The organism is Kitasatospora sp. NPDC059973, assembly GCF_042737525.1.
Taxonomy (GTDB): domain Bacteria; phylum Actinomycetota; class Actinomycetes; order Streptomycetales; family Streptomycetaceae; genus Kitasatospora.
This window is the reverse complement of sequence record NZ_JBHWUI010000074.1, coordinates 1-40,930: the sequence shown is the minus strand read 5'-3', so window position 1 is coordinate 40,930 and position 40,930 is coordinate 1. Positions and strand designations below refer to the sequence as shown.

Annotated in this window: 37 protein-coding genes and 1 pseudogene; 12 read left to right on the top strand and 26 right to left on the bottom strand. The window is 74.6% G+C overall.

What is annotated here, in order from left to right; genetic code table 11:
* Positions 1-55 precede the first annotated feature (55 nt).
* The 10 genes from ACFWA9_RS21075 to ACFWA9_RS21030 all read right to left on the bottom strand — a co-directional run bounded on the left by ACFWA9_RS21075 (position 56) and on the right by ACFWA9_RS21030 (position 6,686).
* The gene (locus tag ACFWA9_RS21075) at positions 56-274 is read right to left on the bottom strand and encodes an FCD domain-containing protein (protein WP_380388860.1); all 219 of its coding nucleotides are present in this window, start codon (positions 272-274) and stop codon (positions 56-58) included.
* Positions 275-279: 5 nt separating this feature from the next.
* Positions 280-702: a hypothetical protein gene (locus ACFWA9_RS21070; RefSeq protein WP_380388858.1), complete on the bottom strand. Its 423-nt coding sequence runs from the start codon at positions 700-702 to the stop codon at positions 280-282.
* Positions 699-1,478 (bottom strand): class I SAM-dependent methyltransferase, encoded by a 780-nt coding sequence (locus ACFWA9_RS21065; RefSeq protein ID WP_380388856.1) that lies wholly within the window; start codon positions 1,476-1,478, stop codon positions 699-701. Before ACFWA9_RS21065 ends, ACFWA9_RS21070 begins: the two co-directional genes overlap by 4 nt.
* On the bottom strand, positions 1,475-2,254 hold the full coding sequence (locus ACFWA9_RS21060) for a DUF2071 domain-containing protein (RefSeq protein ID WP_380388854.1): 780 nt from the start codon (positions 2,252-2,254) through the stop codon (positions 1,475-1,477). The genes ACFWA9_RS21065 and ACFWA9_RS21060 overlap by 4 nt, the downstream gene beginning before the upstream one ends.
* Positions 2,255-2,393: 139 nt before the next feature.
* Positions 2,394-3,305: a DUF3419 family protein gene (locus ACFWA9_RS21055; protein WP_380388852.1), complete on the bottom strand. Its 912-nt coding sequence runs from the start codon at positions 3,303-3,305 to the stop codon at positions 2,394-2,396.
* Positions 3,302-3,706, bottom strand: a complete 405-nt coding sequence (locus tag ACFWA9_RS21050; protein WP_352286598.1) for a DoxX-like family protein — start codon at positions 3,704-3,706, stop codon at positions 3,302-3,304. Before ACFWA9_RS21050 ends, ACFWA9_RS21055 begins: the two co-directional genes overlap by 4 nt.
* Before the next feature lie 310 nt (positions 3,707-4,016).
* Positions 4,017-4,928, bottom strand: a complete 912-nt coding sequence (locus tag ACFWA9_RS21045) for an SDR family oxidoreductase (protein WP_380388850.1) — start codon at positions 4,926-4,928, stop codon at positions 4,017-4,019.
* Positions 4,925-5,542: a TetR/AcrR family transcriptional regulator gene (locus tag ACFWA9_RS21040; protein WP_380388848.1), complete on the bottom strand. Its 618-nt coding sequence runs from the start codon at positions 5,540-5,542 to the stop codon at positions 4,925-4,927. The genes ACFWA9_RS21045 and ACFWA9_RS21040 overlap by 4 nt, the downstream gene beginning before the upstream one ends.
* 155 nt (positions 5,543-5,697) lie before the next feature.
* Positions 5,698-5,994 carry a hypothetical protein gene (locus tag ACFWA9_RS21035; RefSeq protein ID WP_380388846.1) on the bottom strand — a complete coding sequence of 99 codons (297 nt, stop codon included), beginning with the start codon at positions 5,992-5,994 and terminating at the stop codon, positions 5,698-5,700.
* 110 nt (positions 5,995-6,104) lie between these two features.
* Entirely contained in the window at positions 6,105-6,686 is a 582-nt protein-coding gene (locus ACFWA9_RS21030) for a helix-turn-helix domain-containing protein (RefSeq protein ID WP_380388844.1), read from the bottom strand.
* Between the two features lie 80 nt (positions 6,687-6,766).
* Between ACFWA9_RS21030 and def the strand changes: the two genes are divergently transcribed.
* The gene (def, locus tag ACFWA9_RS21025; protein WP_380388842.1) at positions 6,767-7,429 is read left to right on the top strand and encodes a peptide deformylase; all 663 of its coding nucleotides are present in this window, start codon (positions 6,767-6,769) and stop codon (positions 7,427-7,429) included.
* A gap of 153 nt (positions 7,430-7,582) precedes the next feature.
* On the opposite strand, the gene ACFWA9_RS21020 is transcribed toward def, so the two are convergent.
* Positions 7,583-9,670, bottom strand: a complete 2,088-nt coding sequence (locus ACFWA9_RS21020) for a HelD family protein (RefSeq protein WP_380388840.1) — start codon at positions 9,668-9,670, stop codon at positions 7,583-7,585.
* Between the two features lie 482 nt (positions 9,671-10,152).
* Between ACFWA9_RS21020 and ACFWA9_RS21015 the strand changes: the two genes are divergently transcribed.
* From ACFWA9_RS21015 to ACFWA9_RS21005, 3 genes are all read left to right on the top strand, one after another.
* Entirely contained in the window at positions 10,153-11,136 is a 984-nt protein-coding gene (locus tag ACFWA9_RS21015; protein WP_380388838.1) for an aldo/keto reductase, read from the top strand.
* Between the two features lie 391 nt (positions 11,137-11,527).
* Entirely contained in the window at positions 11,528-12,388 is an 861-nt protein-coding gene (locus tag ACFWA9_RS21010; RefSeq protein ID WP_380388836.1) for a helix-turn-helix transcriptional regulator, read from the top strand.
* A gap of 240 nt (positions 12,389-12,628) precedes the next feature.
* The gene (locus ACFWA9_RS21005; RefSeq protein ID WP_380388834.1) at positions 12,629-14,032 is read left to right on the top strand and encodes an amidohydrolase family protein; all 1,404 of its coding nucleotides are present in this window, start codon (positions 12,629-12,631) and stop codon (positions 14,030-14,032) included.
* Between the two features lie 166 nt (positions 14,033-14,198).
* On the opposite strand, the gene ACFWA9_RS21000 is transcribed toward ACFWA9_RS21005, so the two are convergent.
* The gene (locus tag ACFWA9_RS21000; RefSeq protein WP_352286620.1) at positions 14,199-15,059 is read right to left on the bottom strand and encodes an NAD(+)/NADH kinase; all 861 of its coding nucleotides are present in this window, start codon (positions 15,057-15,059) and stop codon (positions 14,199-14,201) included.
* A gap of 175 nt (positions 15,060-15,234) precedes the next feature.
* Here ACFWA9_RS21000 and ACFWA9_RS20995 point away from each other — a divergent pair, with 175 nt between their 5' ends.
* Positions 15,235-16,107, top strand: a complete 873-nt coding sequence (locus ACFWA9_RS20995; protein WP_380388832.1) for a serine hydrolase — start codon at positions 15,235-15,237, stop codon at positions 16,105-16,107.
* Between the two features lie 294 nt (positions 16,108-16,401).
* Here the strand turns inward: ACFWA9_RS20995 and ACFWA9_RS20990 are convergent, their stop codons facing one another.
* From ACFWA9_RS20990 to ACFWA9_RS20960, 7 genes are all read right to left on the bottom strand, one after another.
* On the bottom strand, positions 16,402-17,571 hold the full coding sequence (locus tag ACFWA9_RS20990) for an acyl-CoA dehydrogenase family protein (protein ID WP_329485452.1): 1,170 nt from the start codon (positions 17,569-17,571) through the stop codon (positions 16,402-16,404).
* A 170-nt stretch (positions 17,572-17,741) separates the two neighbouring features.
* Positions 17,742-18,056, bottom strand: a complete 315-nt coding sequence (locus tag ACFWA9_RS20985) for a hypothetical protein (protein WP_329485450.1) — start codon at positions 18,054-18,056, stop codon at positions 17,742-17,744.
* A 152-nt stretch (positions 18,057-18,208) separates the two neighbouring features.
* Complete coding sequence (locus tag ACFWA9_RS20980; RefSeq protein ID WP_380388829.1) at positions 18,209-20,584, bottom strand: PQQ-binding-like beta-propeller repeat protein; 2,376 nt, start codon at positions 20,582-20,584, stop codon at positions 18,209-18,211.
* A 2-nt stretch (positions 20,585-20,586) separates the two neighbouring features.
* The gene (locus ACFWA9_RS20975; RefSeq protein WP_352286630.1) at positions 20,587-22,836 is read right to left on the bottom strand and encodes a protein kinase; all 2,250 of its coding nucleotides are present in this window, start codon (positions 22,834-22,836) and stop codon (positions 20,587-20,589) included.
* Between the two features lie 60 nt (positions 22,837-22,896).
* The gene (locus tag ACFWA9_RS20970) at positions 22,897-23,283 is read right to left on the bottom strand and encodes a GDSL-type esterase/lipase family protein (RefSeq protein WP_380388827.1); all 387 of its coding nucleotides are present in this window, start codon (positions 23,281-23,283) and stop codon (positions 22,897-22,899) included.
* Between the two features lie 138 nt (positions 23,284-23,421).
* Complete coding sequence (locus ACFWA9_RS20965; protein ID WP_380388825.1) at positions 23,422-24,921, bottom strand: FAD-dependent oxidoreductase; 1,500 nt, start codon at positions 24,919-24,921, stop codon at positions 23,422-23,424.
* Between the two features lie 173 nt (positions 24,922-25,094).
* Positions 25,095-25,604, bottom strand: a complete 510-nt coding sequence (locus ACFWA9_RS20960; protein ID WP_380388823.1) for a GNAT family N-acetyltransferase — start codon at positions 25,602-25,604, stop codon at positions 25,095-25,097.
* Positions 25,605-25,798: 194 nt separating this feature from the next.
* Here ACFWA9_RS20960 and ACFWA9_RS20955 point away from each other — a divergent pair, with 194 nt between their 5' ends.
* From ACFWA9_RS20955 to gndA, 4 genes are all read left to right on the top strand, one after another.
* On the top strand, positions 25,799-27,016 hold the full coding sequence (locus tag ACFWA9_RS20955; RefSeq protein ID WP_380388821.1) for an aminotransferase class V-fold PLP-dependent enzyme: 1,218 nt from the start codon (positions 25,799-25,801) through the stop codon (positions 27,014-27,016).
* A gap of 122 nt (positions 27,017-27,138) precedes the next feature.
* Positions 27,139-27,525 (top strand): VOC family protein, encoded by a 387-nt coding sequence (locus tag ACFWA9_RS20950; protein ID WP_380388819.1) that lies wholly within the window; start codon positions 27,139-27,141, stop codon positions 27,523-27,525.
* A gap of 257 nt (positions 27,526-27,782) precedes the next feature.
* A complete protein-coding gene (locus tag ACFWA9_RS20945) occupies positions 27,783-28,043 on the top strand; it encodes a co-chaperone GroES (RefSeq protein ID WP_329485443.1) in 261 nt (86 codons plus the stop codon).
* 24 nt (positions 28,044-28,067) lie between these two features.
* Positions 28,068-29,513, top strand: a complete 1,446-nt coding sequence (gene gndA / locus ACFWA9_RS20940) for an NADP-dependent phosphogluconate dehydrogenase (RefSeq protein ID WP_380388817.1) — start codon at positions 28,068-28,070, stop codon at positions 29,511-29,513.
* Positions 29,514-29,596: 83 nt separating this feature from the next.
* Here gndA and ACFWA9_RS20935 read toward each other — a convergent pair.
* Positions 29,597-29,809: pseudogene (locus ACFWA9_RS20935) on the bottom strand (alcohol dehydrogenase); the annotation flags it as partial.
* 332 nt (positions 29,810-30,141) lie between these two features.
* Between ACFWA9_RS20935 and ACFWA9_RS20930 the strand changes: the two are divergent.
* Both ACFWA9_RS20930 and ACFWA9_RS20925 read left to right on the top strand, forming a co-directional pair.
* Complete coding sequence (locus tag ACFWA9_RS20930) at positions 30,142-31,326, top strand: zinc-dependent alcohol dehydrogenase (RefSeq protein WP_380388816.1); 1,185 nt, start codon at positions 30,142-30,144, stop codon at positions 31,324-31,326.
* A 112-nt stretch (positions 31,327-31,438) separates the two neighbouring features.
* Entirely contained in the window at positions 31,439-32,428 is a 990-nt protein-coding gene (locus ACFWA9_RS20925; RefSeq protein WP_380388814.1) for an SDR family NAD(P)-dependent oxidoreductase, read from the top strand.
* A gap of 117 nt (positions 32,429-32,545) precedes the next feature.
* Here ACFWA9_RS20925 and ACFWA9_RS20920 read toward each other — a convergent pair whose 3' ends face one another.
* The 6 genes from ACFWA9_RS20920 to ACFWA9_RS20895 form a co-directional block, all read right to left on the bottom strand.
* On the bottom strand, positions 32,546-33,715 hold the full coding sequence (locus ACFWA9_RS20920; RefSeq protein WP_380388813.1) for a hypothetical protein: 1,170 nt from the start codon (positions 33,713-33,715) through the stop codon (positions 32,546-32,548).
* A 169-nt stretch (positions 33,716-33,884) separates the two neighbouring features.
* Entirely contained in the window at positions 33,885-34,373 is a 489-nt protein-coding gene (locus ACFWA9_RS20915) for a GNAT family N-acetyltransferase (RefSeq protein WP_380388811.1), read from the bottom strand.
* Positions 34,374-34,489: 116 nt separating this feature from the next.
* Complete coding sequence (locus tag ACFWA9_RS20910; protein ID WP_352286647.1) at positions 34,490-34,849, bottom strand: nucleotide pyrophosphohydrolase; 360 nt, start codon at positions 34,847-34,849, stop codon at positions 34,490-34,492.
* Between the two features lie 276 nt (positions 34,850-35,125).
* The gene (locus ACFWA9_RS20905; protein WP_380388809.1) at positions 35,126-35,986 is read right to left on the bottom strand and encodes a hypothetical protein; all 861 of its coding nucleotides are present in this window, start codon (positions 35,984-35,986) and stop codon (positions 35,126-35,128) included.
* Between the two features lie 25 nt (positions 35,987-36,011).
* Positions 36,012-36,575: a papain-like cysteine protease family protein gene (locus tag ACFWA9_RS20900; RefSeq protein ID WP_352286651.1), complete on the bottom strand. Its 564-nt coding sequence runs from the start codon at positions 36,573-36,575 to the stop codon at positions 36,012-36,014.
* Between the two features lie 311 nt (positions 36,576-36,886).
* Entirely contained in the window at positions 36,887-37,372 is a 486-nt protein-coding gene (locus tag ACFWA9_RS20895) for an NUDIX domain-containing protein (protein ID WP_380388807.1), read from the bottom strand.
* A gap of 781 nt (positions 37,373-38,153) precedes the next feature.
* On the opposite strand from ACFWA9_RS20895, the gene ACFWA9_RS20890 reads away from it, so the two are divergent.
* On the top strand, positions 38,154-40,853 hold the full coding sequence (locus ACFWA9_RS20890; RefSeq protein ID WP_380388805.1) for an SdrD B-like domain-containing protein: 2,700 nt from the start codon (positions 38,154-38,156) through the stop codon (positions 40,851-40,853).
* Positions 40,854-40,930 lie beyond the last annotated feature (77 nt).

The following is a 40,930-nucleotide window of genomic DNA, read 5'->3' as shown; positions in this document are numbered from 1 at the left end:
GCCCCGCCGAGCGCGGCGGGGCGGAAGGGCGGGACCGCCGTCCGTCCGGGGCCGTTCAGTCCTCCTCGGCCACCTCGTGGTCGGCCTGCGAGCCGATGTGGGCCCGCGCGGCCCGCTCGGCCGCCTCCGGGTCCCCGCTGCGCAGCGCGGCGATGATCGTGTCGTGCTCCTCGAGGACGGCCTTCCAGTTGTGGAGGACCGGACGACGGTCCCGCCACAGGCGGTTCCGCCGGGCGGTCGTCGGCGCGGGAACCGCCCGCCGGGGCTTCGGCACGGACCCTAGAGGACCCGCCAGAGGGCGAGCGCGAAGACCGCGGCGACCCAGGTCCAGAGGACCGAGAGGCCGATGTGCGCGGCGGTCCGCAGGGGGTCGCCGCGCCAGAGCCTGGGGGAGAAGACGGCGAACTCGAACAGCCAGCGCAGGCCCCAGAAGAGCGTCTGCCCGGCCAGCAGGGCGGTGCCCAGGCGGGTGCCGCCGAGGAGGTCGGGGGCCAGGCAGAGCGGCATCAGGCCGAGCAGCGCGCAGGTCAGCGCGATGAAGAAGAGGTGGACGTAGGAGACCTGGCGGGTCAGCAGGCTGGCGCCGGACAGGTCGGCCGGCCACTGGACGATGCGTGGCAGGACGGCGTGGAACAGGCCCATGCCGACCAGGGCCGCGCCGACCAGCCTCAACTGGGCTTCCAGGGTGAACAGTTCGGTCATGCGGCGGGGCTCCGGAAGGCGAAGGCGGTGATCAGTGTGGCGATCCGGCGTTCGGCGGCCGGGTGCAGTCCGGCCTCGGCGGCGTGCCGCAGCCAGGTGGCGCGCGGCTGGAAGTGCCAGGCGCCCGGGCCGTAGGCGGCGGTGTTGGCGAGGTCGCGCAGGTGCTCCACCAGCAGCAGGGTACCGCCGGGCCGCAGGGTGCGGACGGCCTCGGTGAACAGCGCCGCGCGGTCGGCGGGCCGACGCAGTTCGTGGGCGGCGAGGACGGTGAGCACGGTGTCGAGGGAGCCGGTGGCGGCGGGCAGGGCGTCGGGGCGGGCGGAGACGGTGCCGGGGGCGGGCGGGGCGTGGCGACGGGCGCGCCGGATCGAGCCCTCGGTGGTCAGGGCCGGGTCGTAGAGGTCGGCGACGAGCTGGCGGGCGGTGGGGTACCGGGCGGCGACCGGGCGGCTGGCCTCGTCGAGTCCGGTGCAGACGACCAGGTGGTCGCCCGGGCCGTCGGGGAGCAGCTCGGACAGCCAGTCGTAGGAGTGGAGTTCGGAGCGGTCGTAGACGTGCCAGGTGGCCAGGGTGCTGGTGGTGAGGAGCGCGGCGGCGCCGGCCGAGGCGGCGCGGGCGAGGGCGGCGGGCCGGGCGGGGAGGCGGCGGGCCAGCGCCCAGCCGGTGGCGGCGGTGACGGCGCCGGCGGCGTACATCGGCCAGTTGTAGCGGATCACCTCGCGGACACCCGAGGGGCGCCGCGCGGGCTCGGCGGGCCGGGCGGGCCGGGCGTTCATCGGCGGGCTCCGTCCAGGGCACGGCGGTGGCCGGCCTCCCAGCCGTAGTCGACGTCGGCGACGTGGAAGGCGTTGGCGAGGACGGGGCGGCTGCCGGTGAAGGGGCCGTGGTCGAAGAAGGTCAGCCGGGGGACCTCGACCGCCACCGGGACGGGGTCCCACTGGGTGCGGGTGGCCTTGACGACGATCATGGAGCGGGTTTCCGGCTCGTACTCGAAGGTGTAGGGCAGCGGTCCGGCGAACCGGCGCGCGGCCCGGGCGTCGGCGAACGGACTGCCGGGCGGTAGGGGGGCGGGGCTGCTCGCGAGGTCGGCGCGCACATGCAGGTCGGCGCGGCCGTCGGTGCTGAGCACCTTGAACTCCAGGGTGTCGCCGAGTACCCGGGTGCCGATCCTGGCGGAGCGGTAGTGGTAGCGGGAGAAGAGGTTGCCGCCGGCGGCCATCAGCCGGTTGTCGGTGTCGGAGCGCAGGATCCGCAGTCCGCGCATGGTGCGCCCGCCCGGGGTGGGGAACCGGGTGAAGATCCGGTAGCCGGTGAGGATGAAGTCGCGGCCGAGGCGGGCGGGCAGGGCGGCCGGGCGCAGTGCGCGGGTGTCGACGACGGCGGCGGCGACGAAGCCGTGTTCGGTGCCGGTGGGGTCGGTGTAGGTGTCGAGGGCGAGGCCGGGCGGCACGAGGGGCGCGAGGAGGTGCGGCGGGAGCGCGTAGGTGAGGACGAGGGAGTGCGCGAAGTGGGTGCGCATCGGGAAGGGGTGGCGTTGGAGCAGGTGTCGCACGGTCGACTCCGGTGGTGGGCGCGAAGCGGTGGGTGGTCTTCGGAACCGGGGGCCTTGAGGGCCGGGGGCTTTCAGAGCCGGTGGGCCTTCAGGTCCGGGTGGTTGTCGGAGCTGAGTGGTCCTCAGGGCCGGCTGGCCCTCAGAGCCGGAGCACCCGGATGACGCCCCAGAGCAGGGAGCGGTCCTCGGCGGCGGCGCCCGGGCCGGCGGGGCCCGGTTCGCGGATGCTGCGCAGGACGGCGGTTCCGCCGGGGCGCACGGCGTGCTGGACGGCGGCGCGCAGGCGCCGGGCGAAGGCCGGGCCGGGGCCGTCCAGGACGTTGGAGAGCGTGACGGCGTCGTAGTGGCCGGCGGGGGAGCGTTCGAGGTGGTCGAGGACGTCGCCGGCGAGCAGCCGGACGGGGGCCGCGGCCGGTTCGGCGGGGGTGGCGGGCGACCCGGGCAGTTCACGGCCGAGGAGCAGGCGCCAGGCGTAGGGGTTGCCGGCGTTGGGGTGGCGGGCGACCCCGCGGGCCAGCCGGGCCCGCAGGGCGGTGTCGAAGCGGTGGGGCAGGACGTCCCGGAAGGCGGGCCGCACGGCGGCGGCGAGCGTACCGGCGGGGCGCAGGGCGGCGGCGAGCAGCAGACGCAGGCCGGGTCCGTCGAGCCGGTGGCGCCAGTGGCGGGCCTGGGCGGCGGGGTCGTCCAGGCGCAGGAAGCGTTCCAGGGCGGCGGGTCGCCAGGCCGGGAGGACGGCGGCGGCCGCCACCCGGCCCGCGGCGAGCAGGTGTTCCGCGGAGCCGGTGGCCGCGGGCGCGCCGCTGGTGAGCCGGCCGCGGGCGTAGGAGAGCTGGGCGGGGTTGAGGTCGATGGCGGTGACCTCGTACCCGGCGGCGGCCAGTGCGGCGGCGGTGTCGCCGGCCGAGGCGATGCAGAGCACGCGGGCGCCCGGTGCCGGGAACGCGCCGAGTTCGACGGCCGGGTCCTCGTACATCCGGCCGAACAGGACGCGCGGGCGGCGGGTCTGGAGGCTGAGCAGTCGGCCTTCGGTCCAGGGCGTGGCGGTGCTCATGCGGCGACCGCGATCGGGCGGGTGCGGTCGCGCCGGGCGGCGGGGAGGGTCCAGACGAGGGCCAGGAAGGCGATGTCCTGAACGACGAGGCGGCCCGGTTCGGGGATGCGGTCGGCGCCGAACAGCAGGCCGCCGGTGTTGAACCCGACGACCAGCAGGGTCTGGACGATCGCGGCGAGCCTGGCCCGGCGTCCACTGAGCACCCAGGCGCCGAGGGCCAGCTCGGCCAGGCCGATGGTGATCAGCAGGGGCGTCACGGCGCTCCCGGGCAGGAGCGGCAGGCCCTCCACGATGGCGCGCTGGTCGGCGCGGCCGGGGAAGATCTTGCACCAGAGGCCCTCGTAGCCCCACATCAGGGCGACGGCGGAGGCGGTCAGCCGGGTCTGCCAAGGAGTCGGCACGGTGGACGGTCCTTTCTTCCGCTGCCGGCGAGCGCGGGTGCGCCGGGGCAGGGCGGGGCACGGCGGGGTGGCCCGAACCCCTCGGTCGGGGTCGGGGGCTCCCGTTCGGGATCATCATGGCGCACGGGTTTGAACATGTTCAACTGGGGGGGTGTGCCGATGTGCCGGGCAGGCGCGCGGGCGCCGTGTCCGCCCCGGGGGCGCCGAAGGGCGCCCGCTCGGATCGAGCGGGCGCCCAGCGGCGGGTCGGAGGGCGGGCCCGTCGGAGCGGGCGCCCACGGTCGGGACGGCGGGCCGGTCGGAGTGACGGTCAGAGCGGATCTCCCAGCGGCCCGAACTCCGCCTCCAGGGAGTCGGCCCAGTGGGCGGCGAAGTCCGGTCGCGTGCCGTCGGCGTCGGTGAACCCGTACTCGCGGTAGAGGCCCCAGGTGGCGAGCGCCCGGCCGGTCTTGGCCATGACGGCGGGGTCGGCGGCCAGCGCGGCGACCGCCCGCCCCAGGTAGGCGGGGGTTTCCGAGTGGGCGAAGTTCGGGTCCTGGGCGACGCCGTCGCGCCAGTTGGCCTCGGTCACCCCGAAGTGCTCCAGCACGGCCTCCGAGCGCAGGAAGCCCGGCGTGATCGCGACGGCCGCGACGTCGTGCGCCTTCAGCTCGGCGGCCTGCGCGACGGCGAGGCGGATCACCGCGGACTTCGCGAGGTCGTAGAAGAACGAGCCGCGGTAGCGGGCGGTGTTGCCGTCGGTGACCTCCACGACCAGACCGCTCCGGCGCGCGACCATCAGCGGCAGCGCGAAGCGGCTGGTGATCACATGGGTCTCCACCGCCCGCCGCAGCAGCCGGAGGCCGGTGTCGAGGTCCTGCTCCCACAGCGGGTGCGTCCAGTCCGTCAGCTGGTCCCCGCCCCACACGGAGTTGACCAGGACGTCGAGTCGGCCGTCCTGTTCGGCCGCGATCCGGTCGACCAGGGCGCGGACCTCCTCCGGGCGGCTGTGGTCGGTGCGGACGGGGATGCCGACGCCGCCGGCGGCGGTGATCCGCTCGGCGGTCTCCTCGACGGTCTCCGGGCGGTCCAGGTCGGAGCGCCCGGCCGTGCTGCTGCGGCCGGTGGCGTACACCGTCGCGCCGGCCGCCCCGAGCTCGACGGCGATGCCCCGCCCGCCGCCCCTGGTCCCGCCGGCGACCAGCGCCACCTTCCCCGCCAGCGGCCGGGTGTCGTTCGTCATGCTTCCTCCAGGTCGTGGCGGTGCCGGGGTGGGTGGTGCGGGGCCAGGAGGGCGTCGAGCTCCCGGCGCAGCCGCTGCGCGAGGGTGCCCCGGCGGTCGAGCGCCCAGACGAGGCCCACGCCGGCGGTGACCGCCTGGACGGACCCGGCCACCGCCGCGACGTCCGTCCCGGCCCGGAGTTCGCCGGCGGCGACGGCCTCCGCCAGCAGTGCCCGGATCACCCGTTCCTGGGCCCGGTGGGTGGCCAGGGCGGGCTCGTAGAGCTGCGGGTCCGTGAGATCCGTGCACAGGAAAGCCAGGTGGTTGGCGAAGCTCTCCGGTGTGGCCATCGGAGCCATCGACTCGACGACCAGCGCGGCCAGCGCCCCGAGGACCGATGGGTGCGCCTCCCGCACCCGGCCGTGCAACGCGTCCGCGTCCTTGACGGACTGTTCGGCGAGCGCCACCAGCAGGCCGCGCTTGGAGCCGAACCGCTGCACGAGGGTGCCGGGCACCAACCCGACCTCGCGGGCCACGGCGGCCAGCGTCAGCCCGGCGGGGCCCACCCGGCCGATCACCTCGGCCGTCGCGCGCAGGATCACCACGTCGTCCACGCCTCGGGGACGTCCGGCCATCGCTACCCCCTCATTAGTAAATGCCTGTTCATTTATTAAAGCCCCCGATCGCCCGCAGGGCAAGCGGGGGCCTCGGGCCGCTGCGACGGCCCGTCTCACCGCCCACGGAACCGGGCCCCTCGATCACGCGGCCAGGGGGTCATGAGGCCACGCGGTCACGGGGTGGCGTCCGGCTCCGGGCCGCGGCCGTCGACGGGGGTGGCCGGGGTCGGCTCCTGCCACCGGAGCCGCACCCGCTCCAGGGGTACGGGCGCCTCGGGAATCCAGTGCTCGCGCGTCAGCAGCCGCCCGCCCGGCGCGAACTGCCGGGCGGCGTGCTCGGCCGCGGCCGCCCGGGTCAGCTCGAAGCGGTGGCGGTTCAGGTGGTCGCGCACCTGCCGCGAGCGGGCCCGGCTCGCGGCCGGGGTCACCTCCGGCGTGCCGTCCGGCGCCGGCTGCGGGGTGGTGGACACGGCTCTCCTCGGGGGTCGGCGATCCGCACCGCGGCCCCCACGCACCGCGGAGGAGGGCGGGTGCTTCCGGGGTCCGGCCGAGTGTGCCGAGCCCGGCGGCTGCCGGCCGCTCAGCCCCGCCGGCCCTGGTCGCCCGGCTGATCGGGGAGCAGGGGGAACAGTCGGGTGATGAGGGCCACCGGCCGGGCGCCCTCGGGCCGGGCCAAGGGGCGCTGTTCGCGGTGCTGGTAGGGGGCGAGCGCCTGCCGGACCGCGGCCGCGACCCCGCTCATCTCCTCGGGCGTCAGGTAGGCGACGGCACTGAACGCCTCGTCGTGCCGCCACGCGGCGGGCGCCAGCTCGCGTTGGCCGAGCCATCGTCGCCAGCTCTCGTCCTCCAGCCCCCGGGCCAGGTCGCCGAATTCCTCCGCCGAGGGAGCACCGGCCTCCGGCGCCTCCTGCCGCAGACGCCAGGGCCGTGCGCGGCCCCCGGTGTGCGGCGCTTCCTCGATGAGTCCGTGCCGGGCGAGCTGCCGCAGGTGGAACGAGCAGAGCCCGGAGCTGTGCCCCAGCCGCGCCGCCGCCTCGGTCGCCGTGACGGTGCCGACTTCGGCGAGCAGCTCCAGCAGCGCCGTGCGGACCTCGTGCGCGGGCAGCCGGTCCTCGGCCTGCCGGGACCGACCGGGCGGGGTGTTGGCGTCTTCTTCAGTCACTTTGCAAAGTCTGCTACTTTGCAAAGTGACTGGCAAGCGGTCCATCGCAGGTGGGCCAGAGCGTGAGTGGGGGAGACAGCATGTCCGTTCGTCACGAGCGGCCCGGTCCCGTCGACCGGCGGGTCCGGGTCCAGGGCAGACCGGTGGACTCCTACCCGGCGCTGTCACCCGAGGCGGAACGCGGCTCGGTCCGCCGGGTCACGGAGGCGGGCGAGGAGATCCTGCACCGCCCGTGCCGGGAGGTCACCGAGTTCGGCACGCCCGAACTGTCGGCACTGATCGACGACATGTTCCTCACCATGCACGTGGCCGAAGGCGCCGGCCTGGCCGCCAACCAGGTCGACGTCGACCTGCGGCTCTTCGTCTACGACTGCCCGGACGACGACGGGATCCGGCACGTCGGCCACATCCTCAACCCGGTCCTGGAGCTGCCGGAGCCGGGCGACCGCCGACTGGTCGACGACATGGAGGGCTGCCTCTCCGTGCCCGGTGCCGCCATGGCCGTCCCCCGCACCGACCACGCCGTCGTGCGCGGGTTCGACCAGGACGGCAAGCCGCTCGTCATCGAGGGGACCGGCTACTTCGCCCGGTGCCTGCAGCACGAGAGCGACCACCTCGACGGCCACACGTACCTGGACCGGCTGTCGAAGCGGGACCGCAAGGACGCACTCCGGCAGACGGCGGACCGCCGCGAGTCCGTCTTCGCCCAACGCGCCGCCAGGGCCGCCACCTTCGCCCGCTGATGGGTCCGACGGCAGGGACCGCCGGGGGCCCGTGCTCCCCGCTCGGACCTGCCCCGGCCTGGCTCGACGATCCCGGTCGGGTGGTCTGACGGGTGGTCTGACGGGTGCGGTCGCGGGCCCCGGCCGTCGGGTGACGGCCGGGGCCGGGCCGTGTCAGCCGGTGGCCTCCGCGGTGAGGGTGCACAGGCGCTTGGTGGCGCGGGTGAGGGCGACGTACAGGTCGCGTTCGCCGCCGGGGCGGGCGGCGGTGATGCCGTCCGGGTCGAACACGACGGCGGTGTCGAACTCCAGCCCGCGCGCCTGTGAGGCCGGCACCAGCCGGGCGTGCCGTTCGACGCCCGCGGCCGCGAGCTGCGCCGTCCGGTCGTCGGCGCAGATCACCCCGATCAACTCGCCGGGGTGCGCGGCGCCTTGCTCGCGCAGCTCCCGCAGGAGGGCGGCGACGAGCGACGCGCGGTCCGCGGCGAGGGTGCGCGGCACCTCGCCGTGCCGGATCGAGCGGATCGGTGTGCGGTCCGGGGCGATCCGGGCGAGCAGGTCCTCGGTGACGGCGAGGATCTCCTGGGTGGTCCGGTAGCTGACGGTCAGGGTGCGCAGGTCGTAGCGCCGTCCGAGGTCCGGGCCGAGCGCCTCCTTCCAGTCCCGGGCCACCGTCGCCGGGCCCGCCTGGGCGAAGTCCCCGACCAGGGTCATCGACCGGCCCGGGCAGCGGCGCACGATCATCCGCCACTGCATGGCGGTGAGTTCCTGCGCCTCGTCGACGACGACGTGCCCGAACGTCTGCTCCGGCGGGCCGTCGACCAGGCCGGCCGCCTCGTCGAGGAGCGGCACGTCGCCGTCCGTCCAGGGCGCCTCCGGCGTTCGCCGCAGCAGGGCCCGCTGCGCGTCCGTGAACCGCTGCAGGTGCCCGGCCGGATCGTCGCCCTCCGCCAGCAGGGTGTGGACCACCTGGCCCGGCGTGAGCCGGGGCCACAGGTCTTCGACGGCCCGGTCGAGCGAGGCGTCGTCCAGCAGGTCGGCGCGGACGGCGTCGGCGTCGAACTCGTCGGCCCCGGTGGCCGGCGCGTCGTCGAGACCGAGGCGGCGCAGGTCCGCCGCGGCGGCCCGGTCGAGGTCGAGTCCGGTCAGCTCGGCGACCTGGGCGTCGATCTCCTCCAGCACCTCGGCGCCGCTGCGGGCCAGTTCGTCGACGAGGGCGTCGACCAGCAGCTCCTTGAACAGCCGGCGCGCCGGGTTGTGCGCGAGAGCGTTGCTCCGCGCCGACTCCCGGGCCCGGACGACCTCCGCCTCCGGGAGCCGGATCCACTCCCGGCCGACCCGGACCTCGAAGTCGCCGCCCGGGGCCTGCCGGGACCGGACCACGGCGGCCAGCGCGTCGGCGAGTACGGAACTCCCCTTGAGGCGCGCCACCTCGAAGGGGTCCGCCGCGCCCGGTGCGACGCCGGCCAGTTCCTCGCACGTCGCCAGGACGACGTCGTTCTCGCCGAGCGAGGGCAGGACCTGGGAGATGTAGTCGAGGAACCGCGCGTTCGGTCCCAGCACGAGCACACCGCGCTCGGCCGCCCTCGGGAACGCGTACAGCACGTACGCGGCCCGGTGCAGCGCCACCACCGTCTTCCCGGTGCCCGGACCGCCCTGCACCACCGTCACCCCGCGGTGCGGCGACCGGACGATCGCGTCCTGCTCGACCTGGAGCGTGGCGACCGCCGCCCCCATCCGGCCGGTCCGCCTGGCCTGGAGCGCCGCCGCCAACGGACCGTCACCGACCACGTCCTGCTCGGTCGGTGCGGAGCCGTCGAGCAGTTCGTCGCTCACCCCCACCACCGTCCGGCCCGTCAGCCGCAGATGGCGCCGTCGCCGCAGCCCCATCGGGTGCACCGGCGTCGCCTCGTAGAACGGCCGTGCGGCCTCGGCCCGCCAGTCCACCAGTACCGGCAGCTCGTCGGAGTCCCGTTGCAGCCCCAGCCGCCCGATCCGCAGGACGGTCCCGTCCGCCAGGTCGATCCGGCCGAAGGCCAGCCCGTCCTCGGCCCCCTCCAACCGTCGGACCTCGCGCGCCAGTTGTCCGGCCGCCAAGTCCCTCTCGTACACCTCGCCCGCGCCGTCGGACGGCGCCGCGAGGACGCGCGCCAGCTGCTCCCGCACCCCGGCCAGCCGCTGGTCGAACAGGTCGCCCAAGGCGGAGACGTGAACCCGCTCAAGCTCCACCTCACGGGCGGCAACCTCGTTGATCTGAGACAAGAAAGCCCTCTCGGCTCGATCCACCACTGTTTCGAGGCGCCACTATGCAGAGGGAATCCGGGAAAGTAAATATTGACCGAACCGGGTGGAATATGACCTCTGGTGCACACCACCGGGCCGGCCTGCCGTTCCGGGGGCCGGATACCGCCGACCCCCGGCGCCCGGTCGCGTGGTCGGCCGGTTCGACCGGTCAGGGCTTGGTTCGGCCGGTCAAGGACTGCCGAGTGACTGCCAGTCCGACCAGGCGGTCGAGCCGGCGGTGACCTGCCGGATGTGCCGGATGCTGCCGCCGGTGAAGGGGGGGCGAAGACCTCCAGCCGGCCGTCGGCGTTCGGGGCGACCACCAGGGTTCCGGCGACGAGGCGTCCGAGGGCGTCACGGCCGGTGCGCGCGTAACGTACGGGTGTCAACTACCTGCCGCCGGCCCGCACCGGGCCCACCGGTCACCGGTCACTGGTCACCGGTCACGTAAGGGGAAGATCATGGAAGACCGAGCACTGGGCAGCCAGGGCCTGACCGTAGGCGTACAGGGTCTCGGCTGCATGGGGATGAGCGCCTTCTACGGCGCCACCGACGAGACCGAGTCCCTGGCGACCATCGACCGTGCGCTGGAGCTCGGCGTCACCCTGCTGGACACCGCCGAGAGCTACGGACCGTTCCGCAACGAGCAGCTGCTGGCCAAAGCGCTGCACGGGCGCCGGGCGGACGCGGTGGTGGCCACCAAGACCGGGGTGGAGCTCGCGGACGACGGGCGGGCGTCCGGGCTCAACGGCCACCCGGAGTACGTGCGGCGGGCGCTCGACCGGTCACTGCGGCACCTGGGCACGGACTACGTCGACCTGTACTACCTGCACCGCATCGACCCCGGGGTGCCGATCGAGGAGACCGTCGGCGCGCTGGCCGAGCTGGTGGCCGCCGGCAAGATCCGCTACATCGGCGTCTGCGAGGCGTCCGCGCGGACCATCCGGCGTGCCCATGCCGTCCACCCGCTCACCGCCGTGCAGACCGAGTACTCGCTCTTCGAGCGCGGCATCGAGCACGACGGCGTGCGGGAGACGCTGCGGGAGCTGGGCATCGGTCTGGTCGCCTACTCCCCGCTGGGCCGCGGCTTCCTCTCCGGCGCGATCAGCAGCCCCGACGACTTCGCCGCGGACGACTGGCGCCGGACGGATCCGCGCTTCCAGGGGAAGAACTTCGACCGCAACCTGGAGGTCGTGCGCGAGGTCCGCCGGATCGCCGCCGCCAAGGGCGTGACGCCCTCCCAGCTGGCACTCGCCTGGGTCCGGCACCAGGGCGCCGTCGCCATCCCCGGCACCAAGCGCCGCAGCTACCTGGAGGAGAACGTCGCCGCGACCGAGGTGGCCCTCACCCCCGAGGACATCGCCGCGATCGAGGCGGTCGCACCCCACGGCGCGGTCACCGGCGACCGCTACCCGCCGGAGTACATGAAGACGCTCAACGGCTGACCGCCGGCCGACGGAGCCCGCGCTCCGGGGGTGTCAGCGCCACCAGGAGGGTGCGGCGGCCACCGCGGCGTCGACCAGGTCCGCCTTGGTCACGGTGTCGTCGCCGAGCCGGGCCGCGACGGCACCGGCGAGCCGTGCGCCAGAAAGGCGGCGACGACGGGCCGGCCGGCGACCGGGACGTCCGGGACCGGGGGCGGGGTTGCCTGGGTGCGGCAGGGCCAGGCTCACCGGCCGCCGACCGGGTAGGAATGACCTCGTGCCGCCGGGCACCGCGGACCGCGGCCCGGCGATCCGATCCGCGTCGGATCGGCCCCGTGGGTGCGGTGCGGGACGCCCGGGCCTCCCGTACCGCACCCACGGGGCCGGCCTTCCTCCTCCACCGGGTCGGGTCATGAGCGACAGCAGTTCCTTGGGCGAGTACCTCCGAGCACGGCGCGAAGCCCTCCGGCCGCAGGGCGTGGGCCTGCCGGAGCACGGCCGCCGTCGGGTCCCGGGGCTGCGCCGCGAGGAGGTCGCGATGCTGGCGGGCGTGAGCGCCGACTACTACACGCGCCTGGAGCAGGGGCGCGAGACCAATCCCTCGCCCCAGGTCGTCGACGCCGTCGCGGCCGCCCTCCACCTCGACGGCGAGGCGCTCGACCACCTGCGCCGACTCGTCCGGGCACCCCAGGAACGCCGGGGCGCGCCCGACGGGCACGAACGCGTCGACCCCCAGCTGCGGCGACTGCTCGACAGCTGGCCCGACACCCCCGCCTTCGTCCTGGGGCCCGCCCTGGACGTCCTGGCGCACAACCGCCTCGCCGGCGCCCTGCACAGCGGGTTCCAGAGGTTCGACAACCTGGCCCGGATGGCCTTCCTCGACCCCGCCGGCCGCTCCTTCTACCGGGACTGGGCGCGCTCCGCGCACTCCTGCGTCGCCGAGCTCCGCGCCGCCCACGGACACCACCCCGACTCGCCGCGGATCGCCGAAGTCGTCGCCACCCTGCGCGCGCGGAGCCCGGAGTTCGGCGAGCTGTGGGCCCGGCACGACGTGCGGGCCAAGACCCAGCAGTCGAAGCGGCTCGCGCACCCCGAGGCGGGCGCCCTGGAGATCGAGTTCTCCGCCTTCACCGTCAACGGCGCACCGCACCAGCAACTGGTCGTCTACCAGGCCGAACCCACCGCTGCCGCCGCCCTGGCCGCACTCCGCGCCCGGGCCGGGCTCACCCCGGCGACGTGGGCGGCACCAGCCCGCGCGCTCAGCACCGGCTGACCCGGCACGCCCTCTCGCCACGCCCCCGACCCCGCGCGTCGTCCCGCCACACCCGCAACCCGGCCCGCCTTCATCGAGGCGGGCCGGGTGTTCCGTATCCGTCGGCGCGGGTCGACACCGGCGCGCGCCGCGGCGGGTGGGTGCCCGGCACCCGGGGACGGCGCGGCCTGGTTCCGGCCACGGCGGAGCGGCAGTCTGGCTCCGCGGCAGTCGCCGCACCCACCGCCGGAAGGGAACCCCGTGCACGTCCCCCATGCCCGCCCCACCGCCGAAATCGCCGCCCTCGCCCGGATCCGGAGCCTGCCCGCCGACCGGCGGCGGATCCTGTTCACCGGCGCCACCGTCGTCACCATGGACCCGGCGCTCGGCGTCCTCGACCGGGGCGACCTGCTCGTCGAGGGCGACACCGTCGCCGCCGTCGGGCCCGGCCTGAGCGCGGTCGACGCCGTGGTCGTCGACGCCACCGGCACGATCCTCTGCCCCGGTTTCGTCGACACCCACCGCCACGCCTGGGAGGCCCAGTTGCGCCGGATCATGCCGGACGTCGACGACCTGGGCAGCTACGTCACCGCGACCCTGGCCGGTTACGCCACCGTCTACCGGCCCGAGGACATGTACACCGGGACCAGGCTGGCCGCCCTGACCGCGATCGACAGCGGCATCACCACCATGCTCGACTTCTCCCACAACTCCCGTACCGGCGACCACTCCGACGCCGCCGTCCAGGCCCTCCTCGACACCGGCATCCGCGGCGTGCACGCCTCCATGGGCCCGCACTTCGGCACCTGGGACCAGCAGTGGCCCGGCGACCTCACCCGGCTCAGGGACCGCTACTTCGGCAGCGACGACCAACTGCTCACCCTGCGCCTGGCAGCCCTGGCCACCGAGGAGATCGCCGGCCCCGCGCTCGCCTACGGTCCCGAACTCGCCCGCGTCGCCCAGGACCTGGGCATCGGCGTGAGCGTGGACGCCGTCTTCGGCACGGCGTCCTCCGAGGCGGTGCTCCGCTGGGCGGAGCACGGCATCCTCGGCCCCGACGTCACCCTGATCCACGCCACCGGGCTTACCTCCGACGCCTGGAAGGCCATCGGGGAGACCGGCACCACCGTGGCGCTCGCCCCCACCTCCGACGCCCAGATCGGCCTGGAGACCGCGATCCCCGCCGTGGACGAGGCCCTCGCCGCCGGCGTCCGCCCCGGCCTGAGCATCGACGTCGAAGTCGCCCTGGCCAGCGACATGTTCACCCAGATGCGGACCCTGCACGCCATCCAGCGAATGCGCGCCGTCAACGCCGCCCACGGCACCGACCGGCAGCCCTCCCGGATCACCACCCACGACGTGCTGGACTTCGCCACCCTCCAGGGCGCCCGCACCAACGGCCTCGCCGCCGTCACCGGCTCCCTCACCCCCGGCAAGAAGGCCGACCTGCTGGTGGTCCGGGCCGAGGACCTCAACAACATGCCGCTCAACGACCCGATCGGCACGCTCGTCCTCGGCTCCGACGCCCGCAACATCGCCGCGGTCCTGATCGACGGTGAGCCCCGCAAGTGGAACGGACACGTCCTCGACGTCGACCTGACCGCCCTGCGCGCCGACGTCCACGCCTCCCGCGCCCACGTGCTGAGCGCCCCGGCCGCGAGCTGAGTCCGGGGCGTGACCACACCGCCGGTACTGCGGTGACATCGCCGGGGCCGCCCCCTCACCGGCCGCCGACGAGCGGCTCGGGCGACGACGACCGCCTCCGGCCGACCCGAGCAGCGCACCGGCCGGCCACCGTCGGAGAGAGCCCTTCCTCGGGGGAGGGCCTTCCTCAGGCGGGTTCCGCCGAGCCGGTGAGCCGGAGCTTGCGCTGGGCGCGCTGGTAGAAGGTGGTGCGGCCGAGCCGGACGACCCGCGAGGCGGCGGGGAGCATCGTCACCTCGACGACGTCGCCCGGCCGGACGCGGCCGACCAGCAGGCCGTCGGCCTCGATGGCGAGGTCCCCGCTGTGCGGCAGGACCTCCAGGGCGAGCCGCTCCCCGCTGGAGAGGAACACGGACCGGTTGAACGCCGCGTGCGGGGCCACCGGCGTCACCAGCAGGCCCTCGGCGTTGGGGGAGACGATCGGCCCGCCGGCGGAGAAGCTGTAAGCCGTGGAGCCGGTCGGCGTGGCCACGACGACGGCGTCGGCGGTGTACGACACGAAGGGCTGCCCCTGGACCCGGACCGCCACGGCCGCCGACCGGTGCCCGGGGCTGCGCAGCAGCACCACGTCGTTGAGCGCCGTCTCCCGGGAGTCACCGAACGTGGCCTGGACACCGGACCGGGACTCCACGGTGAACCGCAGATCGTCGATCGCGTCGAGGGCGTCCGGCAGCTCCGGGATGTCGACCTCGGCGAGGAAGCCCAGCCGCCCGACGTTGACGCCCAGCACCGGGACCCGGCCCCCGGCGACCAGCCGCATCGCGCGCAGCATCGTGCCGTCCCCGCCCAGGCTGATCAGCAGATCGGCGGTGGCGGCCATCTCCTCGGCCCCGACCGCCACGGCGTCGCACCCGATCCGGGCCACCTCCGCCGTCAGCCCGAGGACCTTGGCGTCCCGCGCCCGGCTCCAGCGGACCACGGTGGCCACGGTGGGTGCGCTGGTCCGTTCGGGGTGGAGCACCAGCCCCACCGTGCCGATGAATCCCATCCCGGACCTCCTCGATCCCGATCGGCCCGCCTCGCTCCTCCCAGCATCCACCCGGACCGGGGGCGACGTCACCGGGACCCGGGCCGGCGCCCCCGGCACGCCGCCCCGCACACCGCCCCGGGCGGCCACGGTGCGTCATCGGCCGGGCGCCCGTCCCGTCCGCGATGATCGGGCGATGACCCTTCCGCTCCCCGCCGGCAGCCGCGCCACGACCAGGCTGATCACCGCCGCGACCCTGCTGTTCGTGGCCTCGGAACCCGCACCGGCCGTCACCGGCCCCGCAGGCCCGGAGTCCGGCCGCTGCTCCTCGGCGGCCCACTCCCGGCCCGCCGAGGAGCTGACCAGGGCGATCACCCGCGTGGTGTCGGAGCGTCACAGCACCGTCGCCGTCGCGGTCGAGGACCCGGGCACCGGGCTGTCCTGCGCGGTCCGGGCCCGCGAGCGGTTCGACTCGGCCAGTGTCATCAAGGTGACGATCATGGGTGCGGTGCTGCGCCGCGCCCAGGACGAAGGGCGCGCGCTGACGCCGTTCGAGGAGGACAACCTGCGGCCGATGATCGTCCAGTCGGACAACGACGCGGCCACCGCCCTCTGGCGGGACCTGGGGCGGGGGCGGCTGGCGGAGTTCCTGCGCCTCTCCGGCATGGCGGACACCGTCCTCGCGGAGGGCGACCGGTGGGGGCGCACCCAGATCACCGCCGGTGACGAGATGAAGCAGCTCGCCGTCTTCGCCGCACCGGGCCCGGTGCTCACCCCGGAGCACCGCGCGTTCGGCCTGGACCTGATGAACCAGGTCGAGGAGGACCAGGCCTGGGGCGCCCCGCTCGGCGCCCCCGACGGCACCACCGTCCACGTGAAGAACGGCTGGGCGCCGCGCGAGCGCCACGCCTGGCACGTGCACAGCCTCGGGATCTTCACGGACCCGGGCGAGCCGTACCGCATCGCGATCCTCACCCGGGACAACCCCAGTGAGGAGTACGGGATCGACACCGTCCAGGCGGTCGCGCAGGTCGTCCACGCCGCCCGGCAGGGGGCGGCGAGCCGGTGACCGACCGCCGCCGCCACCCGGGCTCCCCGGCCGGAGCCGCCTCCGGCACGGACAGTTCGGCGAGGTGTCCGACCAGCGCGTGGACACCCGGCTCGGCGAGCTCCGCCCGCTGTTCCTCGCGGCGTACGAGGCCACGGACGGTGTCGCCCCCGGCGAGCCGCTCCCGCGTGAGCAGGGCGCCGACCTTGCCCGTGATACCGAGGATGAAGACGTCCACCACGAAGGCTCCGATCGTTTCGGCAGATCGGTCCGGGGGATAGGCACCCGGCAGCGCCCGGGGGCCCTGGGCGGGTGTCAGACGAAGGCGCCGATGCCCGTCGCGGCGCGGCCGACGATCAGGGTGTTGATCTCCCGGGTGCCCTCGTAGGAGTAGAGCGCCTCGGCGTCGGCGACGAAGCGGGCGATGCTGTAGTCCAGCACGATGCCGTTGCCCGCCAGCAGCTCGCGGCCCCAGCCGACGGTCTCCCGCATCCGGCTGGTGCAGTACGCCTTGGCCAGCGCGGAGTGCTCGTCCCGGAACGTGCCGGCGTCCTCCAGCTGCGCCAGCCGCACCACCATGCCCAGGCAGGCGGTGGCGTTGCCGAGCATCCGCACCAGCAGGTCCTGGACGAGCTGGAAGCGGGCGATCGGGCCGCCGAACTGCTCGCGCTCACGGGTGTAGTCCAGGGCGATCCGGTAGGCGCCCAGCATCACCCCGACCGCCTCCCAGGCCACCCCGCTCCGGGTGTGCCGCAGCACGTCGGCGGTGTCGCGGAAGCCCTCCGCCCGCTGCAGCCGGTCCGCTTCGGGGACCAGGCACTCGGTGAGCACCACGTCCGCGTTCTCCACGGTGCGCAGGGCCATCTTGTTCTCGATCCTGGTGGCGGTGAAGCCGGGGTTGTCACCGTGCACCACGAAGCCCAGGACGTGGCCGCTCTCCTCGTCCTTGGCCCAGACGACCACCAGGTCCGCGAAGGTCGCGTTGCCGATCCAGCGCTTGGCGCCGTTGAGCACCCAGGTGTCGCCCTCGCGCCGGGCTGTGGTGCGCAGCCCGGCGGCGACGTCGGAGCCGCCCTGCGGCTCGGTCAGCGCGAAGGCGCCGATCTGCTCCATCCGGGTCATCGCCGGGAGCCAGCGCTCGCGCTGCTCCGGCGAGCCGCAGCGGGCGATGCTGCCCATCGCCAGCCCGGCGTGGACCCCGTAGAAGGTCGACAGGGAGGCGTCCACCCTGGCCATCTCCAGGGCGATGAAGCCGTTCAGCAGGCTGCTGGCGGGATTCTCCCGGTAGGCGAGGCCGCAGATGCCCAGCTCGGCGTAGCGGGGGATCAGGTGGTGCGGGAACGCGGCCCGGCCCCACCACTCGTTGGCGTGCGGGGCGACCTCCTGCCGCAGGAAGTCACGGACCCGCCGCAGCACCTCGGCCTCCTCGGGGACCAGCAGGTCCTCGAACCGGTACAGGTCCTCGACCAGTACGTCGTCGGTCATGGGTGTGCTCCTCGGCTCGGTGACGACAGGGGCGGCGACATCGGTGCCGCCACCATGCCCCGCCTACCCCTTGATCGCCCTCCAAACGCAGCCCGGCGGACGGGTGACCCCGTACGGCACCGGCCCGGCCGCGGTCGACGTGCGGGAGGCGCGGATGCCGGCGGGCCGCCTCACGGCTCCTGGGCGCGGCCCGCGGCGGCGGCCCAGGCGAGGCCGATCACCACGGCGAGCACCATCAGCACCGCGCCGAGCCCGATGGACGTCCAGCCGCCGCTGGTCAGGCTGTTCAACTGCTCCTGGTAGGTGGCGTCGTGGGGCTCGGGCATGCCCTCGGAGAACGAGCCGGTGACCTTGGGGTGGCAGACGTCGCCCGGCACCATCGGTTTGCCGTAGCAGGTGGGTACGGCGGTGTTCAGCTTGCTGACGCCGGACAGGATCAGGCCCGCCCCGCCGGCGAGTACGAGCAGCAGGATGACGAATCCCATGACCGGTGCGGACCCCCGTCCCGGCGCTGCCGCCGAACCGGCGCGCCCTCGTTCGCTTCGACGCGGCACCCGGCCCGGCCGGTTCCGCTGCCCGGCCGGTTCCTCGCCCCGACCGGGTTCCCCGCCTCGCCCGGCTCCCGGCCCGGGCGGGTTCAGCCGTGGGCCGCCTTGCCGTCGGCGGCGATCGCCGCCAGGCCCTTGTCGGTCGGGCCGTAGATCCGCCCGCCGCCCGCCCAGTACGGCACGGGGGTCGTCGAACCGCCGTTGGGGTGGAACCCGAAGGTCCAGCGGGGCGTGCCGGTGGCCGGGTCCAGGGCCCAGACCTTGCCGTGGACCCAGATGTAGACGGTGCCGTCCGCGTAGTGCGCCGCCATGTCGAGGAGCGGCGCGCTCGGCAGCGAGCCCGACCAGTGGACGGCGCCGGTCCGGGCGTCGAAGGACTGGACGACCACGACTCCCTTCGCGTAGTGCGATCCCACGGCGAAGACGGTGGTGCCGTCGGGGCTCGCCACGGCGCCCCGGAAGTTCCACTCCCCGGCCGACTGCCACACCACCTTGCCGTCCGCCGGGTCGACCGCGTACAGCCGGTCGGCGAGGTGGAGGAAGTAGCCGCCGGCCGAGGTGTGCGGGCCGTCGGCGAAGTAAGGCAGCCCGGGCACGAGGGCGCCACTGCCGGGGGCCAGCTGCTCCCAGAGGCTCTTTCCGCCGTTGCCGGTGTCGAGCGCCTCCAGCTTCCCGGTCCTCCGGTAGGTGGTGAGGTCCATCGCGTAGGTCTCGAACAGCAGGCGGGTCCCGGCGGACGGGACGGAGAGCCTGGAGTTCTCCAGGACGTCGTGCGGGCGCACCAGTTGCCACCGGAGCCGGCCCGTGGCCGGCTCCACCGCCCAGACGAAGGCCGCCGCGTAGGTGACCGGGGCGGTCGGGTCGGCCAGGTGGAAGGTGCCCTTCGCCTCGCCGGCGACGTAGACGAGGCCGTCGAGGAGGCCGACCACCGAGGCGGACGGCGAGACGTGCAGGTCCGGCGGGGAGAGGGTCCAGGCGGCGGCGCCGGTCGCGAGGTCGACGGCCTTGAGGGCGTACGTCAGGTTGCCGGGGCCGCCGTAGCCCATCAGGTAGGCCATGGTGGCGTCGACAGCCACCGGGCGGTCGCCGAGGCCGGCGCCGGACGGCGAGGTGTAGTTGGTCAACGGCCCCCAGCGGGTCTGCCCGGCGCGGTCGACCGCCCACACGCCCGTCATCCCGGCGGCCACGACGGTATCGCCGCTGCCGGTCAGCGCGATCACCGGTTCGACCAGCGGAACCGTCCAGAGCGGGGTGGCCACCACGTCCGTGTCCAGCGAGCGCGAGTAGTCGGTCGGGTCGGCGGCCGGCGCCGTCGCCGGCGGGCCACCGGCACCGGGGGTCTTCGGCTTCTCGGGCGCGCCGCCGCCGGTGAGGAACACCGTGCCGCCGCCGGCCGCGGCCACCACGACCCCGCCGGCCAGGCCGAGCAGCAGCTTGCGGCGACCGGGGCGGGGCCGGACGTCGACCGGTCCGAGCCGCACCGTCTGCCGCGCGGTCGGCGGCGAGTCCGGGCCCGCCGCCGGCTGCCCGGGCGGCAGCGGCGGCAGGGGCGACAGCCCGGACGGCGGCAGGGCCGCCGCGGCGGACGACGGGGCCAGCACGGCCGCCGCCTCCTCGATCGCCGCGACCAGCGCGGGGTGCAGCCACGTCCCCGGGGTCAGCGGTCCCGCGCCCTGGGAGGCGGCGAGCTGCTGCGGCGTCGGCCGGTCGCCCGGGGCCTTGGCCAGGCAGGCGGCGACCAGCAACCGAACTCCGGCGGGCACCGCCGCGAGGTCCGGCTCCTCGTGCACCACCTGGTACAGGACCTGCAGCGGATGCCCGCCGCCGAACGGCGCGGTCCCGCCGGTACCGGCGTAGGCCAGCGTCGAGCCGAGCGAGAACACGTCGCTCGGCGGGCCCGCCCGCTCGCCGCTCGCCTGTTCCGGCGACATGAAGGCGGCCGAGCCGAGGACGGTGCCCTCGGCGGTCAGTGCGGTGCCGTCGGCCGCCCGGGCGATGCCGAAGTCGATGACGTGCGGCCCGTCCAGCGCCAGCAGCACGTTGCTCGGCTTGAGGTCCCGGTGGGTCAGCCCGGCGGCGTGGATGTTCCTCAGTTCCTCGGCGATCCCGGCCGCCAGGATGCGCAGCACGTGCTCGGGGAACGCGCCGACCAGCCGGACCGCCTCGTCCAGCGCGATCCCGGGCACGAAGGCGGTCGCCATCCAGGGCACGGGCGCGTCGGTGTCGGCGTCCACGACCGGGGCGGTGAACGCGGAGGAGGCCGCCCGGGCCGCGTTCACCTCGGCCCGGAAGCGGGCGCGGAACCCCGGGTCGGCGGCCAGTTCGGGCCGGACCACCTTGACCGCGACGGTCCGGCCGCCCGCCGACCGGCCGAGGTAGACCACCCCCATGCCCCCGGCGCCCAGCCTGCCGAGCAGGGCGTACGGGCCGATCCGGGTGGGGTCGGCGGGTTCCAGCCGGCGCATGCTCAGGCCCCTTTCGCGGGCAGCGAGGTGATCGTCCGGGTCGTCGTGTCGGAGACGCAGAGCCGTCCGGCGCCGGCGCTCCAGGCCAGCTTCGTGGCGTCCCGGCCCTTGAGCCCGGAGTACTTCCAGCGGGCCTTGCCGTCGGCCGGGTCGAGCGCCCACAGCACGGCGTCGGCGCCCATCCGGTAGAGGTTGCCGTCGGCGCGGAGCAGGCGGGCCCCGAGGAAGGGGGCGTCGGGGGAGTCGGGCGGCAGCGGGGTCCGCCAGCCGGGGCGGCCGTTCGCCGGGTCCACGGTGCCGATCGAGCAGCCGCCGTCCCCGTCCCGCCAGAGGAGGTAGAGCAGGCGGCCGTCCTCGCTGGTGGCGAAGCCGTCACCGAGCTTCGAGGCGCCGACGACGCCGCTCGCCGTCCACGCCGGGCCGCCGGTGTCCGGGTCCAGGGCGGTCAGCGTGCCGTCCTTGTCCGGGGCGAGTACGTACCTCCCGGCGGTTCCGAGGCCGAACGCGGCGAGCCTGCGTTCCCAGACGGTCCCGCCCTTCGCGTCCAGGGCCTTCAGCTGGTCGAGGTCGGAGACCACGATCCGGTCGTCCGTCGGCACCGTCGACTGGAGCAGCATGGTGTCCTCGCCGTGGAACCAGAGGCTCTGCCGGGTGGCGAGGTCCACCGCCCAGACGTGGGTGCCGGCCGGGACGAGGTCACCGTGGTCGTTGCCGTCGCCCAAGCCGAGCCAGTAGGCCTTGCCGGCCCGGATCCCGGCGAAGGAGAGGACGCCCGCCGCGTTCTTCCGGCCCTGCGGCAGCCGCCAGTCGAGTCTGCCCTCGGCCAGGGTGAACGCCAGGAGCTCGGGCGCCGTGGGTGACCCTCCGAAGGCGTAGAGCCGGTCGCCGTCAAGCCCGGCGACGGACCGCGGGGTGGTCGGGTCGATCGCGAAGGCGCCGCCCACGGTGGCGCCGTCCACCGTCCACCTGGTGCGGCCGGTGTCGTCCACCCCCCAGATGTTCAGGATGGAGACGCCGACCACCACGCCGTCCGCGGAGAGCACCTGGGGACAGGGGTTCGGCTGGGTCGCCTGCCAGCTCGGCCCGATCTCGGGCACGTCGGCGCCCGAGGGGCGGACGGGGGCGGACGGCGTGCTGCCGGCCGTGCTGCCGGCCGTGGCGCCGCGGCCGCCCCGGTCGTTCAGCAGCGCGATCGTGGTGGCGGCCCCCGCCGCCGCGAGCACGCCGCCGCCGACGCCGAACAGCACCGTCCGGCGGCTCGGGCGGCGGGCGGGCACCGCGTCCTCGGGCGGCCGGCCCCCGGGGCCCGGGTCGGCGGGCAGCGGCGGCGCCGCGGGGGGAGCGCCGGGCGGGCCCGGGTCCGGGAGGGGCAGGGCGGTCAGCACACCGCGTGCGGCGATCACGTCCGTCGCGACGGCCGGCGGGAGCCAGCCGTCGGCCGGGTCCGGGCGGCCGATCCGCTCCACCAGCTCGACCAGTTGGCGCGGTGTCGGGCGGTGGTTCGGGTTCTTGGCGAGGCACCCGGCGACCAGGTGCCGGATCCCGTCCGGCAGGCCGCTCAGGTCCGGGTCGGTGTTCACCACCCGGAACAGCACCGCCGCCCCGGCGCCGTCGCCGAACAGCCGGGTGCCGAGTGCGGCGTAGGCGACCGTCGAGCCCAGCGCGAACACGTCGCTCGCCGGGGTGAGCGGCTCGCCCAGCGCCTGTTCCGGCGACATGTACGGCGCCGACCCGATGACCGCGCCGGTCGTGGTCAGCCCGGTGCCGTCGGCCGCCCGGGAGATCCCGAAGTCGATGACGTGCGGCCCGTCCAGTGCCAGCAGCACGTTGCCGGGCTTCAGGTCACGGTGGATCAGCCCGGCCCGGTGCACCTCGGTCAGCGCCTCCGCCAGCCCGGCGGCCAGCGTCCGCACGGTCACCCCGGGCAGCGGGCCGTGCCGGGCCACCGCGTCCTGGAGCGGGACGCCGACCACGAACGCGGTCGCCATCCAGGGCGTGGCGGCCTCGGTGTCGGCGTCCACCACCGGGGCGGTGAACGCCCCGGAGACCTGCCGGGCCGCCGCGACCTCCTGCCGGAAGCGCGCCCGGAAGGACCCGTCCCCGGCCAGCTCCGGCCGCACCACCTTGACCGCGACGGTCCGCCCGCCGGCCGACCGCCCCAGATACACCGCGCCCATGCCGCCGGCCCCGAGCCGCCCCATGAGCGTGTACGGCCCGGCCTGACGTGGGTCCCCGGCCCCGAGTCGCTCCAACGTGTCCCCCTCCCGTGAGCCCTCACAGGCTAGGGGGAACGGTGGGGTCATGACAGGCGATCACCGGTTTCCCGCGGGAACCCGGTCCGGCCAGCTGCTCAGCAGGCGGCCGTAGCCGGCCGCGAAGTCCTCCACGGGGATCACGTGCCCCTCCGGGGCGATCGTGTGCCAGCCGACGTCGTTGATGCCGACGAGGACCGACACCACGTCCGGGCGCGCGTCGAGCACGTCCGCCTGCCAACGGGCTTCGAGGTCCCGCACCTTGTCGCCCGGGACCGCGGAGTTCAGCCAGGTCACGGCCCGCTCGGGGTGCCGCAGCCCCCACTCGCCCGCGATCCGCAGCGGGTAGCCGGAGCCGAGGCCGTGCTCGGTCGCCGGCCGCCCGCAGTCGGTGATCGAATCGCCGGTGAACATCACCGTGCTCCCGGGGCGGAGGCTGATCGTCATGGGCGTGCTCCTGGAACTCGGTCGAGCAGGGGAGAGGAGGGGAGAGGAGGGGTGAGGAGGGGAGAGGAGGGGAGAGGAGGGGTGAGGAGGGGAGAGGAGGGGAGAGCAAGGGAGAGGAGGGGAGGAGCCGGGACCGGGTCAGGACGCCGGGGCGCCGAACCACCGGTCGGCGGCGGAGGCGAGCGACTTGCGGTCGGGGTCGTGGCCGTCTGCCCAGGCGACGGTGCCGTCGGGCCGGACGAGTACGGCGCCGAACCCGAGGTCGTTCGCGGCCGGCCCGGCCGCGTACCGGATCCGGCTCTCCCGGTCCCCGGCCACCTCGCGCAGGTGCCGGTCGGCCGTGAAGTCGAGCAGGACGCCCCGGCCGTCCCGCAGCAGCTCGCCGAGGCGGGGCCCGTCCCTGAGGAGGAAGTCCGGGGCGCTGCGGCCGACCAGCGGGTTCTCGTCGCCGAGGTCGTAGCGGACCCAGGCGCCCGATATCCGCTCGAACACGAAGGTCGCTCCGTCACGGGTGCCGATCAGCTCGCGCACCACCGCCTGGATCGCCCGCCCGTGCGGGTCCGGCCGCATGGTCGCCACCTGGGCGCGCGTCCAGTCGAGCACCGCGGCGCCGACCGGGTGGCGCTCCCGGGTGTAGCTGTCGAGGAGTCCGTCCGGCGCGTGCCCGTGCACGGTCGCCGCGAGCTTCCAGCCCAGGTTCACGGCGTCGCCGATGCCGGTGTTGAGCCCCTGGCCGCCCAGCGGGGAGTGGATGTGCGCGGCGTCGCCCGCGAGCAGGACGCGCCCCTGCCGGTAGGTCGTCGTCTGCATCGCCCGGTCGGTGAAGGTCGACACCAGGTCGACCCCGCCCAGCGTCACGTCCGTCCCGGAGACCCGGCGCAGCACCGACTGGAGGTGCTCGCGGGTGGGCGTCTGCGAGCGGTCGAACGCGCCGCCGTCGAAGTCCATCATGGCGAGGTGGCCCTTGCCGGGCATCCGGACGTACAGGCCCGTCGGTGTGAGGTTGAAGCCGAAAGCCAGCTCCTCGGGATCGGCCAGGGTGGCGCGCATCGAGTAGCCGGTGAGCTGCGGCCCGGTGCCGACGAAGTCGAAGCCCGTGAGCCGGCGTACGGCACTGCGTCCGCCGTCGCAGCCGACGAGCCAGCGCGCCGGGTACGCGTCCTCGCCCGCCCGGGCCACCACGCCCTCGTCGTCCTGGGTGACCGCCGAGACCGTGACGCCGCGCCTGATCTCCACGCCGAGTGCGGCGGCCCGCTCGGACAGCAGTCCCTCGACCACGTCGAGGGACGCCATCATGCTCTCCGTGGCCGAGCCGGGAAGCCGGAACGGCAGGGCGGCGACGTCGATCCTGGCCGGGTCGAGCATCATTCCGCCGAAGTGGCCGCCCAGGCGCGGCCGGGCCGACTCGGGAGCGTCGTCGAGACCGGCGGCCTTCCGCAGCCGGTCCAGCAGCCCCCGGCGGTGGAACGCCTCGGCCGACGCGGTGTTGAGGCCCCGGCTCCCGAGCGGCGCCGCCCGCCAGGGGGAGCCGGGCTCGGCCTCCCGTTCGAGAACCAGGACCGAACAGCCCGCGAGGCCGAGCTCACAGGCGAGGAACAGACCGACCGGGCCGGCGCCCACGATTACCACGTCATGCACGGGAACTCCCCTCCGAAGCCTGAACCCTTCAGGCACTCCGAGGTTCCACCGGGCCACTGATGGATCGCACACAGCTCACTGACACGGCATCACAGGCCGCTGACAGCAAGCCTGCACGGGAGCGATCCAGGCGGTGCGCCGGCAGCACGACCGGCCGGAGGGGGCCGCCCCGGTCAGGCGCCCTCGACGGTCTCGGTGCGGTGGACGCGCAAACCCCGGCGCAGGTAGTTGCCCAGCGCGGTCGGGTGGTCGTTCGAATCGGTGTGCAGCCACACCCTGCGGACCGACTCCGCCTCGAACGGCTCGGTCGCCCAGGCCTGCCGCAGGGCGAGGGTGAGCGCGTGGCCGCCGAGCCCCTGCCCGACGTACTCCGGCAGGAGCCCGAAGGTGACGATCTCCACCTCCCCGCCGGCCTGGGGCTCCAGGGCGGCTATCCCGGCCGTCGTGCCCGACAGTTCGACCAGCCAGTACTGGCGGTGCGGATGCGCCCGCGCCAGCTCCGTCCACTGCTGGTCGGTCCGGCTGGAACTGCGCCAGCCGTACGCGGCCCCGACCCGGGCCTGGACCGAACGCACCAGCGCCGACAAGCCCTCCTCGCGCCGGAGCTCCATCCCGGGCACCGCCCGACCCGGCGTCAGCTCCTCGCGACCGGTCATCTCCAGATACGTGACGATCTTTCCCATCCCGGCACGCTACCGGGCCGGGCGCCGCTCCCGCACCGGAGGGCGCGAGCACCACGGGCCGCCCGGGGCCCGGGGCCCGAACCGGGGGCCGCGGTAAGCACCGTAGGCCTCGGACGTCATGATGGACCGGATTCTCCGGCAGCCCCACCGGACGACCCTCACCCTGCGACCGACGGCACCCTCCTGGAGACGACATGAGTCCCGCCCCGCTTCCCCTGCTGCTGCCGGACGGCCGGCCCGCCGCCCGCGCCTGGACGCTGGACCCGGCGCTGACCCACCTCAACCACGGCTCCTTCGGCGCCGTCCCGGAGGCCGCGCAGCAGGAGCAGCAGCGCCTGCGCGCCGAGATGGACCGGGCGCCGGTGGTGTGGTTCCCGGCCCTGCCCGGGCGGGTGGCGGCCGCCCGGTCGAAGGTCGCGGACTTCCTGCGGGTCGACCCGCGCGACCTCGCCCTCGTGCCCAACGCCAGCGCGGGCGCGAGCGTCGTGTACGGCAACCTCCCGGCCCGGCCCGGCGGCGAGGTGCTGGTCACCGACCACGGCTACGGCGCCGTCACCATGGGTGCCGAGCGGCTGGCCCGCCGCTGGGGCGGCAGCGTCCGGACAGCACGGGTGCCGCTTGACGCCACGGCCGAGGAGGCCTGCGCCGCGGTGCTCGCCGAGGTCACCGACCGGACCGCGCTGATCGTCCTCGACCACATCACCTCGGCCACCGCCCGCTGGATGCCGGTGAAGGAGATCGGCGCGGCAGCCCGGGAGCTGGGCATCCCCCTGCTGATAGACGGGGCCCACGTACCGGGCCTGGCCGAAGACCCCCTGGCCGGGCTGGAGTTCGACGTCTGGGTCGGCAACCTGCACAAGTTCGGCTGCTCCCCGCGCGGCGCCTCGGCCCTGGTGGTCCGCAGCGGACTCCGTCACCAGCTCTACCCGTTGATCGACTCCTGGGCGGCCGAAGCCCCGTTCCCCGAGCGCTTCGACACCCAGGGCACGATCGACGCCAGCAGCTACCTGGCGGCCCCGGAGGCGCTGGGCTTCATCGAGCGGACCTGGGGCTGGGCGGCCGCCCGCGACTACCTGCGCGAGCTGGCGGACTACGCCGAACGCATCGTCGGCGAGGCCGTCACGAAGCTGACCGGCGAGAGCGCCGCCGTCGACGTCGGCATGCCGGTGAACGCCCTGCGGCTGGTCCGGCTCCCCGACGGCCTGGCCGCCACCCGCCTCGAAGCCGACGCCCTGCGCGACCGGGTCGCGGCCGAGCTGGGCGTCGAGGCCGCGTTCACCAGCTTCGACGGCGTCGGCTACTTCCGCCTCTCGACCCACGTCTACAACACGGCCGCCGACTACGAGGACTTCGCCGAGCGCTGCGTCCCCGTGCTCGGCAGCTGGGCCCGCGGTACGGCGGAGCGGCACTGAGCCGGCCTCCGACGGGAGGCCGCCACCTCCCGTCGGAGTCCTCCGAGCCGCCGGGGACGGAACCGGCGGCTCGGGAGAGAACCGAGGCCGGCCGCCCGGCCCGGCTCCGTACACTGGCGGGCATGGCATGCCGCATCAGTGAGCTGGTCATCGACTGTGCCGACCCCGAGCAGCTCGCCGTGTTCTGGAGCGAGGTCCTCGGCTACGTCGAACTCGGCCGGGAGGCCGACGGGAGCATCGAGATCGGGCCGCCCGGCGTCGGCTTCGGCGGCCCGCAGCCCACCCTGGTCCTCAGCCCCGGTGGTGACCCCCGGCCCGGGAGGAAGCTCCGGCTGCACATCGACGTCAGCCCCACCGACCGGGACCAGGACGCCGAACTGGCCCGGCTGCTCGCGCTCGGTGCCAGGCCCGTCGACATCGGCCAGACCGGCGCCGAGGACTGGCACGTGCTGGCCGACCCGGAGGGCAACGAGTTCTGCCTCCTGCGCACCCGGCTCCAGCCCCGCTGACCGCTGAGCCACCGCCCGCGGCGCTGCGCTGTCCGGGTGTGGTCCGGGCGAGGTGGCGGTGCGGTCCGCCTGTGGGCCGGGAGAGGTCCGCGGAAGGACCCGGCGAGCCCCGGGAGGCCGAAGGCGCGCGGCCAGACCGTGCAGGATCCGGGAACCCCGGGAGAATCGGAGGCGGACCGGTTCGGCCGCGCGTCGGCCGCCCGGTTCCGCCGGTTCCACCGCCCGCACCCGTACCGCCCAGTGCAGAGGAGCACCCCATGCCCGACTTCCACCCGGAGCACGATCGCCTGGTCGTCAGGCCGATCGGGGAACCCGCCGCCGACGCCGACACCCGTACGGGCGAGGTGGTGGCGGTGGGACCCGGCCGGCCGCTGGAGAGCGGCAAACCGCACCCGGTGGACGTCAAGGTCGGCGACCGGATCGTCTTCGCCACGTTCTCGGGCTCGGAGATCGAGGTCGCGGGGGAGCGGTACCTGGAGGTCCCCGAGGACGAGGTCCTCTCGCTGTCCGCCGAGTAGGAGCCCGCCGAGGAGGAGAACGTCATGACCGAGCAGTCGAAGGCCCGGATCGGCGTCACCGGACTGGCCGTGATGGGCCGCAACCTGGCCAGGAACTTCGCCCGCCACGGCTACCGCGTCGCCGTGCACAACCGCACCCGGGCCAGGACCACCGCCCTGCTGGAGGAGTTCGGGCACGAGGGCGAGTTCGTCCCGGCCGACTCGCCGGAGGCGTTCGTCGCGGCGATCGAACGCCCGCGCATGATCGTCATCATGGTCAAGGCCGGGGAGCCGACCGACGCGGTCATCGACGAACTCGTCCCGCTGCTCGACGAGGGCGACGTGCTGGTGGACGGCGGGAACGCCCACTTCCTCGACACCCGACGGCGGGAGGCCGCCCTGCGCGGGCGCGGGCTGCACTTCGTCGGCAGCGGCATCTCCGGCGGCGAGCAGGGCGCGCTGGAGGGCCCCAGCATCATGCCGGGCGGCACGGCGGAGGCGTACCGGCTGCTGGGACCGCTGCTGGAGGACATCGCGGCGCGGGTCGACGGCAAGCCCTGCTGCACGCACGTCGGACCGGACGGCGCCGGCCACTTCGTCAAGATGGTCCACAACGGCATCGAGTACGCGGACATGCAGCTGATCGCCGAGGCCTACGACCTGCTGCGGCACGCCGCGGGCCTGCAGCCGGCGCAGATCGCCGAGGTGTTCCGCACCTGGAACGGCGGGCGGCTGGAGTCCTACCTGATCGAGATCACCGCGGACATCCTGGCCCACACCGACGCGGACACCGGCCGGCCCTTCGTCGACGTCGTGCTGGACCGGGCCGAGCAGAAGGGCACCGGGCGCTGGACGGTCCAGACCGCGCTGGAGCTCGGGGTGCCCGTCGGAGGCATCGCCGAGGCGGTCTTCGCCCGGTCGCTGTCCGGCGGCGTGTCCCTGCGCGAGGCGGGCCGCGGCCTGCCCGGACCGACCGAGACCTGGCTGGACAGCGCCGCCGCGGACCGCTTCGCCGACGACGTCGAGCAGGCCCTGTACGCCTCCAAGATGGTCGCGTACGCCCAGGGCTTCCAGCAGATCCAGGCCGGCAGCGCCGAGTACTCCTGGCGGATCGACCCCGGCGAGATGGCCGCCATCTGGCGCGGCGGATGCATCATCAGGGCCAGGTTCCTCGACCGGATCAAGGCCGCCTACGACGGGAACCGGGAGCTGCCCACCCTGCTGACCGACGCTCACTTCACGGAGGCGCTCGGGTCCGCCCAGTCGGCCTGGCGGCGGGTGGTCTCGACGGCGGCCCAGCTGGGCGTGCCGGCGCCGGGCTTCGCGACCGCGCTCGCGTACTACGACAGCCTGCGGGCCGAGCGGCTGCCGGCCGCCCTGGTCCAGGGGCAGCGGGACTTCTTCGGCGCGCACACCTACCGGCGGGTCGACCGCGACGGGGTCTTCCACACCCGCTGGGAGGAGCCGCAGCGCCCGGAGGAGCGGCGCTGAGCGGCCCGCCCGAAGCGTGGCTCGGCCCTCCCGGGTCCACCCGGGAGGGCCGAGCCACGCCGGCGCCACGGGTCAGCCGGGGGTCAGCCGGTGGTGACGACCGTCCGGAAGCGGGCGGCCCCGGCCGGCATCCGCTCGTAGGCCGCGGTGATCCCCTCCAGCGGCACCGTCTCGATCATCGGGCGGATGCCGTGGAGCAGGCTGAACTCCATGGTGTCCTGCACGTCCTGCCCGTCCTGCGCGGTGCCCGAGGGGTGACCGCGGATGATCGTGCCGCTCATCAGCAGCGGGTTCGGGCCGGACCTCTCCCCAGCACTGGCACGACCGGGTACTGATGCGCACGACCGGGTGCGGGTACGACCGGGTGCGGGTACGGCACCCCGCGCGGAAGGCACATCCGCACCCAGCAGAGCAGTGCCGGCCCGATCGCGCACGGCGGGCGAGGGCGACGGCCGCGACCCGCACCCCTGCGCGGGGGGCGTTTCACGTTCCCGTGCCCGGGCAGGCGCGGGCCGTGCGGGACGGCGGGCACCAGTCGCCTCCCGGTGGGCGCGCACCGGCGATCGAGCGTCCGCGCGGCTCGCGTGCGAGCCGCGGCGCCGAGGGGGATCCAGCGAGAGGAGTGGCCGTGAAGGCTCTGACCTGGCAAGGAAGGCGGGACGTACGCGTCGAATCGGTGCCCGATCCCGTGATCGAGGACCCGACCGACGTCATCGTGAAGATCACCACCACCGGACTGTGCGGATCGGACCTCCACCTCTACGAGGTCCTCGGCCCGTTCCTGGATCCGGGCGACATCCTCGGCCACGAACCGATGGGCGTGGTCCAGGAGGTCGGCCCCGAGGTCACCGCCGTCCGGCCCGGCGACCGCGTCGTGGTGCCCTTCAACGTCTCCTGCGGCACCTGCTTCACCTGCGCGCAGGGTCTGCACTCGCAGTGCGAGACGACCCAGGTCCACGAGTACGGCACCGGGGCGTCACTGTTCGGGTACACGAAGCTCTACGGCCAGGTGCCCGGTGGGCAGGCCGAGCTACTGCGCGTACCGTTCGGCAACACGCTGCCCATCAAGGTGCCGCAGGGGCCGCCCGACGACCGGTACGTCCTGCTCTCCGACGTCCTCCCGACCGCCTGGCAGGCCGTGGAGTACGCCGACGTGCCCGACGGCGGCAGCCTGGTCGTCCTGGGCCTCGGGCCGATCGGCGACATGTGCACCCGGATCGCCGCCCACCGCGGCGCCGGCCAGGTGATCGGGGTGGACCTCGTACCGGAACGCCTGGAGCGGGTCCGCGCCCGCGGGACCACCGTCCTCGACCTCGACCGGCACGGCAAGGGCCTGGCCGACACGATCCGTGAGATGACCGAGGGCCGCGGCCCGCACGCCGTCATCGACGCCGTCGGCATGGAGGCGCACGGCTCGCCGGCCGCGACCCTCGCCCAGCAGTCCACGGCCCTGCTGCCGAGCGCCCTGGCCGCCCGGCTCATGCAGCACGTCGGAGTGGACCGCCTCCACGCCCTCCACCTCGCCATCGACATCGTCCGCCGCGGCGGCACCATCTCCCTGTCCGGGGTCTACGGCGGCATGACCGATCCGCTCCCGATGCTCACCCTGTTCGACAAGCAGATCCAGCTGCGCATGGGCCAGGCCAACGTCCACCGCTGGTCCGACGACATCCTCCCGCTGCTCTCCGACGACGACCCGCTGGGCGTGGAGGGCTTCGCCACCCACCATCTCCCGCTCGCCGAGGCGCCCGACGCCTACCGCCTCTTCCAGAAGAAGCAGGACGGCGCCGTCAAGATCCTCTTCAACCCCTGATCCCCGTCCCCGCTGATCCCCGTCCCCGACTGATCCCGCCCCCGTTGATCCCTGCCCCCGACTGATCCCCGTCCCCAACGCCGCACCGGCGTGACCGCTCCCGGGAGCCCCCATGTCCCGAACGCTGCACCGCTTCGCCGACCGGACCGCCCTGGTCACGGGCTCGTCGCGAGGCCTCGGCCTGCTCATCGCCCAGGAACTCGCCCGGCGCGGCTGCCGGGTGATGCTCTGCGCCCGCGACCCGCGCGAGCTCGGATTCGCCGAGAGCCGTCTGCGTGCCGAGGGCGCCGAGGTGGCGTCCGTGGTCTGCGACATCACCGACGAGTCCGCCCCGCGCGCGTTGCTGGACGCGGTGCACGACCGCTTCGGGCCCCTGGACGTCCTGGTCAACAACGCCGGCATCATCCAGGTCGGCCCCTTGGACGCGTTGCGGGAGGAGGACTTCCGCGAGGCGATGGAGACGATGCTCTTCGCCCCCTTGCGGCTGACCCTCGCGGCCCTGCCCGACCTGCGGGCCAGTACGGCCGGCACGCTGGTGAACATCTCCTCCGTCGGCGGACGCATCGCCGCACCCCACCTGCTCCCGTACGCCACCGCGAAGTTCGCCTCGGCCGGTCTGTCGCAGGGACTGCGGGCCGAACTCGCCGGAGCGGGAGCGGGAGCCGGAGCTGGCGAGGGGGCCGGGGTCAGTGTCACCACCGTGCTGCCCGGCCTGATGCGGACCGGCTCGCACACCGCGGCCCGCTTCCACGGCAGGCCCGGCGCCGAGTACAGCTGGTTCGCCGCGGCGGCGTCGCTCCCCCTGCTGTCCATGGACGCGGAGCGCGCCGCCCGCGCCATCGTCCGGGCCGCCGAGCGCCGCAGGCCCGAACTCGTCCTCACCCCGGCGGCCAAGGTGGGCGTCCGGCTCCAGGGCCTCGCTCCCGCCACCACGACCCGCCTGCTCGGCCTCGCCGCACGGATCCTGCCGGGACCGGGGCAGGACCCGCGCCGCAACGTCCGCGGGTCCCGGGCCGCGGTCGACTCGCCGCTCCCCGCGGCCGTCACCGTGCTCGGCGACCGGGCGGGGCGCCGCTACGGCGAACCCGGACCCGGCCGCTGACGAGCTCCGGGTGGACCCGCGATCCCGGCGGCGTGTCCGGTCCGTCGCCGCCGGTCCGCGCCGGCCCGCGCCGACGGAGCGGCCGCCGCCGGTGGCGGTTCGGCGGCGGCCGCGGCGTCAGACCAGCCGGTCGCGATCGCGGGCGGCGACGGCGCGCACCCGGGCGGCGAACTGACCACGGCTGCGCTGCTGGTGCAACTCCTCCGCGGCCTCCTCGTCGTCCTCGTGGGCGGGGGTCTCCGGGGTCGCGTCCTCGTCGTGGTCGGAATCGGTGTACTGGTCGTGCAGGAGCCAGCAGCCGTGGATGCCGGCGAGGAGGTCTTCGAGGAGGTCGCGGGCGGGACGCCGCGGGTCGAGGGGGGTCAGGCGCAGGCCGGTGTCCTCCGGGTCGAGGCCCCCGTCGCCGTCGCCCTCCGAGTACTCGGCGAGGGCCTCCTCGAAGTCGTTGAGCTGGTCCCGCAGGGCGGTGGGGTCGGGCAGCAGCCCGTCGGCCACCTGCAGGGCGTGCCGGACGAGCCCGGCGACGGCGTCGTGCGGGGACGCTCCGGCGTCGATGAGTTCGAGGACGAGGGTGGGGGTCTCGTGGGCGAGCGCCTCGATGGCGTCGGCTTCGAGCACGACGGTGGCGCGGTCGTGGCCGGAGGCCTCGGCGGCGATCTCGGCGGCGGCGGTGAGCCAGTGGGCCGCGGCGACGGCCGCGGCGGTGGGGTCGATGCCGGAGAAGAGCTCAGCGGGGCCGAACGGGTCCTGACGGAAGAGGTGGTCGGCGGCGGCGACCTGGGCGGGCGAGGCGTCCTCGCGGCTGAGCAGGACGGCCTGCTGGGCGCGGCCGGAGAGGTCGCCGAGTTCGGCGCTCTCCACGGCGGCGAGCTCCTGGCCGGCCTCGGCCAGGACGGTGGCGGTGAGTTCCGGGTCGCCCAGGGCCACCAGGGCGCGGCCGATCCGGTTCGCGGACTCCACCAGGGGGCTGTAGGAGACGGTCAGCATCCCGCCCTGGGGCAGGTTGGGGCGGGCGACGGCGGCGGCGACCTCGCCGAAGGCCTCGCGCTCCCGCTCGCGCCGCCATCCCTCGCTGCCGGACTCCAGGGAGTCGGCGGCGCTGGCCGGGTGGGTGTAGGTGCGCCAGGCCGCCTCGGACAGCTGGGTGAGCGTGCCGGCCAGGCGCAGCAGCGCGGCGGTGTCGGCCTCGGCGGGGAGGACGGCGACGCGGGCGGAGAGGTCGCCGCCGCCGGTTCCCCAGGCGGCGATCAGCTCGTGCCGGGCGGGGTCGACACTGTAGCGGGTCATGGCGGCGCTCCTTCGGATCGTGTCGGCGCACCGACTGGCCTGAGGTGATTCTGGCGTGCGCCGCGGCCGGGGGTGAGCTTTTCCGCCCGGTGACGCACCGCACGAGGACGGGGTGCTTCGGCGGAGCCCGCGGCACCCAGCCGACTTCGTCGGTGCAGCCCGTCCTCGGCTACGTCAGGTCCTTGCGCATCAACGTGCACACGGTCTCGTACCGTTCGACCGAGCCCTCCGCGGTCTCCACCTCCCAGGAGTCCGGCTCGCGGCCGTAGGCCCGGTAGCCGAGCCGCTCGTAGAGGGCGCGGGCCCTGGGGTTGCCCTCCTCCACGCCCAGTTCGGCCACCGTCAGACCCCGGGCGGTGATCCGGGCCTCCGCGGTGGCGATCAGCAGCGTGCCGATGCCGCACGACCGGAGCGCCGGATGGACGCCGAGCTGCCAGAGCGTGCCGGCACCGCTCCTGACCGTGTAGTCGACGCCGCCGATCGCCACCGGCAGGCCGGCGGGCCCGTGCACGGCCAGGTAGTCGACCTCACCGCGCTCGGCCCGTCGCACCTGGTCGGCGAGCCGGCGCACATGCAGGGCGGAGCCCGCCCAGCCGCACGAGGGCACGTCCTCGTGGGTGAGATCGCGCACGGACAGCGAGACCCTGATGTCGGTCACCTGGACCACCTCCAGCCTGAGAGGCTCCACCACACGTCGGCGAGGCGCAACACCGTTCGGGGCGTCCGCCCCGGGGCGGGGCGTTCGTCGCTCGTGCCGCGCGGCGCCCGGCTGGGTCAGGGCGCGGCGGGAGGCGGCGTCGCTCCCGTGGCGAGCTGCGCGCGGACCCGGGCGGCGAGAGCGGACATGTCGGCCGGGAACCGGGCTTCGAGGTCGATGCCGGTCTCCTCGGCGATCACCAGGAGGGAGAACAGGCAGTCCGACAGCTCGTGGGCGAGCAGCTCGCGGCCGCCCGCCACGTCGGTGCGGTGGCCCTCGTGGGCCATCACCAGCTTCGCGAGGTCGCCCACGTCGCCCACGAGACCGAGCGCGTAGTCGGTGAGGTCCCACCGGCGGCCGAGCCGCTGCTCGTTCAGGCGGTCGTAGGACTCGCGGACTTCGCGCACCGCGTCGTGCAGCCGCTCCCGGTCGGACATGGTCGGCTCCCGTACGGACGGCGCCGGGCATGCGTCGTCATCACGTCGACGCGCGCCCGGCGACTCACCTGAATCGCTGTCGGTCCCCGTTCTATGACGCCTCGTCAGTCCTGACAAGTCGATTCCCGGTCGAACCTCTCCCGAGGGATTCACCCTGCGGTACGTCGTGCCGCTCGACGGCGTCGTGGGACAGCACCGGTGGGCGGCTTCGCCCCGACCCCGGCCGGCGGCGGGGTCGGGGCGATGGTGGCCCCGTTCAGGCGACGGTGGCCGCGTTCAGGCGACGCTGTCGCGCCGACGGCGGCGGAGGAGGGCGAAGGCGCCACCCGCGAGCGCCAGGGCCACGCCCGAACCGCCGACCAGCACGGGTGTCGAGGAAGGGGCGGCTGCCGACTTCTTCGCGACGCCGTAGCCGCTGGACATGCCCGCGGTGTCGTACACCGAGCCGGGCAGCTTGTCGGCGTACCGGGCCTTGACCAGCTTCTGGTAGGTGCTCAGCGAGACCGCCGACTGGCCGTCCAGCCCCTGTCGCGCCTGGTCGTTGAGCGGTTCGACCGTGGTGAGCTTCAGCTGGTACCAGCCGCGGATCTGCGGCTCGGAGAACACCAGCGTCCCCACCGTGGCCCTGCCCGCGAACGTGGCGTCGCTGTCGCCCTCGCGCACGGCCGCCAGGTGCCACCCGCCGCCCTGCGTGGGGGCGAGCATGACGGTGGCGTTCCGCCCGTTGACCGGGGCGTTCAGCGCGGAGACCAGATAGCTCAGCTTGACCGCCTCGGTGGCGATCGGCAGGGACGTCCCCGCGGCGAAGCCGGGAGTGATCTCGTTCAGGGCCAACGGGTCCTTGACGGTGAACGCAGGCAGGCCCTCGCACGGGTCGGCCTTGTCGGGGATCGCCTGCGGTGCGCCGACCGCGTCCCCCTGGGGAACCGGCACGCTGAGGAAGCGGCAGACGGTGGCGCGGACGTCGGCCGACTTCACCAGGTCGAGGGCGGCCTGGTAGTCCGGGATGTCCGCCGGGAGCGGGTCCATGGGCGCGGTCGCGTGGGCGGGGCCGGCGACTGTCAGCAGCGCGGCCGCGCTCAGTACCAGGACGGTGGTCAGGCGGGAGCGGCGGTAGGCCGCCCGCTTGCTGGACATTCTTGCTCGGTGCATGCCGCCTGCCTTAACGGGAGATGCCGATCCGGGAGTGGGTCCACTTGAACGAGCTGTTGCTGACGTAGTCGTTGTAGTTCCACCACGTGTAGGTGGCGGTGTCCGGCCACGGGTCGGCGACGCCGATGGTGTTGTTCGACGTGTCGAAGCCGTAGACGACGTTCATGTGGCCACCGCCGGACGTCCACCCGATGCGGGCGGCGACCGGGCGGGCCGCCTTGACGTCGGTGTAGACCTGGTTGAACGTGGCCGCGCTGTTCAGGCCCGAGCCGGGGTGGGCCATGCCGAGGCTGTTCCAGCCCCTGGCCATGTCGTCGAGTGTGGCGGGCTGGTTGTTGCAGCCGTAGGAGGGCTGGGCCCGGGTGCAGAAGTCCGTCTGTGTGCTGCCGTAGCCCTGGAACTTGGCGATCGTCAGCCCGGAGGCGACCCAGCACCACTGGGTCTTCTCCTGTTTGTACATGCCGATGTTGTCCTGCCCCGCCTCGGCGTGGGCCGGGCTCCCTACGGCGGCGAGCAACCCCGAAACCGTCAGTGTGACGGCCATCGTCGTGGCCGCGAACGTGGATCTGCCCATCTTCCTGCCTTCCCGCGAAGGTGCGATGCGTGCCGGGGGATCTGGCGCAGCTATGACAGCACGAATTCGCGCTGTCACCCATGGTGTGTATAGAAACTGCACCTACAAGGATGAATCGTCATATATGCAGGGCCGACGACGCCTAGGACCTCACACCGGGGGAGGTGATCCCCGCAGTGCGGTTCCACGGCGGGGCCGGGGCGGGCGCGGGCGTCATCGCGGCTCACCCGGCCGGCGGGAGAGCGGGGGCGGCGGGGGATCGAGGCGGACGAGGTGCGGGTCGGGCGGTCGGCGGTGTCGGCCCACCGGTCTCACGCGCCGACGAGCGCACGCGGGTCGGACCCTTCGCCGCCCCAGCCGTGGGTGGAGAAGCCGCAGCCCCCGCCCCGGTAGAGCGTGAGGGCGGCGTGGGCGGTGGCGAACATCGGCAGCGGTGGCGCGTCGACCGGGGACCAGTGGGCGCCGAGGTGCTTGTCCGGCTCGGTGTTCGTCAGCTCACCGCTCCAGGCGGTGGCGAGGAACACCGACAGCAGGAACGGGCCCTCGCCGTCCCAGCCCTGGCGGACCTGGATCGTGTGCACGAGCCGTAGGCCCCCGGGATCGGTGATCAGCCCGGTCTCCTCCCGCAACTCGCGGGCGGCGGCCTCGTCGAGCCGCTCGCCCTCCTCGACCTTGCCGCCGGGGATCGTCCACGCCGGCGTCGCGCGCCAGTCGTGCGCGGCGTAGCGGAGAGTCGCGACCAGATCGCGGTGCTGGTCGTGGACGATGACGGACACGGCCTGGCGAAGGATCTCCACGGTGCTACCTCCGGGACTGCTCGGCTGACGGGGACTCGCGGTGGCCGCGGGACGCGCCGGGGCGTCCGCGCTCATGCCGGCCGGCGCGCGTCCTTCGGGCAGTGAGCGTCAAGTGTGCTGTCCGCAGGTGGAGTTCGCGCGGTCACCTCGGGTCGGGTGGCGTCTGATGATGGTGCTGTTCGAGTGCGGCGTTCAAGCGGATTTCCGTCGGGCGCGCCCGGGGCGAACGGGGACGTTTCGAGCACCGTGCGCGCTTCCGGGGACGCCCCGAGGTGGTCGCGAGGGAGTGCGGCGAGGGTGGCGGAGCCCAGTGCGCAGGCGGCGAGCGCGCGTTCGAGCGCTGGCGGACCGTGCGGCTTCGCGCCGGTGGCGGGTGCTCGTCGGGTGGGGAGGGTGCGCGGCGGACAGTCGTCGGCGGATTCACCCGTTCGGCTGGCGAGCTGCCCGGGAAGGTTTGGGGCGTCGGTATGGCGGGGTCGGCGGCCGGTCCGCAGACGTACCGCCCGCGGAACTCCGGGTCGCCGCCGAGATCGGGGACAGTCACCTGATGGAGCGTCAAAATGACGATTGTGCCCGCACCTTCCTTACGACGCCTTTAAGCTTCCGCTGAATGGCGGGTGCTCCGTCACTCCACACGGCTCCTCACGCGGCCGGGCGCAGGCCCTCGACGATGAGAGTGGGAATGACATCTACAAGTGATCGGTTGAACGGCTCCGCGCGCGGGCCGGGTTGGGGGCGGTCGGGCTCGCCCGGCCGCCGGGCCGTGGCGAGAACCGCGGCAGTGGCACTGGGGATCGCGGGCTGCTCGCTGGCCGTCGCGCCGGCGGCGTTCCCGCAGTCCGGCGACGGGTCGGTGACGGTCCGGGTGGTGCGGGCGGTGGACACGAGCGGGGTCTGGACGCCGGCGCTGGAACCCGGGCTCGCGGGTGTCACGGTGACGCTCACCGACGACGCCGGCACCGCGGTCCAGGGGGCGACGGCGGCGGACGGCACGGTCACCCTCGCCCCGGCGGCGAAGCTGTCCGGCGGCAAGTACCGCGTCCAGGTGGTGAATCCGAAGCCGGGCGTGCTGTACCCGGCCTTCGCCTCCCGGGAGGGACTGGACGGCGCTCCGAACAAGCTGAGCAGCAACGAGGAGTTCGTCGACCTCTCCGGCGGCAAGAACGTCGCGTTCACCACGGGGCTGTGGAACCCCGGTGACTACTGTCAGAAGAACGCACCGCTGGTGACGACCTGTCAGCCCGCCGCGCGCGAGGGCGGCGCCCAGCGCACGCTGGTGTCCTTCCCCTACAGCGCGCGCGGCCAGGACGGCGTGGACGTGAACGCCACGGACATCGCCACCGACGCCGAGACCGGCACGATCTACGGCATCGGGTGGAACCGGTCCGACCGGCGGGTGTTCTCCTCCGCGCTGGCCAAGCGCACCACCGACTACGGTCCGGGCGGCGCCGGGGCGATCTACGTCACCGACCTCGCCCAGAAGAGGACGACCCTGTTCACCACCGTCCCGGAGGCCGGTGCGACGGTCCACGGCGGTGGCACCGACGACGCCTTCCTCGGTGTGCCGGGCAAGGAGAGCCTGGGCGGCCTCAAGATCACCGATGACGGCCGGGACCTCTTCGTCGTCAACCTCAACGACCGCAGGCTCTACCGCTACGACGCCACCGCGCCCACCGCGGCGGCGCCGAAGGCCTCCTACGCCGTCCCGGATCCGGGCTGCCCGGCGGCGGGGGACTGGCGCCCGTTCGGCCTGGGCCTCCAGGACGGCAAGGGCTACCTCGGCGGGGTGTGCTCCGGCGAGTCCACCGGCAAGGTCGCCGACCTTCGGGCGGTCGTCCTGCCGTTCGACCTCGCCACCGGGGTGTTCGGCAAGCCGGTGCTGGACCAGCCGCTCGACTACCCGCGGCAGTCGACCGTCGGCGGTGGCCCGTGCGACGGCGCGGGCTGGTTCCCGTGGACGAGCACCTACCCGACGTCGCAGAACGGCAACCCGTGCGGCGCCTCCACCATCGCCAACCCCGAGCCCGAGCTGGGCGAGATCGCCTTCGAGACCGACGGCTCGATGCTGCTGGCCTTCCGCGACCGCTTCGGCGACCGCGCCCCGGCCGCCCCCGCACCGGGCTCCGTCGCCGTCGTCATGTCCGGCGGCGACCTGAACAAGGCCTGCCCGGCGGGCGGCACGTTCGTGCTGGACACCAACAACGGCTGCGGGCTGTCCCCCCGGGGCACCCGGTTCTTCGACACCAGCTGGGGTGGCCACCGCAACACGGCGTTCGCCGGCATGGCGCTCTCCAAGGCCGAGAACACCATCGCGGTCTCCGCCTTCGACCCCAACCACACCGCCTTCGGGTACGGCACGTCGTTCCTCCAGCGCGACGGGCAGCAGGACCCGAAGTTCGGCCTGCGGCTCAACCCGCCGGGAACGGTGGCCCCGTTCGGCAAGGGCGCGTCGATGGGCGACCTGGAGGTCCTCTGCGACCAGGCGCCGCTGCAGATCGGCAACCGGGTCTGGTACGACCCGGAGCGCACCGGCGTCCAGCGGCCGGGCCAGCGCCCCGTCCCGGGCGCGACCGTCCACCTCTACGACGAGTCGGGGAAGCTCGTCGGCACGACGAGGACGACCACCCGCGGCGAGTACTACTTCGACGACTCCGACGTGGACGGCGGCCTCAAGCCGCGCACCAAGTACACCATCAGGCTGGACAACCCGGCCGACTACGCCAAGGGCGGCCCCCTGTACCAGTGGGTGCCCACCGACGCGGACGTCGGCGACAACCACTTCGTCGACTCCAAGGGTGTCGTCCCCGACGGCGGACGGTTCCCCGAACGGGCGCTGACCACCGGCGGGCCGGGCGAGAACGACCACACCTTCGACTTCGGGTTCCGCCGGCAGGAGGGCGCGCTGCGCCTGGTCAAGCACGACCAGGACGGCAAGCCGCTGGCGGGGGCGAGGTTCCAGCTGTGGCACGAGACGAACGGCACCGACGGGCTGCAGCCCACCGGTGACAAGCCGGACGCGAAGCTGGGGAGCCCGTGCACCACCGGCACCGACGGCCTGTGCCGGGGCGCCGGTGAGCCGGGGACGTACTACTGGCAGGAGCTCAGCCCGCCCGAGGGCTACGCGGCGCCGGACACCACGGTGTTCGGTCCGCTGGTGCTGACGTCCGAGAACCTCGCGGACGGCGTCTCGGTCACGGCGGTCAACCGGCTGCTGCCCACCCCGTCGCCCACCCCCACGCCGACGACGCCGCCCGCGACGCCGACCCCGACGGAGACGGCCGGCGTCCCGCCCGCCTCGAACCCGCCGGAGCCGCCCGTCGTGCCGGCCGCCGCACCGGGCCCGCCGAGGCCCGCACCGGGTTCGCCCCTGGCGAGCACCGGCACGGGGCCGCTCGTTCCGATGGCCCTCGTCGCCGTGGCGCTCACGGCGCTCGGCGGGGTGCTGGTAGGACTGCGCGGGCGTAGGGCCCGGCACCGGTAACACCCCGGCCCGGCCGTCGGAGCCCGACGGGCCGGCGGCCGGCAGGGGCGGATCGGGCGGGTTCGCGGACCATCGGG

Excerpts from the sequence above, each read along its gene's own strand:
- ACFWA9_RS21070 (WP_380388858.1), bottom strand. The coding sequence starts at position 702 with ATGACCGAACTGTTCACCCTGGAAGCCCAGTTGAGGCTGGTCGGCGCG.
- ACFWA9_RS21065 (WP_380388856.1), bottom strand. The coding sequence starts at position 1,478 with ATGAACGCCCGGCCCGCCCGGCCCGCCGAGCCCGCGCGGCGCCCCTCG.
- ACFWA9_RS21055 (WP_380388852.1), bottom strand. The coding sequence starts at position 3,305 with ATGAGCACCGCCACGCCCTGGACCGAAGGCCGACTGCTCAGCCTCCAG.
- ACFWA9_RS21045 (WP_380388850.1), bottom strand. The coding sequence starts at position 4,928 with ATGACGAACGACACCCGGCCGCTGGCGGGGAAGGTGGCGCTGGTCGCC.
- ACFWA9_RS21040 (WP_380388848.1), bottom strand. The coding sequence starts at position 5,542 with ATGGCCGGACGTCCCCGAGGCGTGGACGACGTGGTGATCCTGCGCGCG.
- def (WP_380388842.1), top strand. The coding sequence starts at position 6,767 with ATGTCCGTTCGTCACGAGCGGCCCGGTCCCGTCGACCGGCGGGTCCGG.
- ACFWA9_RS21015 (WP_380388838.1), top strand. The coding sequence starts at position 10,153 with ATGGAAGACCGAGCACTGGGCAGCCAGGGCCTGACCGTAGGCGTACAG.
- ACFWA9_RS21010 (WP_380388836.1), top strand. The coding sequence starts at position 11,528 with ATGAGCGACAGCAGTTCCTTGGGCGAGTACCTCCGAGCACGGCGCGAA.
- ACFWA9_RS21000 (WP_352286620.1), bottom strand. The coding sequence starts at position 15,059 with ATGGGATTCATCGGCACGGTGGGGCTGGTGCTCCACCCCGAACGGACC.
- ACFWA9_RS20995 (WP_380388832.1), top strand. The coding sequence starts at position 15,235 with ATGACCCTTCCGCTCCCCGCCGGCAGCCGCGCCACGACCAGGCTGATC.
- ACFWA9_RS20990 (WP_329485452.1), bottom strand. The coding sequence starts at position 17,571 with ATGACCGACGACGTACTGGTCGAGGACCTGTACCGGTTCGAGGACCTG.
- ACFWA9_RS20985 (WP_329485450.1), bottom strand. The coding sequence starts at position 18,056 with ATGGGATTCGTCATCCTGCTGCTCGTACTCGCCGGCGGGGCGGGCCTG.
- ACFWA9_RS20980 (WP_380388829.1), bottom strand. The coding sequence starts at position 20,584 with ATGCGCCGGCTGGAACCCGCCGACCCCACCCGGATCGGCCCGTACGCC.
- ACFWA9_RS20970 (WP_380388827.1), bottom strand. The coding sequence starts at position 23,283 with ATGACGATCAGCCTCCGCCCCGGGAGCACGGTGATGTTCACCGGCGAT.
- ACFWA9_RS20960 (WP_380388823.1), bottom strand. The coding sequence starts at position 25,604 with ATGGGAAAGATCGTCACGTATCTGGAGATGACCGGTCGCGAGGAGCTG.
- ACFWA9_RS20955 (WP_380388821.1), top strand. The coding sequence starts at position 25,799 with ATGAGTCCCGCCCCGCTTCCCCTGCTGCTGCCGGACGGCCGGCCCGCC.
- ACFWA9_RS20950 (WP_380388819.1), top strand. The coding sequence starts at position 27,139 with ATGGCATGCCGCATCAGTGAGCTGGTCATCGACTGTGCCGACCCCGAG.
- ACFWA9_RS20945 (WP_329485443.1), top strand. The coding sequence starts at position 27,783 with ATGCCCGACTTCCACCCGGAGCACGATCGCCTGGTCGTCAGGCCGATC.
- gndA (WP_380388817.1), top strand. The coding sequence starts at position 28,068 with ATGACCGAGCAGTCGAAGGCCCGGATCGGCGTCACCGGACTGGCCGTG.
- ACFWA9_RS20925 (WP_380388814.1), top strand. The coding sequence starts at position 31,439 with ATGTCCCGAACGCTGCACCGCTTCGCCGACCGGACCGCCCTGGTCACG.
- ACFWA9_RS20920 (WP_380388813.1), bottom strand. The coding sequence starts at position 33,715 with ATGACCCGCTACAGTGTCGACCCCGCCCGGCACGAGCTGATCGCCGCC.
- ACFWA9_RS20910 (WP_352286647.1), bottom strand. The coding sequence starts at position 34,849 with ATGTCCGACCGGGAGCGGCTGCACGACGCGGTGCGCGAAGTCCGCGAG.
- ACFWA9_RS20905 (WP_380388809.1), bottom strand. The coding sequence starts at position 35,986 with ATGTCCAGCAAGCGGGCGGCCTACCGCCGCTCCCGCCTGACCACCGTC.
- ACFWA9_RS20900 (WP_352286651.1), bottom strand. The coding sequence starts at position 36,575 with ATGGGCAGATCCACGTTCGCGGCCACGACGATGGCCGTCACACTGACG.